At 40.6% G+C, this 57,671-nt stretch carries 56 protein-coding genes, 1 riboswitch and 1 other annotated feature (1 of these 58 running past the window's edge); of the genes, 15 read left to right on the top strand and 41 right to left on the bottom strand.

The genetic code is table 11. The features are described 5' to 3' along the window. The 4 genes from ACWF5P_RS15045 to ACWF5P_RS15030 all read right to left on the bottom strand — a co-directional run. Positions 1–582, bottom strand: the 5' portion of a protein-coding gene (locus tag ACWF5P_RS15045) for an aminoacyl-histidine dipeptidase (RefSeq protein WP_101224787.1). Its footprint begins 885 nt before the window's first position; the window shows 582 of its 1,467 coding nt (coding positions 1–582); the start codon lies at positions 580–582; the stop codon falls past the left edge of the window. Positions 583–621: 39 nt separating this feature from the next. Then, complete coding sequence (locus ACWF5P_RS15040) at positions 622–1,230, bottom strand: VanZ family protein (RefSeq protein WP_452445024.1); 609 nt, start codon at positions 1,228–1,230, stop codon at positions 622–624. 774 nt (positions 1,231–2,004) lie between these two features. Then, positions 2,005–3,021 (bottom strand): ABC transporter permease, encoded by a 1,017-nt coding sequence (locus ACWF5P_RS15035; protein WP_452445023.1) that lies wholly within the window; start codon positions 3,019–3,021, stop codon positions 2,005–2,007. Beyond that, positions 3,018–3,743 (bottom strand): ABC transporter ATP-binding protein, encoded by a 726-nt coding sequence (locus ACWF5P_RS15030; RefSeq protein WP_452445022.1) that lies wholly within the window; start codon positions 3,741–3,743, stop codon positions 3,018–3,020. The genes ACWF5P_RS15035 and ACWF5P_RS15030 overlap by 4 nt, the downstream gene beginning before the upstream one ends. 118 nt (positions 3,744–3,861) lie before the next feature. Here ACWF5P_RS15030 and ACWF5P_RS15025 point away from each other — a divergent pair, with 118 nt between their 5' ends. Then, a complete protein-coding gene (locus ACWF5P_RS15025) occupies positions 3,862–4,461 on the top strand; it encodes a TetR/AcrR family transcriptional regulator C-terminal domain-containing protein (RefSeq protein ID WP_434168502.1) in 600 nt (199 codons plus the stop codon). Between the two features lie 45 nt (positions 4,462–4,506). Here the strand turns inward: ACWF5P_RS15025 and ACWF5P_RS15020 are convergent, their stop codons facing one another. Further along, entirely contained in the window at positions 4,507–5,760 is a 1,254-nt protein-coding gene (locus tag ACWF5P_RS15020; RefSeq protein ID WP_434168501.1) for an MFS transporter, read from the bottom strand. A gap of 308 nt (positions 5,761–6,068) precedes the next feature. After that, the gene (locus ACWF5P_RS15015; RefSeq protein WP_076370632.1) at positions 6,069–6,260 is read right to left on the bottom strand and encodes a hypothetical protein; all 192 of its coding nucleotides are present in this window, start codon (positions 6,258–6,260) and stop codon (positions 6,069–6,071) included. Positions 6,261–6,591: 331 nt separating this feature from the next. Then, a riboswitch (cyclic di-AMP (ydaO/yuaA leader) is annotated at positions 6,592–6,734 on the top strand. A gap of 152 nt (positions 6,735–6,886) precedes the next feature. Between ACWF5P_RS15015 and ACWF5P_RS15010 the strand changes: the two genes are divergently transcribed. Together ACWF5P_RS15010 and ACWF5P_RS15005 are read left to right on the top strand one after the other, a co-directional pair. Further along, the gene (locus ACWF5P_RS15010; protein ID WP_434168500.1) at positions 6,887–8,212 is read left to right on the top strand and encodes a TrkH family potassium uptake protein; all 1,326 of its coding nucleotides are present in this window, start codon (positions 6,887–6,889) and stop codon (positions 8,210–8,212) included. A 23-nt stretch (positions 8,213–8,235) separates the two neighbouring features. Beyond that, positions 8,236–8,892: an NAD-binding protein gene (locus tag ACWF5P_RS15005; RefSeq protein WP_434168499.1), complete on the top strand. Its 657-nt coding sequence runs from the start codon at positions 8,236–8,238 to the stop codon at positions 8,890–8,892. A 140-nt stretch (positions 8,893–9,032) separates the two neighbouring features. On the opposite strand, the gene ACWF5P_RS15000 is transcribed toward ACWF5P_RS15005, so the two are convergent. The 3 genes from ACWF5P_RS15000 to ACWF5P_RS14990 form a co-directional block, all read right to left on the bottom strand. After that, positions 9,033–9,866, bottom strand: coding sequence for an STAS domain-containing protein (locus ACWF5P_RS15000; RefSeq protein WP_434168498.1), 834 nt, complete (start codon positions 9,864–9,866; stop codon positions 9,033–9,035). Between the two features lie 358 nt (positions 9,867–10,224). After that, complete coding sequence (locus ACWF5P_RS14995) at positions 10,225–10,929, bottom strand: methyltransferase domain-containing protein (protein WP_434168496.1); 705 nt, start codon at positions 10,927–10,929, stop codon at positions 10,225–10,227. Positions 10,930–11,306: 377 nt separating this feature from the next. After that, positions 11,307–11,927 carry a class I SAM-dependent methyltransferase gene (locus tag ACWF5P_RS14990; RefSeq protein ID WP_452445021.1) on the bottom strand — a complete coding sequence of 207 codons (621 nt, stop codon included), beginning with the start codon at positions 11,925–11,927 and terminating at the stop codon, positions 11,307–11,309. A 279-nt stretch (positions 11,928–12,206) separates the two neighbouring features. On the opposite strand from ACWF5P_RS14990, the gene ACWF5P_RS14985 reads away from it, so the two are divergent. Next, positions 12,207–12,485, top strand: coding sequence for a helix-turn-helix transcriptional regulator (locus tag ACWF5P_RS14985; RefSeq protein WP_434169602.1), 279 nt, complete (start codon positions 12,207–12,209; stop codon positions 12,483–12,485). A 16-nt stretch (positions 12,486–12,501) separates the two neighbouring features. Further along, positions 12,502–13,221, top strand: coding sequence for a pentapeptide repeat-containing protein (locus ACWF5P_RS14980; protein ID WP_434168495.1), 720 nt, complete (start codon positions 12,502–12,504; stop codon positions 13,219–13,221). Between the two features lie 228 nt (positions 13,222–13,449). On the opposite strand, the gene ACWF5P_RS14975 is transcribed toward ACWF5P_RS14980, so the two are convergent. After that, positions 13,450–14,340 carry a PhzF family phenazine biosynthesis isomerase gene (locus ACWF5P_RS14975; protein WP_434168494.1) on the bottom strand — a complete coding sequence of 297 codons (891 nt, stop codon included), beginning with the start codon at positions 14,338–14,340 and terminating at the stop codon, positions 13,450–13,452. Positions 14,341–14,487: 147 nt separating this feature from the next. After that, positions 14,488–14,709: a binding site (T-box leader), on the top strand. Positions 14,710–14,773: 64 nt separating this feature from the next. Between ACWF5P_RS14975 and ACWF5P_RS14970 the strand changes: the two genes are divergently transcribed. After that, positions 14,774–15,598 (top strand): hypothetical protein, encoded by an 825-nt coding sequence (locus tag ACWF5P_RS14970; protein ID WP_434168493.1) that lies wholly within the window; start codon positions 14,774–14,776, stop codon positions 15,596–15,598. 782 nt (positions 15,599–16,380) lie between these two features. On the opposite strand, the gene ACWF5P_RS14965 is transcribed toward ACWF5P_RS14970, so the two are convergent. The 8 genes from ACWF5P_RS14965 to ACWF5P_RS14930 all read right to left on the bottom strand — a co-directional run bounded on the left by ACWF5P_RS14965 (position 16,381) and on the right by ACWF5P_RS14930 (position 28,313). Then, a complete protein-coding gene (locus ACWF5P_RS14965) occupies positions 16,381–17,661 on the bottom strand; it encodes a M20 family metallopeptidase (RefSeq protein ID WP_452445019.1) in 1,281 nt (426 codons plus the stop codon). Positions 17,662–18,373: 712 nt separating this feature from the next. After that, positions 18,374–19,345 carry a UDP-glucose 4-epimerase GalE gene (gene galE, locus ACWF5P_RS14960; protein WP_434168491.1) on the bottom strand — a complete coding sequence of 324 codons (972 nt, stop codon included), beginning with the start codon at positions 19,343–19,345 and terminating at the stop codon, positions 18,374–18,376. A gap of 97 nt (positions 19,346–19,442) precedes the next feature. Beyond that, a complete protein-coding gene (locus ACWF5P_RS14955; RefSeq protein ID WP_452445018.1) occupies positions 19,443–23,045 on the bottom strand; it encodes a CDP-glycerol glycerophosphotransferase family protein in 3,603 nt (1,200 codons plus the stop codon). 156 nt (positions 23,046–23,201) lie between these two features. Then, positions 23,202–24,089 carry a UTP--glucose-1-phosphate uridylyltransferase GalU gene (gene galU / locus ACWF5P_RS14950; RefSeq protein WP_101224801.1) on the bottom strand — a complete coding sequence of 296 codons (888 nt, stop codon included), beginning with the start codon at positions 24,087–24,089 and terminating at the stop codon, positions 23,202–23,204. 267 nt (positions 24,090–24,356) lie between these two features. Then, complete coding sequence (locus ACWF5P_RS14945) at positions 24,357–26,099, bottom strand: phospho-sugar mutase (protein ID WP_452445017.1); 1,743 nt, start codon at positions 26,097–26,099, stop codon at positions 24,357–24,359. Between the two features lie 205 nt (positions 26,100–26,304). Further along, positions 26,305–26,946 (bottom strand): NAD(P)-dependent oxidoreductase, encoded by a 642-nt coding sequence (locus ACWF5P_RS14940; RefSeq protein WP_260356576.1) that lies wholly within the window; start codon positions 26,944–26,946, stop codon positions 26,305–26,307. A 264-nt stretch (positions 26,947–27,210) separates the two neighbouring features. Further along, positions 27,211–27,621, bottom strand: coding sequence for a disulfide oxidoreductase (locus tag ACWF5P_RS14935; RefSeq protein ID WP_434168488.1), 411 nt, complete (start codon positions 27,619–27,621; stop codon positions 27,211–27,213). 2 nt (positions 27,622–27,623) lie between these two features. Further along, entirely contained in the window at positions 27,624–28,313 is a 690-nt protein-coding gene (locus tag ACWF5P_RS14930; RefSeq protein ID WP_230177788.1) for a DsbA family protein, read from the bottom strand. Between the two features lie 313 nt (positions 28,314–28,626). Between ACWF5P_RS14930 and ACWF5P_RS14925 the strand changes: the two genes are divergently transcribed. Then, the gene (locus ACWF5P_RS14925) at positions 28,627–29,061 is read left to right on the top strand and encodes an Rrf2 family transcriptional regulator (protein ID WP_434168486.1); all 435 of its coding nucleotides are present in this window, start codon (positions 28,627–28,629) and stop codon (positions 29,059–29,061) included. A 43-nt stretch (positions 29,062–29,104) separates the two neighbouring features. Here ACWF5P_RS14925 and ACWF5P_RS14920 read toward each other — a convergent pair whose 3' ends face one another. Beyond that, a complete protein-coding gene (locus tag ACWF5P_RS14920) occupies positions 29,105–32,197 on the bottom strand; it encodes an SH3 domain-containing protein (protein WP_452445015.1) in 3,093 nt (1,030 codons plus the stop codon). A 586-nt stretch (positions 32,198–32,783) separates the two neighbouring features. On the opposite strand from ACWF5P_RS14920, the gene ACWF5P_RS14915 reads away from it, so the two are divergent. From ACWF5P_RS14915 to ACWF5P_RS14900, 4 genes are all read left to right on the top strand, one after another. Then, positions 32,784–33,389, top strand: a complete 606-nt coding sequence (locus ACWF5P_RS14915) for a protein kinase family protein (protein ID WP_101224808.1) — start codon at positions 32,784–32,786, stop codon at positions 33,387–33,389. A 34-nt stretch (positions 33,390–33,423) separates the two neighbouring features. Beyond that, positions 33,424–33,867, top strand: coding sequence for a DUF6376 family protein (locus ACWF5P_RS14910; protein ID WP_101224809.1), 444 nt, complete (start codon positions 33,424–33,426; stop codon positions 33,865–33,867). A 119-nt stretch (positions 33,868–33,986) separates the two neighbouring features. Next, positions 33,987–34,415: an SRPBCC family protein gene (locus ACWF5P_RS14905; protein WP_101225029.1), complete on the top strand. Its 429-nt coding sequence runs from the start codon at positions 33,987–33,989 to the stop codon at positions 34,413–34,415. After that, on the top strand, positions 34,416–34,787 hold the full coding sequence (locus tag ACWF5P_RS14900) for a metalloregulator ArsR/SmtB family transcription factor (protein WP_434168484.1): 372 nt from the start codon (positions 34,416–34,418) through the stop codon (positions 34,785–34,787). 46 nt (positions 34,788–34,833) lie between these two features. On the opposite strand, the gene ACWF5P_RS14895 is transcribed toward ACWF5P_RS14900, so the two are convergent. The 9 genes from ACWF5P_RS14895 to ACWF5P_RS14855 all read right to left on the bottom strand — a co-directional run bounded on the left by ACWF5P_RS14895 (position 34,834) and on the right by ACWF5P_RS14855 (position 43,670). After that, positions 34,834–37,683, bottom strand: a complete 2,850-nt coding sequence (locus tag ACWF5P_RS14895; protein ID WP_434169601.1) for a YhgE/Pip family protein — start codon at positions 37,681–37,683, stop codon at positions 34,834–34,836. A 2-nt stretch (positions 37,684–37,685) separates the two neighbouring features. Continuing rightward, on the bottom strand, positions 37,686–38,192 hold the full coding sequence (locus ACWF5P_RS14890) for an Rrf2 family transcriptional regulator (protein ID WP_101224812.1): 507 nt from the start codon (positions 38,190–38,192) through the stop codon (positions 37,686–37,688). A 174-nt stretch (positions 38,193–38,366) separates the two neighbouring features. Further along, positions 38,367–38,681: a thioredoxin domain-containing protein gene (locus ACWF5P_RS14885; RefSeq protein ID WP_434168483.1), complete on the bottom strand. Its 315-nt coding sequence runs from the start codon at positions 38,679–38,681 to the stop codon at positions 38,367–38,369. A 151-nt stretch (positions 38,682–38,832) separates the two neighbouring features. Then, a complete protein-coding gene (locus ACWF5P_RS14880) occupies positions 38,833–39,717 on the bottom strand; it encodes an alpha/beta fold hydrolase (protein ID WP_434168482.1) in 885 nt (294 codons plus the stop codon). Positions 39,718–39,751: 34 nt separating this feature from the next. After that, positions 39,752–41,227, bottom strand: coding sequence for a sodium:solute symporter family transporter (locus ACWF5P_RS14875; protein ID WP_434168481.1), 1,476 nt, complete (start codon positions 41,225–41,227; stop codon positions 39,752–39,754). Continuing rightward, positions 41,224–41,424, bottom strand: a complete 201-nt coding sequence (locus ACWF5P_RS14870) for a DUF3311 domain-containing protein (RefSeq protein ID WP_063595989.1) — start codon at positions 41,422–41,424, stop codon at positions 41,224–41,226. Before ACWF5P_RS14870 ends, ACWF5P_RS14875 begins: the two co-directional genes overlap by 4 nt. A 534-nt stretch (positions 41,425–41,958) precedes the next feature. Continuing rightward, positions 41,959–42,354, bottom strand: a complete 396-nt coding sequence (locus ACWF5P_RS14865; protein WP_434168480.1) for a VOC family protein — start codon at positions 42,352–42,354, stop codon at positions 41,959–41,961. 45 nt (positions 42,355–42,399) lie between these two features. Then, a complete protein-coding gene (locus ACWF5P_RS14860; RefSeq protein ID WP_434168479.1) occupies positions 42,400–42,540 on the bottom strand; it encodes a hypothetical protein in 141 nt (46 codons plus the stop codon). A 5-nt stretch (positions 42,541–42,545) separates the two neighbouring features. Next, positions 42,546–43,670, bottom strand: coding sequence for a glycosyl hydrolase family 8 (locus ACWF5P_RS14855; protein ID WP_452445014.1), 1,125 nt, complete (start codon positions 43,668–43,670; stop codon positions 42,546–42,548). A gap of 227 nt (positions 43,671–43,897) precedes the next feature. Here ACWF5P_RS14855 and ACWF5P_RS14850 point away from each other — a divergent pair, with 227 nt between their 5' ends. Further along, complete coding sequence (locus ACWF5P_RS14850; protein ID WP_434168477.1) at positions 43,898–44,098, top strand: hypothetical protein; 201 nt, start codon at positions 43,898–43,900, stop codon at positions 44,096–44,098. Between the two features lie 236 nt (positions 44,099–44,334). Here ACWF5P_RS14850 and ACWF5P_RS14845 read toward each other — a convergent pair whose 3' ends face one another. The 3 genes from ACWF5P_RS14845 to ACWF5P_RS14835 form a co-directional block, all read right to left on the bottom strand. Continuing rightward, positions 44,335–45,021, bottom strand: a complete 687-nt coding sequence (locus ACWF5P_RS14845) for a VOC family protein (RefSeq protein WP_434168476.1) — start codon at positions 45,019–45,021, stop codon at positions 44,335–44,337. Positions 45,022–45,258: 237 nt separating this feature from the next. Next, the gene (locus tag ACWF5P_RS14840) at positions 45,259–45,906 is read right to left on the bottom strand and encodes a pentapeptide repeat-containing protein (protein ID WP_434168475.1); all 648 of its coding nucleotides are present in this window, start codon (positions 45,904–45,906) and stop codon (positions 45,259–45,261) included. 221 nt (positions 45,907–46,127) lie between these two features. Next, positions 46,128–46,610 (bottom strand): DUF4306 domain-containing protein, encoded by a 483-nt coding sequence (locus ACWF5P_RS14835; protein WP_434168474.1) that lies wholly within the window; start codon positions 46,608–46,610, stop codon positions 46,128–46,130. A 135-nt stretch (positions 46,611–46,745) separates the two neighbouring features. Between ACWF5P_RS14835 and ACWF5P_RS14830 the strand changes: the two genes are divergently transcribed. Further along, positions 46,746–47,393, top strand: coding sequence for a DUF6944 family repetitive protein (locus tag ACWF5P_RS14830; RefSeq protein WP_434168473.1), 648 nt, complete (start codon positions 46,746–46,748; stop codon positions 47,391–47,393). Between the two features lie 266 nt (positions 47,394–47,659). Here ACWF5P_RS14830 and ACWF5P_RS14825 read toward each other — a convergent pair whose 3' ends face one another. Beyond that, positions 47,660–48,061, bottom strand: coding sequence for a hypothetical protein (locus ACWF5P_RS14825; RefSeq protein ID WP_434168472.1), 402 nt, complete (start codon positions 48,059–48,061; stop codon positions 47,660–47,662). Between the two features lie 165 nt (positions 48,062–48,226). On the opposite strand from ACWF5P_RS14825, the gene ACWF5P_RS14820 reads away from it, so the two are divergent. Together ACWF5P_RS14820 and ACWF5P_RS14815 are read left to right on the top strand one after the other, a co-directional pair. Next, positions 48,227–48,646: a MarR family winged helix-turn-helix transcriptional regulator gene (locus ACWF5P_RS14820; RefSeq protein WP_452445065.1), complete on the top strand. Its 420-nt coding sequence runs from the start codon at positions 48,227–48,229 to the stop codon at positions 48,644–48,646. A gap of 12 nt (positions 48,647–48,658) precedes the next feature. After that, positions 48,659–49,858, top strand: a complete 1,200-nt coding sequence (locus ACWF5P_RS14815; protein WP_434168471.1) for an MFS transporter — start codon at positions 48,659–48,661, stop codon at positions 49,856–49,858. A 67-nt stretch (positions 49,859–49,925) separates the two neighbouring features. Here ACWF5P_RS14815 and ACWF5P_RS14810 read toward each other — a convergent pair whose 3' ends face one another. The 9 genes from ACWF5P_RS14810 to ACWF5P_RS14770 all read right to left on the bottom strand — a co-directional run bounded on the left by ACWF5P_RS14810 (position 49,926) and on the right by ACWF5P_RS14770 (position 57,448). After that, positions 49,926–51,140 carry a hypothetical protein gene (locus ACWF5P_RS14810; RefSeq protein ID WP_434168470.1) on the bottom strand — a complete coding sequence of 405 codons (1,215 nt, stop codon included), beginning with the start codon at positions 51,138–51,140 and terminating at the stop codon, positions 49,926–49,928. Positions 51,141–51,167: 27 nt separating this feature from the next. Then, entirely contained in the window at positions 51,168–51,995 is an 828-nt protein-coding gene (locus tag ACWF5P_RS14805; protein ID WP_434168469.1) for a hypothetical protein, read from the bottom strand. After that, a complete protein-coding gene (locus tag ACWF5P_RS14800; protein WP_034310708.1) occupies positions 51,992–52,678 on the bottom strand; it encodes an ABC transporter ATP-binding protein in 687 nt (228 codons plus the stop codon). Before ACWF5P_RS14800 ends, ACWF5P_RS14805 begins: the two co-directional genes overlap by 4 nt. Continuing rightward, entirely contained in the window at positions 52,675–53,055 is a 381-nt protein-coding gene (locus ACWF5P_RS14795; RefSeq protein WP_048686641.1) for a GntR family transcriptional regulator, read from the bottom strand. Before ACWF5P_RS14795 ends, ACWF5P_RS14800 begins: the two co-directional genes overlap by 4 nt. Positions 53,056–53,247: 192 nt before the next feature. Continuing rightward, positions 53,248–54,003, bottom strand: coding sequence for an AAA family ATPase (locus tag ACWF5P_RS14790; RefSeq protein WP_434168468.1), 756 nt, complete (start codon positions 54,001–54,003; stop codon positions 53,248–53,250). 102 nt (positions 54,004–54,105) lie between these two features. Further along, positions 54,106–54,708 carry a YdbC family protein gene (locus ACWF5P_RS14785; RefSeq protein ID WP_434168467.1) on the bottom strand — a complete coding sequence of 201 codons (603 nt, stop codon included), beginning with the start codon at positions 54,706–54,708 and terminating at the stop codon, positions 54,106–54,108. Beyond that, positions 54,695–55,234 carry a GrpB family protein gene (locus tag ACWF5P_RS14780; protein ID WP_434168466.1) on the bottom strand — a complete coding sequence of 180 codons (540 nt, stop codon included), beginning with the start codon at positions 55,232–55,234 and terminating at the stop codon, positions 54,695–54,697. The genes ACWF5P_RS14785 and ACWF5P_RS14780 overlap by 14 nt, the downstream gene beginning before the upstream one ends. A 138-nt stretch (positions 55,235–55,372) precedes the next feature. After that, positions 55,373–56,398 (bottom strand): 2-keto-3-deoxygluconate permease, encoded by a 1,026-nt coding sequence (locus ACWF5P_RS14775; protein WP_101224826.1) that lies wholly within the window; start codon positions 56,396–56,398, stop codon positions 55,373–55,375. Between the two features lie 84 nt (positions 56,399–56,482). Further along, positions 56,483–57,448, bottom strand: coding sequence for a PfkB family carbohydrate kinase (locus ACWF5P_RS14770; RefSeq protein ID WP_434168465.1), 966 nt, complete (start codon positions 57,446–57,448; stop codon positions 56,483–56,485). Between the last annotated feature and the right edge of the window lie 223 nt (positions 57,449–57,671).

The raw sequence follows: 57,671 nt of genomic DNA, 5'->3' as shown, positions 1-57,671 counted from the left end.
TCCGATTTGCAGGATTTGCCGAACTCGTATTCCTCCAGCAGAGCTAACCAGCAGCTTTCCATCTTCCTCCGAATCAATATTGATCATCAATTTTCCCTTGAAGTGAGCCGGATCCACGGCAAGTGCACCGTTCATTGTCGTTTCTTCTTCAGTCGTTATGACTATTTCAAGAGAGGGATGCGGAATATCATTCGCATCCAATAATGCCAAAGCATAAGCAACGGCAATTCCATTATCCGCCCCCAATGTTGTATCCGTTGCATACAACATGTCTCCCACAATCCTTAATTGAAGCGGATCCTTCTCAAAATCATGAAGCGTTCCCTTGTTCTTTTCGCAAACCATATCCATATGCCCCTGGATAATGACGGTAGGTGCATTTTCATATCCAGTTGTGGCAGGCTTTTTGATAATCACATTCAGCGCCTCATCCTGGATCACCTCCAGGTTCCTATCCTTAGCGAAGCGAACCAAATAGTCACTGATCGCTTTTTCGTTAGCCGATCCTCTCGGAATTTTGGAAATCGCTGCAAAATAATGAAACACAGGATGGCTCGATAATTCTTCTAACGTGCTATACATGAAAATACACCCTTTCATTTAACATAATTGTATTGCCTCTCATGCTTTTACTTTTCCAGAACGGAGCACTACGACTTTCTTGAACAAAGGATGCAGAAGGTACCCCAGGTAAACACCAATCATATTCAGGATCAGGTCATCGACATCCAAACTTCCGCGCCGAAAAACAAACTGACAGATTTCGATGACTGAAATCGAAAGTAATGGATATAGAAATTTCCTTTTAGCTGAGGGCTCTTTCCCTTCCCTTGACAACAAATACAGGCCGAATGGAATGAACAGCCCTACATTGGCGCTAAGGTTATAAAATGACACAAGCCAGTTCATTTCGTTCGATAAATATGAAAGAATCGTAGAAAAAGGAATCAAATTATGCGAATATACCTGCCCTTCCGGCCGAAAGAACAGCAAAACCAATAATGATAAACTGTAACTAAACAATGCTGACTGCCATAAAGAGCGCGGAATTCTGACCGTTTCACCTCGAAAATAAAGAACCGCAAACGAAACGAAAAGAAGTATACAACACCAGACAACCATGATTACCAAAGGATTCAAATATAATAGAAGCCGAAGAAAAAAAGGTAAACCGCACAAAAACATTGCTTGCGACAGCAAAAGGGAAAGCATGACCGATTTTAGAGACATATAACTCCCGCTTTCTATTTCTTTCCAAATCAATTCATATCCTTATATCCTAGGACAACTTTAACAGCCCGTCAACAAACTACTTCAAAGGGAAGCTTTTTAGAATGAATCAACCGATGGGAAGGATATTTCGTCCTTCATCCCCGATAATTCATTCGATGTGTGGGTTTATTCGACCTACATCCGGATAATTCGACCGATGTGCGGGTTTATTCGACCTACATCCGGATAACTCGACCGATGTGTGGGTTTATTCGACCTACACCCGGATAACTCGACCGATGTGCGGATTTATTCGACCTACACCCGGATAACTCGACCGATGTGTGGGTTTATTCGACCTATACCCGGATAATTCGACCGATGTGCGGGTTTATTCGACCTACATCCGGATAATTCGACCGATGTGTGGGTTTATTCGACCTACACCCGGATAATTCGACCGATGTGTGGGTTTATTCGACCTACACCCGGATAACTCGACCGATGCGTGGGTTTATTCGACCTACACCCGGATAACTCGACCGATGTGCGGATTTATTCGACCTACACCCGGATAATTCGACCGATGTGTGGGTTTATTCGACCTACATCCGGATAATTCGACCGATGTGTGGGTTTATTCGACCTTACTCGGATAATTCGACTGTTGTGTGGAATAATTCGATCTTCTTCCAAAAAACAAAAAGCCGGCCCCTCACGATCCAGGAATCCGGCTTTGTTTTACGTTATTCAGATGTAATCATATTAGCAAGGATTGGTATTTAATCCTCATTATAGTGCACGGTATTTTTTTAAGCTAATGATATTGATGGTGATAAAAACGACGGCAAAGGCCAGGAGAATGAGCAGATCCATTGAAATCTCATTGAACGTGAAGCCTTTGTACATAATGCCGTTCATGGCATCAGAAGCGTAATAGAGAGGCATGATCTTGCCGATTTTTTGGAGCCAGTCTGACATGCCATCCAATGGGAAAATCCCTGTAAAGAAGACTTGAGGCACGATGACCAGCGGAATGAATTGTACCATTTGGAATTCAGATGTCGCGAAACTCGATAGCAATGTACCAAGCGATAATGCAACGAGCGCGACCAGTATATTCGTCAGTAAAACGAGCCAAATGGAACCAACAAGGACGATATCCAATACATTGACAGCATATAGTACGACAATTATGGTTTGAACGAGAGCAAATAAGCCATATCCGATCACATAGCCCGCTACGATTTCGTATCTTTTAATCGGGGTGGCAAGCAGCCGTTCCAAAGTACCACTTGTACGCTCCTTCAAAAGCGCAATCCCCGCTATTAAAAATACAAAGAAGAAAACGAAAAAGCTGACGAGCATCGGACTGAAGGTATCAAAACCCTTTGTGTTGGCATCTCCGTAAACATATTTCTCCTCAATTGAAGGAGTGTTTTTTTCATTCCCTTGCAAGCCTTGCATCATTTGCATTTGAACGGCTTTTGCCCGGGTCGGTTCGTCGTTCAAAAGTGTGAGTTTCATTTTCCCATTTTCAACATCCAGCCAGCCATCCGTATTCTTTTCAATCATCTTTTCCTGTGAGAATTCCTCAGCAGCCGACACTTGAAAATCCGCTTTTTTCAATGCTTTAACGATCGTTTCATCACTGCCTGTAACAACGATTTTCAAATCACTTGCCTCTGTATCGAAAATAAAATACATGAGCGTTAAAATGAGCAATGGAGCCAGGAAAAATAAAGCGAGCGTCCTTCGATCCCGGCGCATCTGCTGGGTAATGCGAGTAACAAGAGAGGCAATTCTCATTTTAAGCCGCCTCCAATCCTTAAAAAAACATCATCAAGCGTTTCCGCGGCAAATTGAGTTTTTAAAGCTGCAGGGGTTCCTGCCGCGATGATTTCACCTTCACGCAGCATCGCCAGTTTATCGCATCGTTCCGCTTCATCCATCACATGCGTCGTGATGATGATCGTCTTATCATCTTCATTTCTTAAACGCTCAAGTTCCTCCCAAATCGATTGTTTCAGCAAAGGGTCTATTCCTACTGTCGGTTCATCCAAAATGAGAATCTCCGGATTTTGGATGAGTGCAACCGCCAGTGACAGACGGCGTTTCATTCCCCCGGAATAATGCGCAACCCGAACGTTCAAATCATTCGTCAGCTGTACGATTTCAGCTGCATATTGAATCCGTTTCCTTCGTTCCTTTTTCGAAAAACGGTATAGTTTCGCAAAAAATTCGAGGTTTTCAGCTGCCGTCAGTTCTGTATATAAAGCATCGGACTGTGCCATATAGCCGACATCCATTAACAGTGCTTCATTTGGCACTTCATGATCCAGAACCGTGACTTTACCCGCATCGGGCTTAATCAATCCGACAATCATTTTAATCAAGGTCGTCTTTCCGCATCCGGATGGACCTAACAAGCCAAAAATTCCGCCTTTTTCAATATTCAGGCTCAATGGCTGAATGACCTTCTTCTGCTGAAAACCCTTAGCAATTCCATCAATGGAAATCGCCTTTTTCATTGCACACACATCCTCCCTCTTTAATTAACACGGTGTTGAGTGTATCATCATTTTAAGGTAGCATTCGGTCTAATACAATCAACACATTTGGAAAAATGTTTAGTGAAGGAGACATTCCATGGCATCGATTCATGAGGATATGGTACAAAAGACGAAAAAGCAGATACAACATCATTTTATTGCACTTGTTGAAGCAGAGGGGTTCTCACATGTATCCGTGAAGAAAATCGCAGAGCGCGCCAACATTAATCGGGGCACATTCTATTTGCATTACACAGATAAATATGAATTGATGGATCACTTACAACAGGAATTGTTACATGAACTTCAAACACGCATTACTGCCATTTTGCCGAAAGAGGCTTTTTTGGCTCTTCATCAACAGCAACTTTACCCGCCTTTCATAGAGATTTTTCAATTCATCAGTGAACATGCTCACGCATTAAGGGCCATTCTAGGTGATCAGGGCGACCCTTCTTTTGCGAAAAAAATAAAACGGGTTTTCGGTGAAGTACTGTTGGAGCGTTTGATCAGCCTGCATCCAGCAGCTAAAGATGAAGCATTCCGCATGTATATGCACGCCTTCCTGACATCGGCGATTTTAGGAGTGATACAGGAGTGGCTAGAGAACTGTGAAAAACAAACGGCGGAAGAAATGGCGAAAATCCATTTTCATATCTTGAACTTCATCAGCCAATTGCGCACATTCATCCAATGAACGATTCATCAAAGGCATGTTCCATCAACATGCCTTTAAATCGGATTACATCTTTTCCTTCGCTTCTACATCACTAACGGAATAATACCTGCTCTTGGAGGTCTTCATACTAAGCATCGACAACCATATGGATAAAGCTAACATGGTCAGGGAACCTGAAATCACCACAAACCGAATCGAAATGAAATGGGCAGAAACACCAACGATTGCGGTAGTAATGATGATCAATAAAGCTTCTAACAAGCCAAAAACACTTCCGACCCTGCCCATGATTTCCACCGGAATATTATTTTGATAAAAGGTTTGAAAGCCAGTGTTGGCAAAAGCCAATGAAAAGGCAATGATGAAAAATCCGATGGCGGCCAGTGAAAAGGAATTCGAAAAGGCAAAGATCATATAACCTATCGAGACAAATAAAGATCCAAGACCGATCATGTGCGAGATTTTCACTTTACTGATGAATACGGCATTGACTATGGCACCAGCAATGATGCCTGCCCCGGCGACGCTTACAAGGAATCCGTAATCGCTGTCCGTTAAAAGGAGCACGGCCTTAGCAAACGCAGCTTCTTGGGAATCGATGGCCGTTTCCATCACCACCATGCAGCTGAATAAGAAATAAATGAGCATGATATAGGAAGATTTCCGGCTGAAGTCCAGGACGATGCCCCAATCTTTTTTCATGATGGTCCAAGACAGGTAATGACTGGATTGTTCAAGGGGGTGATCCTTTTCAAGATTAGGCATCAATAGAGTGATGATTCCGGATAACAATAAGGCAGCCGCGTTAATATAAATCGCTAAAACGGGCGTACCGATCAAGAAAAGGATACCCGCTAGCGCCGGTCCAATCAAAAAAGCTCCAGAATCCATTAAGCTTCGTAATGAATTAAATCGTTTCCTCTGTTCAATGGGTATTAATTTTGTTATATATGACCTAGATGTTGTTCCGAACATGGCCCCTGCCATATTGATCACGAAGACAAGGGAATAAATGACCCAAATAGAAGAAGTCAATGGCAGCAAGGCTATGAATACCGTGCGAAATAGGTCAAGTGCCGCCATTAGATTCCGCTTATTTATCCGGTCGATCACGCTCCCTGCCCACACATTCGTAAAAATGGCAGCCATCGGTTTAACGATATAAAGTCCAGCTACCGCCAAGGCTGAACCAGTCATATCCAGAACGATTAAATTAAGGGCAATGAAATAAACCCAAGAACCAAAGTTGGAGATACCTATTCCGCACAAAAGAATGGAAGGGTATTTCCAGGATACTAATGCATTTCTTAATGTCATCGCTTCTCCCCCTTTGATCGTACAATATAAAACCCCGTCCCCAAGCAATCCGTCTCGGGACGGATACATCCCCAACAATCCTCGGCTGTTCTCGGAAAGTGGTATTTCATTTTACTTTTCTTTACGTCCACATTAAGCATTACTAAATTTTAACATTATCGGTTCAAAACTGTATATAACGCAAAAAAACTCATTATAATAAATGAGTTTCAAAGCAAAACAAGATATGGATTTTTCGCTCAGCGTTCCGGATAGAACACAGGGAATAAATAATTGAATACCGCTAATGAATGTTGGATGCAGTTGATTTACCTTAGGGAAAACAATTTTAAGAACGGATTCTTTTTCTTATCCGTTATCCTTAACTCATCCATGATGATTTGATCCTCATGATCGGCTATCCATTTCCTTAGTGCATCTTTATCCTGGCATTGTGTTAAATATGTCTGGCCACCCTTGCCTGTAGCATTAATAACATATCTATTGAACGTCTTCTCCATAATTGCCCGCCTTTTTAATAAAATGTCTTGAATCTTTAAATACAAATGCAATGCTTTTTTCTTTATCATTTACAAAAGAAACATAAAATATATGTTAGAGAATTTTGATTGGCATTGCATGTTCTGCTTGAAATTATTGAATAAAGTACATCGATGCCGGTTATCATAATTGGATTAATCGAACCTATCATAATGTGCTAACTAATATTTGTCAATACGTTTTCTAAATGTAAATAAAACGTAAATTTTCAGTTTTGTTAAAGAAATATTTTTTTACGATTTAGGGGTTTACAACTGCTAAATGATGGGAGTAGAATACGTTTATCAATTTAAAGCATTTCGGCCAAAACTCATGGAAATTGAGTACGGAGGACCCAATCATTTGGGGTTAATTCTGCCTTGCAGAAGGGATGAGATCAGCTCTTTCGCCATCCTACCCGTCAGCTAACTTCGTCGGCTAAAGCGAAGGAGGTCATAAGACCGCCTATTTCGGGAGCTTTTTTTGCACGCTTTTTGTGGCAATACAGCTATTCGATGTTTTCGCAGGTCTTTTTATTATGCCTTTAAAAAGATTCGAAAAGCAGATTGATGATTAAAAGTCATACAGTAGGGATGATCATTTGAGAATGACAAAATTGGATCCGCCAAAAATACTTGTACTTGGCTTTGCCATCCTGATACTTATCGGGGCCTATTTATTGACCCTGCCGATTTCCACAGAAAATGGCCATGGTCTTTCTTTTCTGGATGCTTTATTCACCTCGACTTCCGCTACATGTGTAACAGGACTGGTCGTTGTGGATACGGGATCGACCTTCACCACTTTTGGTGAGTTGGTCATCTTAACACTGATTCAGGTAGGCGGCTTAGGGTTCATGACATTTGCGACATTTTTCTTTTTATTATTAGGCAAAAAGATTTCTTTAAAAGGCAGGTTAGTTCTGCAGGAGTCGTTAAATAATCTATCCATGGCGGGTGTAGTCAGATTAGTGAAACGGCTTTTAATTTTCACGGCCATCATTGAAGGCATGGGTGCACTTATTTTATCGATTCGCTTTTCTTTTGACATGCCAATCGTTAAAGCGGTCTATTACGGGGTTTTTCATTCCATATCGAATTTCAATAATGCCGGCTTCGATTTAATGGGGGAATTCAGGAGTTTGACCCCATATGTATCGGATCCATTCGTAACCCTTACCGTCGCCTTCCTCATCACGTTTGGAGGTATAGGTTTTATCGTAATGAATGAACTATATGAATATCGGAATACGCATCGTTTATCAGTACATACGAAGATCGTTCTGGCGACTAGCTTAACCCTTACGATTGCCGGAGCAATTTTAATCTTTCTATTCGAGTTCGGCAATGCCAAGACATTGCAGCCTTTATCTCTCATGGGTAAAACGCTGTCATCATTATTTCAATCGGTATCACCACGGACTGCAGGCTCCAACACGCTGAATATCCCTGATTTAACTCAGCCTACATTACTGCTCATCATTTTTCTGATGTTCGTTGGGGCATCACCCGGATCGACTGGCGGCGGGATTAAAACGACGACATTGGCGACGATTGCCGGAACGGTTTGGTCACAGATCAAAGGTAAGGGTGATGTGGTCTTGTTCCGCCACCGCATCGTGAGTGAAACTATTTTTAAAGCATTATCCGTCACATTCATTGGTGTATTCGTGGTTTCCATCATCTCCATTCTGCTGACCATCACTGAAAGCGGACCTGACTTTTTGATGATTTTGTTCGAAGCCACTTCAGCTTTCGCCACCGTGGGACTTTCAATGGGTTTGACCCCGGAATTATCACCGGTCGGCCGGATTCTCATCATTTTCACGATGTTTGCAGGACGTGTTGGTCCTTTGACTTTGGCCTTTGCTATCGCCATGAGGCGCAAGCCAGATCCATTCCGACGTCCAAAAGGGAAAATCATGATTGGTTAATAATGAATGAAGGAGCGTAAAAGATGGGAAAACGACAATACGCCGTGATAGGTTTAGGCAGATTTGGAACCAGTGTGGCCCATAGATTATATACGGCAGGCCAAGAGGTTTTGGGTATTGATGTGAACGAGGAAAGAGTCGAGAATGCGGAACTGAACGTTACCCATGCAGTCATGGCGGATACGACCGAAGAAGAGACATTGAAAGCAATCGGAATCCGTAATTTCGATTGTGTCATCGTAGCCATCGGAAATGACATGCAATCGAGCATTTTAACTACCTTGCTTTTAAAAGAGCTTGGGATCAAAAAGGTCATTGCCAAAGCACTTAATAAAAATCACGGTCAGGTGCTCACAAAAGTAGGTGCCGACTGGGTCATCTATCCTGAGAGGGATATGGGGGAACGGGTCGCGAATCAGCTTCTTTCCCCTAACATGCTGAACTATATAGAGCTCTCCAAAGAATACAATATCGAGGAAATCATCCTCCCCATGAGCATGAAGGGAAAAAGCCTCAGGGAGCTTGATTTACGGGCAAAATATAATATCAGCGTCATTGCCATCGTGAGTAATGGGGAAATTATCATAGCACCCTCACCGGATCAGGATATCCTTGAAAAAGATATGCTTTTAGTGGTTGGCAATAAAGAAGATCTAGCCTTCTTCGCCAATATTGAATAACTGGCAGGTGCCAGCTCTTTCTTTATTGAGCCCGATTCTTATTTTTGAATGCAAGCATTATACATACGAGAAGATCGCCATATGGAGGTCTTCTCGATGAAATTAATAACGAGTATTCCCATGCCCTGGATATGTATGTATTATTTTATCGTACTGATCGCTTGGGCAAGAGTGGACTTTATCGTCACTTTATCAAAAGGCAGTTGAAGCTTAACGGCAGTCATGGCTATTTCCGGCCGAAGTCCAGAAAGGGTTGTTTGAATTCCAATCAAATGTAAGGATTCAATCAATTGTGACAGCTGGTGGGCGGAAGCACTATCAATTGCATGAACGCCCGAGAGGTCAATGAATAGCCTGGTGACATTTTTTTCAGCGCACTTTTGTAAGGTGTTTTCAAGCAAGGACATGCCCCTCGCCGTATCAATATCGCCTATCAGGGGAAGTAACGCCGTATTATCTTTAAGCGAAATGATGGGAGTGCTCAATTCATCGATCGTTGCCTGTTGGGCTTTCATGATTTTATTGGCATACCTATGATTCGCTTCCGTAAACTTCTCCATCACTTCGCTGAACACCTTCACCACTATCCGATACCAGGAATTTATTTCCGCCTGCGTATAGTTTTCTCCTTGCAATCCCACAAACCGGTCAATATAATCCAGGTATTGCTCTTGCGTTCGAGAAAACTCCCTCAATATAAAATAGATGGGTGTGTTTAAATGCTGCTCATCCTGACCGATATCTTCAATCCACTCACCAAGCTGCTCAAAGAATTCCCTCTCCTCTGTATCAAAGACCTGAAAGAAACGTAAATGGAATTCATTATTTTGCTGCTTAAGTTTTTTAATCACATTGGGATCGGGTGAGCTGTAAACCCCCGCCTTATCGTTTTTATTCAATGTTGCGTACCATTCCTCAGTCAATTGTGCTGCCACACCCAATAAAAAGGAATATAATTCTTTATTTCTGTGCATAAACTCCTCCTAGTTTTTTATAAAAAGCAGTTGAATCTTACCCTGAAATCAGCATTGTCAGGGTATTGAAAAATTATCAGCAAAGTAAGCATCGAAGAAAACCTCTTCCATACTTAAAAATTCTTATGATCTAAAAACCCAATGGCCCCTCTTTCCATATACCTTCCCAGCTGTTTTTGAAACCATACAACCACTGTTTTCCAAAAAAAAATTCAGTAAAACCTTCATCTACTATTCTGGTTTATCTATTGTTATAGTTTACCATTTTAAAATATTGTTAACAAATTATCCCTTTTCTTATAACAAAAAAAGGACCTGATTCCAGATCCTCCTTTTAACCCCCATTTTGACTTTATAATTACTTTTTCATAAATAAGGCCGTCCATAAACCTTGAACCCCAAAGGTTTGATCCGATTTTTCCATTTTCCTCATCTTCCGTATTTCCACCACTTCAAAATCCTTGAAGATCTTTCTGAGTTTTTCTTCCGTAAAACCTAATCCGCCTTTAAGGCTTCTTTGCCTATATACTTCCCAATCTGAAATATCGGCACCACCCAATATGCCGCCCTCGACAAAACAGGTAATCGAATACAATCCCTTAGGCCTTAACGCCTTTTTCACCGTGTCCAAATAATTGATCCTTCTATGTGGAGCAATATGGTGAAAACAACCTGAATCAAAGACGAAGTCATATTGCCCTTCCTCAATGTCCAAATCAAATATATTCCTTTGAATGAAGTTCACATGGACATTTTTATCTGACGCTCGTTCTTTTCCCCATTCAAGGGCTTCCTTCGAAAGGTCCACCGCATCAACGGTAAAGCCCTTTTGAGCAAGGTAAATGGCATTCCTTCCAGGTCCGCATCCAAGCTCAAGAACCTTTCCCGGCCGGATTAACCCACAATCAAAATACGTAACCAAATTTTCATCAGGGAGATTTCCGAAAAAGGGTACCCCCTTTGAGCGGTCTTCATAAAAACCATTCCAGAATCCAGTTGGCTCACGCAATAACGAGTCGAGCATATTCAATAGATCTTCATGGGTTGTTATCGTCTCGGACAAAACCATCACCTCTTCCCATTGTATTCCACCATTTAATTATACTGATTTCGGCCAGTGCCTATGTAACAGCTTCATCAAAAATGCGTGACAAAGGACGTTCAAACACTATTGGACACTGTTGTTTATATGATGGTCACTGAATTTAAAGGTATCAAAGATGTGTTCAAAATATGTTCTTATAGTATGATACATTCTCACTTAATAACCCGATTATCGGCTCATTATCCATGTTAGAAAGGACATGGGTTTTATATAAGCATGTCAAATATTATTCAGTAAATCAGGTTTAGCTTCCAAACAACAAAACTCAGCTCTATGATGTATCCAGATGTCTTAGAATCCGACTCCCAATCCATTCTGAAACATCTCTCCGCTTGTCACATCCGTTTACTGATGATTATCTTTCTATACATTCCATTCAGCATGATCGGTCGATCTTCTTCAATTTTCATATTCTTAACATGCCTACTGAACAAGTCTTCAAACCTCAAGCCAATATCCGTTCCTAAAAATCGAATGATGGGCCTCAGAAGCTTTTTGGGTAGTGAAAGCACTTCATCTTTAGAAATAAACTTATCGAATAGTATTATTTTCCCCTCGCCTTTTACAACCCTGATCATTTCCCGAAGGCATTCATTGGCATCAGGTACGACCGAAAGAACCAAACTTCCAACTATATAGTCAAACGATTCATTATCGAATTCCATATGCTGTGCATCCATCTCGAGGAAATTGATCGATGCATCATCAAATTTCCCCTTCGCTTTTTTTAGCATATCGGCTGATAGGTCTATCGCCGTTATCTCAAGGTCAAGGTTCTTGATCAGCTCCAAATCGGCCCCCGTACCTACGCCCACAAACAGAACCTTTGCATTTTCATGAAAATGCATCTCTTCAAACATTCTTTTCCTGGCATCTAAAAAGAGATGAGAGTTGAAGATTTTGTCATAAATTGGCGACCAAAATTTATAAATCACTTTATTCCACGAATTATTCAACATCCCCACCCCCTTACATACTACTTCCATGAAGCATGATAAATCCCTTCCAAGCGGATATTATATGTGGCAAATTAGTACAATTAATTAAAAAGTATGAGATGCGGTGATTCACGAAAACGGGCAGGTTTCCTCTATAAACCCTCCAAACCCGCATAATCCATAGTAACCAAACTACCTTGACTGTCATAGTAATATATTATAAGATATACCAAAGGAGGTGAGGATTTGGTTCAACGACAATTATCCTCTGACTTGCTTCGCGGACATGTAGATACGATGATTCTGAAACTCCTGCAAAGTGGCGATAAATATGGTTATGAAATAAGCAAATTGATATATACGAATTCCAATGAACAATATGAAATTAAGGAAGCGACGATGTATTCCAGCCTAAAACGTCTGGAAAAGGATGGATGCATCATCGCTTATTGGGGAGATGCCACTCAAGGCGGAAGAAGGAAATATTACAAAATCACCCCGATCGGGGAAGACACATATACCCAAAATAAAAATGACTGGGAGCAGGCCAAGCGATTACTTGAGTGCCTTCTCTAAGAAAGGAAGATGAAAGGTGATTGAAAAACTGAATGCACATGTTCATAGCATTTTTGCCCCGTACAAAAGTGCAAAAACAGCAAAGGAATTGGAAGAAGAACTGCTGCAAAACTTACTGGAAAAATACAATGACCACAGAAGGAATGGTGCCAGCGAGCAGGAAGCGTATAAACTGACTGTGGATTCGATTGGGGAGGTATCAGAGCTCATGGAATCACTCAATCTACAATACAATGTGCTTGAGCAGGCGATAAACATGGACTATTCCAGGCAACGCTTATTGGATTCCGACTTCCGCTCGGTTTCGGTGCATGATGGGAAGTTTAATTTCTGCGATTTAAGCCGTTCTGACTTCAGCCATTCCGACCTGACGAACAGCACATTTAAAAGCAGTAACTTAGATCATTGCATCTTTGAAAACGCCAATTTAACTGGCACCTTATTTAAAAGTGCAAATTTAAAAGGCGTAACTTTCAAGAACAGCATTTATAATAAAACCCATTTTAAAAGCTGTAATTTATCTGGTCTTATATTTGATGGGGAAACTTTCAAACAAACCATTTTCGAAGGCTCTTCATTGAGAAAGGCATCATTCCGCGATACCACCCTCATCAATGTTCAATTTCGGATGTCCGATTTAAAGAAAATCGACTTTACTGGAGCTTCGATGGATAAACTCACTTACAACTTTTTACATGGAGCAAAGGTTGATCTTAGCGGCGTGACCATCATCTAAGGAAGAATTTCCAATGACTTTACCGATAGCGATTGTCGTATCCACCTCAATCATTTGCGTGACCGTGTTTCTGACTGCAGTAGTTTTAAAAGGAATGAGCATGGGAGAATGATTCATCAAGAACCCTGTGCTAAGACATGAAACGTCTTAGCACAGGTTTTTTACGTGTTCACTATACCTTTTCGGATATGCTAATCATTCAACCGCCCATCGCCTTCTGCATGAACCTTAGACTTCCACTTCAAGTTCTTTAACATAGACAGCATTCCCGGTGATTTCAACATCGTATGTGCCACCGTTTTTGGTAGCTGTAACGCGAACCCTGCCATCCTTTCCGATTTCATGCCCCTGTTCGATTAACAGATGCACCTCATCTTCAAGATCATCCTTTATGTATTTTGCATAATAAGCGCCCATTACACCTGAAGCCGTTCCTGTAACCGGGTCTTCAACCGTACCTGAAAATGGCGAGGAAAAATGCCGGGCATGCATATGGGCATCACTATCGTACGTTTCCATGCAAAAGGGATGAACGGAAGCTCTTGGCATTTCCTTTAATATTTGCGGAAACAGGCTATTGTTCGCCTTCATCCTTATAAATGAATTTCTTTCTTTTAGTGGTACCAGTAAAGTCCATAAACCTGTACTTCCATAAACAATAGGCAATTCACTTTCCAGATCTTCTATATCAAGGCCGAGGGAACTGGCTAATCCACCCTTATCTCCGTTAAACGCTTCAAACTGCGGCGCGGTCTGCTTCATCGTAATATATATATCTTGATCCTCCGTCGTATGGATCTTGATTGGCAATATACCCGCTCCTGTTTCAATCATCAGCTCATCTTTATTCAATAATCCCCTGGTCTTCAGTGCATGGATGGTAGCCATTGTCGCGTGTCCGCATAGATTCATTTCGTGTCCCGGTGTAAAATAACGGATTCTAAGATCGGCAATATCGGACTCCATCGGAAAAGAGGTTTCATTGAACCCCACCTTCATGGCTATATCCTGCATTTCCTTTTCGGTCAGTCCATCCGCATCTAAAACCACACCTGCCGGATTTCCTTTATTCGGTTTACTGCTGAACGCATCGTAATGAAAAACCCTTACCGTTTTCAAATCTAACATCTCCTATTAAATGAATGGTGCTTCTCTTGAATAGTGATTCTATATCTCTATACATATCCCTTTTTCGTCCTATAGTAAGTGAAACAACCATTGATTTTATTTTCTGAATATTATACAATTACTCAAATTCATCAAATGTAAAATTCCATGAAGGGAAGGAGTACGTTATCGTTCTGTTCCAAAGAGAGCTGGTGCTTTGCTGAAAGCCAGTGTCCAGAATCTGACCGAAGATCATCCCCGAGAAGTAAAGCCGAAGCTTCAGTAAGCTTTACCGGTTTCCCCCGTTAAATGGGACAACGCATTAATGTGCGTTTGTTATTAAACAAGAGTGGTGCCGCGAGTTCAAATCTCGTCTCTTAAAGAGACGGGATTTTTTGTTTTCAACCTAATCAATGAAAATAACGGGAAAGCAGGTGCAGGATTCATGCAGAAACTATTATTCGTAACGGATTTATACTATGAAGCAAAAGGAAGAAATTATTATGAGGAGGATTTGTACCTTACCTCGAAGCTTAGAGAAGATTTTCAGTTAGTACTTTGCCATCCTGAAGACATTGAAACGTTTGAAAAGGATTTTGACTTGATCGTCTTTCGAAATGCCGGTCCAGTAGCCAATTTTAAAGATAAGTATCTAGCATTCCGTAATAGAGTGGCTGCTGGTTATTTGAAAACGTACAATTCATTTGTTGGAAAGGCTGATATGAACGGGAAGGAATACTTAATTGAACTGACGAATGCCCAATTCCCTGTCATTCCGACCATCGATTCACTTGAATCTTTAAATAAACTTCCCAATGTGGAAACGTATATAGTGAAGCCGAAAGATGGCGCGGATTCCATTGGTTTGGAATTTGCAACGAAAGAAGAATTGGGAGATAAAATGGATGCAGAATCAAAGAACACATTGGTACAGCCATTTATCAACTTTGAGTATGAAGTCTCTTTTTATTTTATCGATAAGGAATTTCAGTATGCCCTTTATGCCCCTGATAAAGAGAAAAGGTGGGAATTAAAAGAATATGCACCTACTGAAGCAGACCTGGCCTTCGCTAAACGATTTATAGAATGGAACAATCTTGATTGGGGAATCCAACGCGTTGATGCCTGCCGGAATGAGAAAGGTAAACTTTTATTAGTAGAACTGGAGGATTTAAACCCCTATCTGTCCCTGCTGGAATTAACGAATGAAACACGTCAGAATTTTGTAGAAGCCATGAAAAAATCCTTACAGAAAGCACTTCAGGCTTAGTATAAAGTTCGAGGTAGGTCGAATAACTGCGTCAACGGCGGAAAAAAGTTAGAAGAAAAAATATTGGAAATAGACAGAAGACAAAGAAGAAAATAAAAAGTGGTGGAAGTTTTAGGATTAAACTTTCACCACTTTATTTATGGACAAATAAGAATCTCACTTGCAAGCTCCGATTTTATGAATCGCAGGCGAGGTTTGCGATATCTCTTCTTTTTAGCCGTCATTTGGAAAAACGACTCCTTTTTCATTTATATTTTTGGCCGTTTACTGGTTGCGAATATTTTATTAAATATTGTGTGACTTATTATATAAACCGGTATGATTAACAAATATATATAAACATTATGTGGCATATATTCAGTAAAATAGCGAATGAATATGATTAACCATATAATTAATACTAAATACTTTAATACAACTTTCATTTAACTATCTCCTTTTAGGAATTCGGTTAGTATATCAAACTTTGTATTATCGTCTAGAGGAAAATCGAGAAAAAAGGAATTCCCACTTTTCCCAAAAAGAAAAAAGCCTGAAGCGGTTTTTCTGCTCCAGGCTCTTTTTTTTATCTTTTGGTCTTCATGTAAATTTGAAACAAAGTTTGATCAAAACACGCTATTAATATATTTAGTTTAGCATTGAACTAAAGAATTAATACCAACGAGTATATAAATATTCCCACCAATAACCGCCACCATATACACCTTGAAAGAGAACCTTAACAGTAGCACGTGCAGTATACCCTCCATCATTAACCTGCAAAAAGTTTAGTGAAAATAGATTTAAAATGACCTAAGATATTTGACTGCCGTCTCAGCATATATCTCGGCAGATTCTACTAAGTTCTCCACTGAAACCCGCTCATCGTACCCATGGATAGTGTGTTCCAGCCCAGGACCGTAAAGGACGGTATCAATGCCATGGCGCCGGAAGTGACTGGCATCACTTGAACCAAGCAAAAGTACGCTGAAGGCGGGTTCCTCCATTCCAAGGACACTCTGGATTCCTAGTTCTATGGCCCTGACAATTGGACGATTCTCTAAGGTCCAGTTCGGGTTAGTACAGGGTACCATTGGCTCTACAACCGCACCTGGCGCTACAGCACTAACAAGATTCCTAGCGACATCAAGTACAAACTCGGGCTTCATACCGAATGGAACCCGGGTATCCACTTTAATGATACACTTGTCTGCGACGACGTTCACATTTGTTCCTCCCTGAATTACACCTGGATTGTAAGAGGGACGATAAAGTAACTGTGACAGTAAGGGATTTCCTAGACGCTGAGATAGGAGCCACTCAGTATTGTACAAAAGTTGACAAGGCTCTACCGGAGGCGTTGCCTTGAGCTCCCATAGCTTGGTTAGTGCATCGACCGCGGCTGCCCCTCTTCGTACGGCGGAGATTCCATAAAGCGGTTGTAGGCTGCCATGATCTGTCTGACCTGGTATGATCACCTGCATCCATGCCTTGCCCTTTTCACCGGCATTCGGATGGTGGGGGTCCGTTGGTTCACCAATCAGACAAGCATCACCCTTAATCAATCCTTGATCCAGGAGCGAGGCCACCTCAATGCCGCCAGTCTCTTCATCCGGAGAGGCAATAACTCCTAAGCTACCTTTCAAATTAAGAGTGGAGGCGAACTCCTGAAGTAGTCCAGCCACAAAAATCAGTGATGCCAAGCCTCCTTTCATATCGGAGGCTCCCCTACCCAAAAGCATACCTGCTCTGACTTCTCCTGAGAATGGATCGAAGGTCCAATCTGAACAATCGCCTGCAGGTACGACATCTGTATGTCCACAAAATAGGAGCCGTGGACCAGGTACCCTGGTTAAGGGAGCATCACAGACCACGGTAACCAGTGCATTTTCGCTACGGCGGTGCTCGGTAATCAAGAACCCTTTTGCTGCTAGGTATCGGCTAATATGGCGTCCCATTTCTGCTGACTGCTTCATAAACTCGGGCGATGGATTTTCAGTTGGAATTCGAATAAATGAAGCAGCAAGTTCGACTAATTCCTGTTGCCTTGACCTTATCAGCTGCCGGATTATTCTGGTACTCATATAAATACATCCCCTCCATGTCCAGTATTAGCTGCAGTATTTCTATACTATTCTATGTGCTGTTCCTAGATCATATTTCTGGGGTTCAAAGTGGGGAAACATTTGATACATGTTTTTTAAAGTCGCGTTCAATGCTATAGTTAAACTTAATGTGCCAAAGATATATAGGGGTAGCGTCCGGAAAATGTGCTTAACCTTGTAAATCCGCATTTTCCTGACGCTACCCTTATATAGTAAATATAAGATTATGTAGTGGTAATGCCTAACCCCCGTTATCTTAACAACAATTCTTTCAACTATTTAGCTAATTATGCTTGACTGGTTTTAGGGTTTTTGACTTGCTGAGGTGAAGCATTGAAACGGCTGGAAGGCAGTCTTATCCCCTATGCTCAGGAACCTTCTACCCGAAGGCGCTACTGTAAGTTTTAGAGGTTGCATCAAGCAACCGTCAAGCAGGCTCGATGGACAAGCTATCCCCCCTTAAAAACATTTGTGAGCTTACAAAGTTATATAGATATAGATATTAATACCAATGCTAATGCTAAACTTGTCTGTTTAATAACGATAATTAATTAAACAAACATAGAATCAAAAAGGGAGCGGATTTCTGAAATCAACTGCAACCTTTTTACAAATAAAAAAACTGCAGGCAAACTCGATTTTCTTCGAGTTTGCCTGCAGTCTGAAACGATTTTCGCGTCCCAAGGGACCATTAATTCATTTGAGATTTATGCCATTTCCACGCACTTTCAATGATTTCTTCCAAATCTATCGATGCTTTCCATCCAAGCTCTTCATATATCTTATTTGCCGAAGCAACCAGACGGGCTGGATCTCCAGGGCGACGTTCTGCATACTCTATGGTCGGTTTTACTCCTGTGACCTTTTCACAAGTGTCGATTACATCCTTAACCGAAAATCCTTTTCCATTCCCAAGATTGTAGGTGGCCGTATCCTTCTTCCCGGATAATAGGGCTTGAAGGGCGATTATATGAGCTTGTGCTAAATCCGTTACATGGATATAGTCACGAATGCAAGTGCCATCTTCTGTGTCATAGTCCGTTCCAAACACGGAAATCTTCTCACGTTGACCTAATAAATGCTGTAAAATAATAGGAATCAGGTGTGTTTCCGGATCATGACTTTCACCGATTTCTGCCGACGCATGTGCTCCAGCCGCATTAAAGTAACGCAAGACGACATAATGAATTCCATATGCATTTGCAAAGTCCCCTAAGATCTGCTCTACCATCAATTTCGAGCGGCCATATGGATTAATAGGATTGGTTGGCTGATCTTCATCTATCATATCAACATTTGGTATCCCGTACGTAGCTGCCGTTGATGAGAAAATGAAATTCTTAACATCATGCTTGAGCATGGTATTCAATAATGTAAGAGTTGCACCTACATTATTATCATAGTATTTATAGGGATCTTGAACAGACTCCCCAACCAAGCTATTAGCGGCAAAGTGCATAACAGCTTTAATGGGATACTTAAGGAATATTTCATTCAAAACTTCCTCGTCCCCTAAATTCCCTTCCACCAAGATGGCCTTCGAATCAACCAGCGAACGAAAACCGGTTGAGAGATTATCTAGAATGACTACCTCTTCAGTATTCACTAACTCTTTTACAAGATGACTTCCAATATATCCTGCACCGCCAACGACCAAAATCATATAGAATTTCTCCTTTTACTGTAAGCTTAAATGAATCATTGCCAAATCTCGCAACCTATATATGTAAGGCTCTACTAATTATAAAGAACCCATCATTTTATAAGCATTTATTGAAGGTTTCCATGGCCAATCCATTATATTGGGTGTAATCAAACTTCGCTAGTTCAGGATTATCATTATTTACCATAGTAGATAAGCCCTTTTCCAGTCCATCTATGCTATTTTCGACAAGTAAACCATATTTACCGTTTTCCAAAACGGTTCGGTTAGCCACTATATCAGTAGCCATGATTTTCATTCCTAAAGTCATTGCTTCCAATAATACCATAGGCTGCCCTTCATAATGTGAGGAAAGAACGAAGCAGTCACATTTTTCCATGAACGAAAATGGATTTTCAAGCTGGCCTAAAAGATGAATGGAATGATTTAAGCCCAGCTCATCAATGATTGCCTGCAAATCTTCCTTTAAAGGTCCTTGTCCTAAAATATACAGTTTACTATTTTTGTTTTTTTCATGAAAGCCTGCGAATGCACGAATCAAATTATCTTGCCCTTTTTCTGGGGATAATCTTCCCATATTGACAAAGTTAAAATCATTTTTATCAGGATATGGAACGAATTGATCATTCACTTCCAATCCATGCACCTCTTGTACGATTAACGCCTGATTATCAATCCAACCAATAGATATCCCGTCCAATAATATATAGGAATAAGTACCAAGTTGAGTAACCGCTTCTTTATCGAATTCCACGATCCGGCCATTAAAGGTTGGTCCATTTTCCAAGACCATGGCATCTTGCAGCCCATAAGGCTTATCCCAAATATGGTAATCGCCTAAGTTAATTTCGGCAGTGCCGCGCACTTCCCGTTCTTTTAACAGGATTGGCTCTTCTATGATTTCGAATGCCCCCGTATTTAACCAGCCTATTCTCTTATTATCGATTTCGAAAAGGTAATAGCCGCCTTTGTTGGTTCTGTTATACTTTACGATTCTGACGATTTGCCCTTCAAAATCGATTGCCTTGCTCACTCTTTTAGCCTTGTAGTTCGGATATGCCTTCGTCCAGATTGTATGGTCTTCCGGGTTAGTTATTTTACCATACTTCTGATTACCGGTGTTTATTTCCTTCAGCGTTCTATTCTCAATCTTATCAATGAACTTTTTATTGTTTTTATAGTTTCTGGATATTATATACTTTCTTTTCATCATGATTTGCAGCTTGTCATTAAAGCTCATATCTTCATTGATTGTACAATGTTCAAGCATGGATAAAGCAGAATTATCTATCCAGCCTATTATCTTGTTTTTTACAGATATTCTGCTATAAATCGAATGCTGGGTTTTTGCTTCCCTATCGACTTTTACAATGATTCCTTTAAAATCATGACTGCCGGAAACTTTGTACGTTCCTTCGACTTTATACGGCAAGGACCAAATATAGTTCGATCGAGGTCTTACTAACCTTGCAATTTTATCCACTTCTTTTTCATAAATGATGCTGTCTGGCAACAGCTCCACAGCTTCTTCACTAATCCAGCCTATTATTTGATTGTCATGACTGAATTTGTAAAATGTCTTTTGATCAGCATGGGCTTTTCTCGAAATGACGATTTCAGCACCTTCAAATCGTTCTTCCAGTGGAAATTGGATTGAATTCGGGATTCCAGGAAGGGTATTCCAAACTTGATTATCCTTGACATCGGTTAATATCGCCCTTGCTTTGAAGTTTTCTGTGATCATTGCCTTTTCATCATGCTCGATAGCTTCAGATTCATTTGACTCGATTTGAAGGATTTTATCCGGGTTGATAGAATTCATTACATAATCAAATTTATCGAAGTCTGCATACTCCAATAGATTCTTTCGGTTTAATTCCATCGTTCCCTTAGAAACACTTACTAGCTTATCAAATCGATTGTATACCGAAAAAATCCCTCTTAGATTGATACGGTGAGGTCTTTTTCCATTAATGATGCGCTCACTATCAGAAAGCAAATCATTGTGCATATAACAAACTTTCTTTTTTGCATCTGCCGCCAGCAGATATTTAGCCCAATAATGACTATAACCGCTAAAATCGATAACAAAATCAAACTTTGTTTTACCGAATAAACGTGCATGCTCCCTAATATAAGCATTTTCCGGGTAAAGCTTCTTCCCTAAGAAACCTCTTTCCCCTCTGTTATGGATGAATTTGTCTTTGTAGACTTCCAAAAATTTATACACAGGCAAGCCAGGTTTGAATAGAAAACGCACATTCTTATTGACCTTGCCCATATTTTTCAAAACCTCGTACGAGTGAGGGGTGGCAGTAAAACAGCTGACATCATATTTATCATAATCAATATTATTCATTAAGTTAAGGAATGAGGATGTAATTCCGTTATCCCTCAATCCGCCCGGATAAATCAATATTTTTTCCTTTGCGGAATCCAGCCCGGTAATTGTATTTAGTTGTTTCGTAGACTTATTGAAAATATTATTGACTATTCTTTCTGTTACTTTTCCATCCTCATGGTTCGTGAATTTCCCCTGCATTTTTTTATATTTATCGGAATATCTCAATTCCACATTTTTAATATCTTTAATGGCTAGTGCCAGTTCTTTTGAGTTAAAAAGCAGCGGTCCCGGAAGTTCGTCATTTTGGAGATATTGTCCCCTTTGCTCTGCATAAACGTCCGTGTCCCATGTGTAAAATAGAATTGGCTTATCGGTAACAAGGTAATCAAAGAATATGCTGGAATAATCCGTGATAAGCAAATCAACTGCAGCAAGCAATTCATTTGTATCCACATAGTCAGGTATTAGCACATCCTTGATTTCCGAATGCTTGGCCGCTTCTTTATATAGAAATGGATGCACCTTAATAAATAGGTTATATTGTTCACCGATTTGACTTTGTAAATAGTTAATATCCGCAATGATTTGAAGAAGATCGTTATCCACTTTGGCAAGGTTCGTCCCCTTCCAAGTCGGGGCATATAAAATATTTTCTTTAGCATCACTGATTTTCAAACCTAGAGTCCTTAGATAATCCTTATACTCACCTGGATTCGTATTCAGCGTCAAATCGATCCTCGGATATCCTTCTTCTATAATTTCACCTTTATACAATCCATTTAACTTATAGCTATGTGTAAATATGTTGGTAGTATGGGCATTAGGGCTCAAAATGAAATCTGCACTCAAAAAGTTCCTGACAACGTTTTGAGAGACCGAAGGATTACCCGGTATATCAAAGCCCATATTCTTAAGGGGCGTTCCATGCCAGGTATTGATGTAAATTTGATCGCTTTTAGGGATGAAGAAAGACTGGAATGTGGAGTTATTGATTAAATACTCACTTGTTGCCAACCATTTTAAATATTCCTTTGAATTACGCTGAACGAATTGAACATTCGGCATATCCTTATACTTTGCCATTACACCTGAGAGGACGCTGAAATCCTGGATGGACCATATGTGCATAAAATCTTGATAGCCTTGATTTTCCAGCATATATTTAAACATCGCGTACGGACTGTCAGTCATACTGTTTCCATCACGACTCTCATATAGAATCGTGTTTTTTTGCACGCTTAATGTCTCATAATACTTTGCATATCTATTTACGCGCTTATGATTTTCCTTTAATAGAAAATTAGCGATAGGTTGTTTAAGGAAATCGACTTTTCTTTTTATTACCTTCTTATTCACTAAATAGGCATCCCCTTTTATGGATTTATATTCACCATTCAAAATTATGTTTGCCTTTCATTAACCAAAAATAACAACTATGAATGATCAATAGTTGGAGATTTTCTAAAGATGATTACTACATTAAATTAAAAGATTATGAATGGCAGTAAGAGTCTATTTGTCCACTGCCTTATGCATTTCGAGGATATTTTCCATTACTTTTATGATGTCGTCTCTTAAATCGGGACGTTGCAGGGCAAATTCAATTGTCGTTTTCACAAAGCCATCGACAACACCGACATCATAGCGTTTTCCTTCAAAATCGTAAGCGAAGACCTTTTGGATTTCATTCAGTTTTTGGATGGCATCCGTTAACTGGATTTCACCGCCGGCCCCTGTTTCCTGCTTGGCCAGGAAATCGAATATTTCCGGAGTCAGTATGTATCTTCCCATGATGGCTAGATTGGATGGTGCCGTTCCTTGTTTTGGTTTTTCGACGAAACGGTTCACTTCGTATCTTCTGCCTTCTTGCGTAAGCGGGTCAATGATGCCATATCTATGCGTTTCGCTCTCATTTACCGGCTGCACCCCAATGATGGACGAACCTGTCGCATCATATTCGTTGATTAATTGGCGTAGAGAAGGAACATCGCTTTCAACGATATCATCGCCTAAAAGGACGGCAAATGGCTCATCACCAATAAAGTTACGTGCACACCATACAGCATGTCCGAGGCCTCTCGGTTCTTTTTGCCTAATGTAATGGATATTAGCTAAATTGGATGGGTATCGCACCTTCTCCAATAAATCGAATTTCCCTTTTTCACTCAAGTTATTCTCTAGTTCGTAAGCATTATCAAAATGATCTTCTATTGCTCGTTTATTCTTTCCAGTGACAATGATTATATCTTCGATTCCCGCTTTCACGGCTTCTTCTATAATATATTGTATAGTTGGTTTATCGACTATTGGCAGCATTTCTTTAGGCATAGCCTTCGTTGCGGGCAAGAATCTAGTGCCTAGTCCCGCTGCAGGTATAATGGCCTTTTTAACTTTTTTCATTCTTTGTAACTCCTTCATATTAAGATAAATCTACAAAAAACCCCATTTTTTTCTGAATCATCCTTTTCATAGTAACATAGACTCGTTTTTTGTAAATATCTTAACAGAAAAATTCCTTCTTTTGTAAACGCATCCATAAATTAAACTTCCAAGTAATGCAATAGCCCGCTTTTTTCTTGAAAAAAATAAGGCCTTTACCTGATATTTCAGGAAAAGGCCTCATTTTTCTTATTTATATGACTGATAGGTCCAAGGGCTTAGGATTATTTATTTAGCACCATTGATCATACCATGAATATTTTCCATGAAAGCATTCATGACCTGCTTCAATTTCAACTTGGCTTCTTCCATCGTTTCACTTTGGATCCCAAAATAGAATTTGATTTTAGGTTCTGTACCAGATGGCCGCAAGCATACCCATGTGCCATCCTCAAGGAAGTACTTAATTACATTTGATTTAGGTAAATCAATTACTTCTTCCTTATTTGTGCCCACCGTCAGCTTCACACCGCTTTGATAATCCTCCTGGATCGTTACAGCTTTTCCGGCAATTTGCTTTGGAGGAGCCTCACGGAACTGATTCAGTATCCCTTGAATCTGCCCGGCGCCTTCAATCCCCTTTAAGGTCAATGACTGAAGTCCCTCCAGATAATACCCGTACTTTTCAAAGATGGTAAGCAATCCTTCATATAGATCCATGCCCTGTTTTTTATAGTGGGCACAAACCTCCACCGCAAGAATGGCCGCTTGGATCGCATCTTTATCACGGGCAAAATCCTTGATTAAATAGCCATAACTTTCTTCATATCCGAATAAGAACGTGTGCTTGCCGCTATCCTCATATTCATTGATCTTTTCAGCGATGAATTTAAAACCCGTTAATACATCAACGGTCCCTAAACCATATTCCTTAGCGATTCTGCGCCCAATTTCAGAAGTTACTATCGTTTTTAAGACAACTCCATTGGAAGGTAAAGTGCCTTTCGCTTTCTTTTCTTTTAAAAGATAATCCAATATTAGTGCACCTGTTTGATTACCTGTAAGCACCACATATTCGCCATCTTTATTTTTAACTGCGATACCGAGTCTATCTGCATCCGGATCTGTTGCGATCAAAAGGTCTGCAGATACTTCATTTCCTAATTCAATGGCCATTTCAAAAGCTGCATGCTCTTCCGGGTTCGGGGATTGAACTGTCGAAAAATTGGGATCAGGCAATTCCTGCTCTTTTACAACGTGTACCTTGTCGTATCCCAAATCTTGTAAAGCACGTCTGACAGACTTATTTGCCGTGCCATGAAGCGGTGTGAATACAACTGTCACATCCACTTCTTCACTTAAATCTTTGTTTTCGGGCACAGTAAGCAATTTATCATTATAAGCGGTATCGATTTCCTCTCCGACAATCTCAATGAGGCCTTGCGCTTTCAATGTCTCTTCATCTTTTACCGAAATGGCAAGTTCGTTTTCAATCGCATTCACGAATTCTATCACTACATCAGCCGTTGCCGGAGGAAGCTGTGCACCATCTGGCCCGTACACTTTATAGCCATTATATTCAGGGGGATTATGACTTGCTGTAATAACGATCCCAGCATAGGCATTCAGTTCACGAACGGCAAAGGATAACTCCGGCGTTGGCCTCAACTCATCGAATAGATAAGCCTTGATTCCTTCTGTAGCCAGGGTTTTGGCTGCTTCCAAGGCAAATTCAGGCGATTTAAAACGTGAATCGTAGGCAATCGCGACACCTCTGCGTTTTGCTTCATCACCCATCGATTGCAGATAATGGGCTAATCCCAATGTTGCTTTACGGACTGTATATAGATTCATCCGATTCGTACCTGCCCCAATTTCCCCGCGCATACCGCCTGTGCCGAATTCCAAGTTCTTATAAAACGCATCTTCTATATTCTTTTCATCATCTTGCATCTCGTTAAGTAATGATTTCATTTCATTATCAAGGGCTTCGAAGTTCACCCATGAGTCGTAAGAACATTTCCAATTCATCTTCTAATAGTCCTTCTTTCTTTGTTGGGAATTCTAAATGTTTCTACTAAAATCTAACAATAAAAATTAATAAAAAAAAGCCTCTATAGGACTTTATCGCTATATTATCTGCAAAAAATGGACATCAGTCAATATTTTTGGCAAAAATTTGTTATACATAATAGAAAAAAAATGGACGTCACCATAAGGGGCGACGTCCACTTAATTATTCAGCTTCGGCAACAACGGTAAAGCGTTGGTTGATGTGCTTTGGAATTTCAATTTCATCAAGTACTGCAAGGGCAAAATCAGCATAACTTACATAGCTTTCACCCTTTGAATTTACAAGAAGGTTATCTTTCCCCAGTTTATAACCACCTGTTCTATTTCCTTGTGGATCAAAGAAGGCGGAAGGACTGATAAACGTCCATTGGATGCCAGTCGCATTTTGCAGATCTCCAAGGTTCTTGGATTGATTAAAGGCTGTTGCAAAGTATTCTTTAGGGAACTCAGGCGTATCCAGTACACGGATCGTTTTTGCCTCGTCAACGAAAAGGCTTCCAGCTCCGCCAACAACGATCAGTCTAGTTTGAGGCGCCCCTTTCATTGCGTCAATCAGGATTTTTCCTGCATCGACATGCAGATGTTCCTTCCCCGGAGCAGCGCCAAAGGCATTCACAACCACATCGAATTCTTTAAGATCCTCTGCTTTCAGATCGAATACGTCTTTTTCCAGTACGGATGATCCTTGGATTTGGACTTTGGCTTCATCCCTTACAATAGCCGTAACTTCATGTCCCCTAGTCAATGCTTCGTTTAAAATCAGACTTCCAGCTTTTCCGCTCGCACCAATAATAGCGATTTTCATATTAAATTCCTCCTATATATTGTTATAGAAACTTTAATTGTAACTAAATTGATTACATGTAATAATATAAGTTACAGGTTGCATCTTGTCAACATTTTTATTTTGGGGAGTTTCGGAGATATATTGGAGTTTTCGTCGATATATTGCAAGTTTCGGAGATATATCCAGTTTTTAGCTGATATAATTCAATTTTCGATGATATAACCGGATTTTCGTCGATATATATAAAAAAAGCACCATTCCTTTTAGAATGGTGCGCTTAAATTACATGCTTTTTTTCTTTTTCATTAGCAGTGCCATGCAGATTGTGATGAGCGTAAAAGCGATAAAGGCCAAAAACGGGATCGTGATGAATCCTAGCCAATTTATATACTCACCTGAGCAGGGAACACCGCTTTGGCACATTTCGAAATGCTGTAGTGCTGGAATTTTTTGCAGACTATAGTGATACCCTGACACCACCATGCCCAAAATCGATAATGGGAGGATGTATCGATAGATTTTCAGGTCCTGTTCATAAAAGGCCCGGCCCAATAAGATAACGAGCGGGTACATCAGAATCCTTTGATACCAACAAAAGGTGCAGGGTACATAATGGAGAATCTCACTAAAGTAGAGACTTCCGGCAGTGGCGATGATGGATAGGATCCAAGAAAATAATAGTGGCTTGTTCATCACTATTTCTCCTTCGCTGCATCATCAACCATTTTCACTAAATCATCGATTGTATTTCCTTCAAATTTCTTGCCATTGACAAATAAGGAAGGAGTTCCAGTAACGCCCAATTCGTCGGCCATCTCCATATCCTTGTTCCATCGGTCCTCGGACTTTTCGGCTTTAAAAGAGGTAACGACCTTTTTCACATCTTTGTCATTTGCAATTTCTTTCAATGTTTCTTCTAAGAACTTGTCCGTAAACACATCTTCCTTTTCATATTTCAGGTCAGCTGGCTGTTTATCGAACAAAAGTTCATGAAATTTCCAAAAGGTCTCATTTCCTAATTCCTGATAAACACTTTCCGCGAATTTAGCGGATCTGGTTGAATCGACGTTAATGAACGAATAATTCATGAAATAAAATTGCGCTTTTCCTGTATCAATCAATTCACTTTGTATAGAAGGAAAGAATTGCTCCTCGAATGTCTTACAGACTGGACATTTATAATCCCCAAATTCCACAATTTGCACAGGAGCCGATTTCTCTCCCAAATAAGGCTGTGCTTTATAATCGATTTCATTAACGGCAGTATCTTCGTCCTTCCCATTTGCCAAAAATATAAAGCCAATAATGATTACAGCGATTAACCCGATGATCCAAAACGTGAATGCAGAAGATTGTTTTTGATTACCCTTTTTTTTATTAGCCATCATATACCTCCATCACTTGTAGTTGTGTCATATTCATTATCCAGCCATAGCGGCAGATTTCAAGTTCCCCCTTCCTGCACCTTTCACCTGTAACTGATTCATTTACACGTTATAATATAAGTTTCACCATGCTGGTTTGTCAATTACACATACCTTTTATTTTTGCCTTTGCAGAAACGGCGTGACTTGACAAGGAAACGGTTAATGGATAAATATTATTCTTGCAGGCCATTATAACTTGTAACCACTTGAATTACATGTTAAATAATTTATACTATATAAGAATAGAGATTTTAAAGGAGAGAAAAAAGAGATGTCCATCAGTACCCGCTTTTCCGTAGGAATCCATATATTATCTCTTTTAGAAATAAACAAAGAAGGCGTTAACACTTCTGATTTTATAGCAAAAAGTGTAAACACCAACCCAGCCTTAATCAGAAAAATCACCGGCATGCTGAAGAATGCTGGTTTAGTGAATGTTCGGCCGGGTATCGCCGGAGCGACGTTGGCCAAGGAATTATCGGATATCACTTTGCTCGATGTTTATCAAGCTGTCAACGTTGTCTCCGATAAAGAATTATTTGGAATCCATGAAAATCCTAATCCAGCATGCACTGTTGGAAGAAATATACAAGATGCAATAGAGCCTATCTTTTCAGTTGCTGAACTTGCCTTGGAAAAGGCATTGGGAGTGGTGACGATCGAGGATGTCGTCAAGGGTATTCTGGAAAAGGATAAAACTAATTAGCAAAAAAACACATGAGTCGGACTCATGTGTTTTTTCCTGCTTTCTATTTATACTTAGGAACTTCAATCGTCAATTTATAGGAATCTAGTAAACTATACAAATTATAAATCTGTTTCACTTGTTTTGTTGCCCAGCCAATATCAGTGGCATACTGGTGTGAAGCATATCCATATTTCTCTGCAGCTGTAGGATTCCATCTCATTTTGTAAAGCGTGTCCTGTCCAGCGGAGATATATCCTTTGGCGATGAATTCGGCACCGCCGATGATGGCCGCTTCTGGAGTGAACCAGCCTGCATTATAGGCGTATTGAGCGCCGCTGCTTAGTGCCGTTCCGTCAAATGCTCCCACTCCATACATATTATAGACCGTTTTCCCGTTCACCTTTACGCCAGTCGCTAACGGTGATGTGCCATTCCCGGTCTCCAGCAAAGCATGTGATATCAGGTAGATTTCATTGACCCCATATTTTTCACCTGCCGCAGTGAAGGTTGCAGCTTGGCCTTGTAAAATCCCTTTGCCTGAAAGGATTCGATTATTCACTTCTGAAACGTTCATGTTGGTGACTTGGGAAAGCTTGACGAATTGGAATGAATTGACTGGATCATTCACAAAGTTATTTGGGTTAAGATTATATTCTATATCTTCCGGACTGGCATTTACCCATGTCTTGTTATAGTCCACCTCATACCAATAGTACCCATCAGAGCCCTTTACTTTCGATTTAATATTCAATGATTGATTATTGCTGACAGGACCGACTACCCAATAATTAGAACCAGCTCCGCCCCTGACACGCCATCCGGTTCCTTTTACCGTACCTTTGGATGAACTGATCAAAGTTAATCCATCTTCACGTATGTAGGTTTTATACTTTTTATCCGTTTGACCATTTACGGCCATTTGAATTTCAACCATCTTTTCCATCGTAAGGTTATACTCTTTATCAATCCTGATTATCGATCCATTCGAACTACCCGGACCTTCCGGTGCTTTGGCCGTTAAATATTGCGTACTGACATACCCGGTTTTTCCATTGGCCGTGACTCTTGACCAGCCATTAGACTCTGAATAAACCGTTACGGCCGTATTGTTTACAAGCTTGGCTATAATTGAAGCCGTAGCTGATGCAGCAGACCGCATATTCAGACTGGAGCCATCATTCACATTTACATATTTAACTGACGTGTTTCCTTCTTCGTCTGGATTCAACCCCGGTAAATGACCAGGCTTAGTTGCTGATAGATATTGCGTATTGACATAGCCCTCTCCGCCATACGCTTTAATTTTTGACCAGCCATTTGATTCCGAGATGACATCTACCTCTACTCCTCTTGCCAATTTCACAATGACGGAAGCACTTTCTGATGGCTTATTCCGCATATTCAGTGAACCCGTGCTGACATTTACATATTTCGTTGTCGTTTTTTCAGGTATGGATGGTTTGGATTCCGTTCCAGGCTTTGTCGTCGAAAGATAGTTAGTACTGACATACCCATCCTTCCCATTTGCCTTGATTTTCGCCCAACCTTTTGATTCCGAATACACCGTCACTTCAGTTCCTCTTGAGAGCTTTGCGACTATGCTCGCACTTTCCGAACCGCTTTTTCTCATATTGAGTGTTCCAGAGCTTACGTTTACATATTTCGTCGTCGTTTTTTCAGGTGTTACGGTCGTACCTGGTTTTGTTGTCGATAGATATTTGGCACTGACATGGCCGTCTTTTCCATTGGCTTTGACTTTGGCCCAACCTTTGGATTCCGAATATACCGTCACTTTCGTTCCTTTTGAAAGCCTCGCGACTAAGCTGGCGCTTTCCGAACCGCTTTTTCTCATATTGAGCGTTCCAGAGGTTACGTTTACATATTTTGTCGTCGTTTTTTCAGGTGCGACGGCCGTTGATCCCGATCCTGGCTTTGCAGCAGATAGATATTTGGTATTGACATATCCGTCCTTTCCATTGGCTTTGACTTTCGCCCAGCCATTGGATTCCGAATATACCGTCACTTTCGTTCCTTTTGAAAGTATTGCGACTATGCTTGCGGTAGCTTTCCCACTTTTTCGCATATTGAGTGAACCCGTGCTCACATTCACATATTTCGTCGTCGTTTTAGCAGGTGTGGCTGCCGTTGATCCCGATCCTGGCTTTGTAGCAGACAGATACTTGGTGCTGACATATCCGTCCTTTCCATTGGCTTTGATTTTCGCCCAGCCATTGGATTCCGAATATACCGTCACTTTCGTTCCTTTTGAAAGTATTGCGACTATGCTTGCGGTAGCTTTTCCACTTTTCCGCATATTAAGTGAGCCCGTGCTCACATTCACATATTTCGTTGTCGTTTTAACCGTTGCCGCAGCTTTGGTTACCGTTCCGGGCTTCGTTGCCGATAGATACTTGGTACTGACATATCCTTCTTTTCCATTGGCTTTGATTTTCGCCCAGTCTTTCGATTCCGAATACACCGTTACCTGTGTTCCTCTTGTCAGCTTCGCGACTAGGCCGGCACTATCCCTACCGCTTTTTCGCATATTTAGTGAACCTGTGCTCACATTCACATATTTCGTTGTCGTTTTAACGGTTGCCGCAGCTTTGGTTACCGTTCCAGGCTTCGTTGTCGATAGATACTTGGCACTGACATAACCTTCTTTTCCATTGGATTTGATCTTTGCCCAGCCTTTGGATTCCGAATACACCGTCACCTGTGTGCCCCTTGTCAGCTTCGTGATTATGCTGGCACTATCACTGCCGCTTTTTCGCATATTTAGTGAACCTGTGCTCACATTCACATACTTCGATGTCGTTTTAATGGTTATTGCAGTTTTCGATAAAGTCTCCGGCTTTTTTGCCGATAAATACTTGGTACTGACATATCCTTCTTTCCCATTGGCTTTGATCTTCGCCCAGCCTTTCGATTCCGCATACACCGTTACCTGTGTGCCATTTGCCAGCTTTGCAACTATGCTTGCACCTTCCGCCCCGGTTTTTCTCATATTGAGCGATCCGGAATTTACCTGTACAAACATGACGTCTTCAATATTGGCCTGTTCCGCATGTAGTGGAGCTGCAGATATTTTTTCTTCGAAAGCAACTGTCGACAACACTGCAAAACAGAAAGTTGGTATAATTAATTTCTTCATCTCATTCTCCCTACTAAAGAATTATTTTTTTAACATTTATTTAAATATCGGTTAAAATTAGTATAATAATATAGGTAAATATGCTTATTCATTTAAAATATATCATATTCCTTTAGATCTACAGGGAGATAAACTGGATTGTAACATAATAGTAAACTATTAGACATTTAAGTAATTTAATAGAAATATTCGCAACGAAACTTACGCGACAGGCAAATGATGGATATAAAGTATATTGATATAATTACTAATCACTCAAATAAATAAGGATGAGACGAGCATCTTTCTGCCTAAATCGAATATATATATAGGGTAAGCATCGATCTTATATTTGACGGATCGATGCAATAACCTATATAATTACTGTATATAACTTATAAGAATCCTTCTGTTAAGGGGAGTAGCTATTCAATAAAGTCGTCAGTACAGGATTGAATCCTCGGCTTTATTGGCAACTGATTTTAGTTGTTTGCAAGACCTTGCCGATTATTTGGTGAGGTCTTTTAATTTTTAAAAGACGGTATAACCACTAATCGGTTATACCGTCTTTTTTGATTCGAAAAATCGCACAATAGAGGTGAAAAGTATGCAGAACTATAATGAATTAGCTCAAAGCGTTAAGATTTCCGATGATAAAAAGCATATATTGCTTGATGCCGACCCATCTTTATCACTGATCGGAAAAGGCCGAAGCGCATATGTATTCCGAATACATTCCACCAATAAGGCACTAAAAGTGTTTTTCCCGGATCATACACACACAGCTAAAGTTGAAGCTGAAATATACAAAACCGTCCAATCCATCGAATACTATCCAACCCTATATGATGCGGGGGTAAATTACCTGGTTATAGATCACATTGAAGGCAATACTCTTTTTGAATGTTTAACATTGGGAATCCCGATAACGGAAGAAAACATTGCGGAGATAGACCATGCCCTGCAATTGGCAAGGAAAGAAGGATTGAATCCTTCGGATATCCATTTACGAAACATCTTCATCACTTCTGAAAAAAAGGTGAAGATCATTGACGTTGCAAGGTTTAAGCAAGTGAAATCCTGCAATCAGTGGCACGACTTGAAAAGTGCATTTCACCTTTTCTATTCGAAGTCATTTTTTCCAAAGAAGATCCCCAGCTTCATACTGAATTCCATTGCAGCGATTTATAAAAAGAGATTTCTGCCCATCTGATCCTTACTATAAAAAAATCACATTGGAGGCACATATGAAAAAAATAATGACCATTGCCCTACTGTCCATCCTTACATTAAGCGGATGCTCAGCTTTAGAAGAAGTCAATTCATCATTGGAGTATGCAGATAATGCGACGGAATATGTAAATACCGTTAAGGATTTTTCCAATGAGGTGCCCGCATTGTCACAGGACGCCGTCACGAATGACGAAGCAAGAGCAAATCTTGAAAAAGAATTGGAATTGATGAAAACGGAGATTGAAGAATTCAATGCAACCGAACCACCAAAAATAGCTGAAGGCATCCATGAAAAGATCGTCAGCTCAAATCAACAGCTTTCAGATGGCATTGAATTATATCTGAATAATATTGAGAATGGCCAAATTGATCCTAAAGCATTGGAAGATTCAGAGATAATGAAATCAATCGATAATATAACAGGATTGGCAAAACAAATTGAAGAGTTGGGAAATTAAACATTCTTCAATGAATAAAAAGAGATCGCTTGAAACAAATTATTGACATGAAACCAAAAGGTTTTATATAATCGACAAAGCAAAACCAATTGGTTTCATATTTTCACTTAAAAAGGAGAATCAGTATGGAAAATACATTACAGGATATCAAGAAGACGATTATTCTTGAAGCACCTATCCAAAAAGTTTGGGATACAGTTTCAACTGCAGAGGGCATAGCTTCATGGTTCATGCCAAATGATTTTCAACCAAAAGTGGGACATGAATTCCATATGCAATCACCCTTCGGTCCATCTCCTTGTAAGGTAATGGAGTTAGATGCCCCTTATCGCCTTTCATTCAGTTGGGATACGGACGGTTGGTTCATTTCATTCATTTTAAAAGAACTGGACGGCAAAACGGAGTTCACCCTTATTCATGGCGGTTGGAAAGAGCCTGAAACGATTCTTCCGAAACCGAACGAAAAAAGCTCAGTAATTCGCGATAGAATGAATCATGGCTGGGAACAGATCGTTAATCAAAAACTTAAAAAGGTTGTTGAGGGCTAAGTGTCTGCAACAGAAAAACATGATGTATTTCAGGCTATCGCCGACCCGACCCGCCGAAAGGTCCTGCAGTTGCTTGCTGAAGGGGATTTACCCATTTCAGAAATCACTTCTCACTTTTCCATGAGCCGTACGGCGATTGCCAAGCATCTTCATATCCTTTCTGAAGCTGAATTGGTCAGTGGCCGGAAGGTAGGAAGAGAGAAACGCTTTCGACTTCAGCCAGAACCTTTAGCAGAATTGAAACAGTGGCTTTCATTTTACGATCAATTCTGGGATAACAAATTATCCATCCTTAAACATGTGATTGAAAATTCAGGGGAAAATGGATTGAAAGTCATCGAAAAAGAAAAGGAAAAGGATAAACCATCATAATGAAGAAAACCCCCGGCGCATTGCACTGGGGGTTTTCTTCATTTGTTTATGCATCCATCTCAATATTGTGTACTTTGCGCTTCTTGATGACCATCGTCAGCAATAGCAGCAGATTAAAGACAATGATGCATCCAGTAAGGAACACTATACTAGTTGTCAATGCATCCGCTCCAAGGCTCGTACTCATCGCCTGACGGAAGCCCATGACAGAGTATGTCATCGGTATGAACGGGTGAACATGACTGAAGAAGTTATTGGTCAGTTCCACAGGGAACATCCCTCCGCTTGCACCTAGCTGTAGTACAAGGAATATCATCGCCAATAAACGACCTGGATTTCCAAACCCTACGGTCAAGAAGGTAACGATGAACATGAAGGTAAGGGAAGTCAGTATGGAAACCCCAATGAATTGCCCCATATTCTCGACCTGTAAATCCATTCCCCAAATCATGATCGCATCCAACACTAATGCAGAAAGCGTCGCTTGGATGAATAGGACCGTAAATTTACTGAACCACCATGCAAATCCTGATGTAGGCCTAGTAGAAGGCAAGCCTGTCGGGAATCCCATATTGAAGGCAATAGCTCCAACAAATAACCCAAGAGACAATACATAAGGAGCCAGTGCATGACCATAATTCGGCACGTCACTGCTTTTTTGTTCTTTAACCTGTGTCGGTTCAGCAATCATGCTGTAATTATCATCGGTTGTTTTATTTTCACTTATTTCTTCTGCACCATCACTGAGTTTTTCCGAAAGCTCGACCGTTCCATCTTTAAGTGAGGAGATTCCATCACCCAATTTACCGGAACCTTCAGCAAGTGCTGATGAACCTTCATTGATCTTACCTGCGCCATCAGCAAGCTGGATGACTCCATTGCTCAAAGTAGGCAGATTGCTTGCCAATTGTTCAGTGCCTTTAACAAGTGCTGATGAGCCCTCGTTCAATGCCGCTGAGTTGGCATCCAGTTGATTGGCCCCATTAGCAAGTTTGCTTGCCCCTTCGCCAACTTGGCTAACACCAAATGCGTACTTCTCAAGACCACTTCCAAAGGAGGATGACCCTACTTGCAGTTGTGAAACTCCATCAACCAATTGACCAGATCCCTCAGTTAGTTTTGAAAGGCCATTATTTAACGAGGAACCGCCTTGAGCTAACTGGTTGATCCCCTTCACTAATTCTGGTGTCTGTTCATTTAAACTTTGTGTTGCCGCCGTTAATTGATTGCTTCCTTCAACAGCTTCATTCATGCCGCCATTTAATTGGGTCGCACCAGGAATCAATTGTTCTTCCAGCGCATTCCTTATTGCCGTATATCCGCTTAACGCAGAAACGGCGTTTGGATTGACTTTATTCACCGCATTATTTAAATTGGCCACTTGTTCCGGAAGCTGGCCCAATCCATTCAATACAGGCATTACTTTATCCTTTAATTGCATTGATAAGTCGGATACACTTGCAGCAAGAGTCGCTGCGATTTGTTTTTGTGCTTCCGCCTGGCTTTGAAGTTCATTTTGAACCGCTCCGATTAATTCGGATTGTTGCTCACTGGTCATGCTTTTGAAGGCTTCCGTGTTTTGAACGGCATTGATCGTGCTCTGGCCATTATTTGCAATCGTTGATTGAAGTTCCGTCAACGCCGCTTGACTGTTATTGAGGTCTTCGGTAATGCGGGATACGGTACCGGACGCGCTGCTTCCTGCGGGAACCGCTTCTTGCAATTGATTAACACCGCTTTGAATGCTTGTCAGTCCTTGCTTAAGCTGATTCAGCTTTTCTTCTGCGGGTAATTGGCCATCCATTTTTTTCAGGCCGTCATTTAACGCCTGGCCTCCTTCTGCCAGTTTATTGATTCCCTCATTTAAACTCTGCTGACCTGCTGCCAATTTTGGAATTCCAGTCGATTGGTCTGTCAGCTGGCTTGCATTTTGTGATAATTGATTCAACCCATCATTCAAATTCGCACTGCCTGTTTGCGCTTGTGCCAATCCAGTATTTAAAGTTTGCGCTCCTGGAACCACTTTGGCCAGCCCAGTGGACAGTTGGGAAGAACCTTGTATAAGTGCTTCACTATTATTAGTTAATTCCCCTGTGCCTGATGCGAGTTCGTCCGCACCCTTTTGCAACTCACCGACACCGGAAGTGTATTGTGAAATTCCCTTATTTAATTCCGACGCGCCACTTTCAAGCTTATTGGCTCCTTCCAAAAACTCGCCAACGCCAACTTGAAGTTTATTCGCTCCATCTTTAAAGGTTAATGTGCTGGAAGCTAATTTATTCAGATTTTCTGTCACTTCTTTGTTTCCATCATGCAGTTTTTCAGCACCATCATCCAGTTTTGATGCCCCATCTGCTGCATCGCCGAATCCTTCTCCGATTTCATCCAGTTGTGAGAAGATCGCTTCCGCATATTCTTTTGTGACACTTTCGGCAATTTCCGTTTTCAAATTATTCGTTGCCTGTTTTCCGACCGTTTCAGAAACGAAACTGCGTCCAGGATTCACGTCATACGTTAAATTCATTTTTTTGGGCTTATCATCCATGACGGTTGAAGCATTTTTTGAAAAGTCTTCCGGAATGGTAACGACCATATAATATGTACCATCATCGAATCCTTTTTTCGCCGCTTTTTCCGTTACGAAATGCCATTCCAAATCATCATTGTCCTTTAATTGCTCGATTAGCTCATTACCGACTGTTAAGGTTTTCCCCTCATATTCCGCCTTCACATCCTTATTCACGACCGCAACAGGTAATTTGCCTGTATTCCCGTATGGATTCCAGGCAGAACTAAGGAATAACCCCCCATAAATAATCGGAACGAACAGTAAAACGATTGCCACACCGACCAGTTTTCGATTTGTAAGGAAAAGCTTCCATTCTTGTTTAAGCATGTTCACTTCTTTTCACCTTTCTTTTCACGCAGTACATCACTCAATGACGCGGTATTCCAATTAAGAGTCGGTATGTCCGTGGTGCCAAAGCTTTCTTTAAGCAAATCCGCCACTGTCTGACTGGAAAAGAACTCTATTAAAAGTTGATCCGCCCGAGAAAACATCCGACGAAGGACATCCATTCCCTTCTCTGCATACTCTCCATCTTTAAACGCTTTTTCTATAAGTCCTGTATCCGGAAACATCGAAATGGGACCTTCCATCGCCTCAATTATTTCAAGGTTTTTAATCTTATCTACGCTTTTGGCAAGAGTAAGGCCGCCGTTATTACCAGGAACGGAAGTGATTATCTGCTTTACGACCAATTTCCTTATGATTTTTTTCAAATAAGAAGGAGACACCTCTAATCGCCTGCTGATCTCATTAGACGAAAGCGGAATATTTTTATCCTGGGTAGAGAGTATTACGATGATGCATATAGCTTGCTCTACCCCTTTTGTTAATTGCAAATCAGTTCACCTCTTTCATTATGTATGTGGATATTTGATATCCATAATGGATATTCGGTATCTATAATTAAAACCCGTTTCACCTTAGAAATCAAGTCATTTATAGAAAAAATTTCTAAAAAAAGATGAACCCCTCATTACAGCTCCATGCGGGGTTCACCTTTTCAAGATCTTTTATAGGTCATTTAGAAATTCATTGACCGCTTCTGGAGTTTTAGCATTTGCACTGTGCAGGTGCGCAACCTTTTCCCCATTTTTAAATACTAATAGTGATGGAATTCCCATTACCGTTTGCTCTTCAGAAATCTCAGGGAACTCGTCACGATCGATCGTAAACCACTGTTTGTCTTGATGTTCTTGAGTGATTTCACCAATGAACATGTCTAAACGTTTGCAGTCCGGGCACCATGTAGTCGTAAAAATCCCGACCGTCAGTCCCTCTTGGTTGATTTGTTCACGATATTCTTGTTCTGTATTGATATTTTTCATGATCGTCTCCTCCGGGGCTTTTCTTATCATCATACTTTAATCCATGAATTAATGTACTCAAGGATTAATATATAATTAATTCCTTCACAGCACAAACGGTTTATCCTAAAAGTATCTAACTCTTGCCGGGTTATGCTTTGCGCGATGCCCCTTATTCTTGGAGTCCAAACCTCTCGTTTATGAAAGAAGAAATCCTCGAAATGAATTCCCAATTTTCATCAATGAAAAGATAGTGACAGCTTTTTTCAAAAATGATCAATTCACTGCCAGGAATCTTTTCAGCGATGAGAATCGATGCCTCTACAGGAGTGATCCAATCGTGACGGCCTCCTGCCACTAATGTTGGACACTCTATTTGATTCAACTGGTCCACTAAGTCAAATGTTTTTAAAAATTTGACCCCTTCATTAGCCGCTTCCAAATTAAAATTCGATTTCTTCTTTCTCATTATCTCTTTTTCCGCTTCAGATCTTACTTTTCCCCTTGATGAATAAAAATAGAGCGGTTCCATGACTATACTGAATTCAGCCATTTGCTGTTTTTCCATAGTCCCCTCAAATAGAAGTCTTGCCATCCTTCTTTGATCATCCGTCCCGGTTTCCTCTATTTTCACCAACGCCTCTTCTCCGAAAATATGGCTTGGCGATGTTGCGATCAGAAGAAGGGCAACCACACTGTCCGGGTAGCGAATGGCGTACTTTTGTGCAACCATCCCCCCGTAAGAATGTCCCGATACAATAACCTTTCCCAACCCTAAATAGTTTCGGAGCGCTTCTAAATCCTCCACGTTATTCTCCAGAGTATATGTGGATTGCGGACCGCCCTCAGACCGTCCACAACCGCGCTGATCTATGTAAATCAACTGCATCGATTCCGAAAGCGGCGTCAGGAACGGTTTAAACCCAATGTGCTCGCCCCCAGGTCCGCCATGAATGACGAAACAGACTGGCTTCTTTCTCCATGAATCCCCTTCAGGCACTAATTCTGCCCCTTCCACATCGAAATATATTTTTATTCCGTTAATCTTTGCAAACATCAAGTCCCTCCTCTTTCTATTAAAATCCAAATAATCAAGCAGCCTCCAATTCACCTTTTTTGTCCTTGGAAAATTTCCTTGCAATAAGACTGACTCCAATCATTACAAACACATTTATGAGGAGAGCTACAAGACCAATGTTCAAATCTTTAATGGCATGCGGCAATGCCGGAAAAAGCGTCCCAATTGCAGCGCTTGTTATGGTTGTATATCCAACAGTAGCTAAACCGGCAATGATGCCTGCTGACGCACCCTCTTTCGTCACGAAGTTCTTTTTAAGGAGACTGGCAATGAAAGATGGGATTAATTGAGTCACCATGCTGTATCCCATCAATAAAAGGGCAACGATCGTATTTCCTCCAGTCAAAGTGAAATATACGGCAATAAGAGCAAGAACAGGGACGAGCAACTTGGCAATCGTCGTGATTTGTTTATCCGAGGCGGACGGAGAAAAATGCTGATACACGTTTTTGGCCAGCAGCGTCGCTGAACTCATTAAAATCATCGAGCCAGGAACAAGGGCGGTCAATAGACCCGCTGCCCCGATGACGCCCACAAACCAAGGATCGAATGTACTGATCGAAAGCTTCAATAACGCAAGATCCATATCCGACCCTTGCAGCCCAGGAACCTTTATGATGGCCGCATAACCGACAAAGATTGCACCGACCGATAATGCTCCGTAAAGCGGAAGGATGAACGCATTTTTACGGAATGTCTTTTCACTTTTTGCTGTATAAGCAGAACCGAATGTTTGCGGCCACATATAGAAACCCAATGTCGTCAAAATGATCGTGGATATAAACCATGAAGCGCTCATACCCGTATCCGGGAGTGTCAGGAAATCAGGCTTGACGGCATTGACTGCTTCGAACATCGGCTGAATTCCGCCAAAATAATGAAGCGGAATGTAAATCCCTAAAAATAGCGCAACCAAAGCGATCATGATGTCCTTGAGTACCGCTGTCCAAACCGATCCATGGATACCTGAAATCATCACATATACGGTAACTGAAACAGCCCCGATCCAAACGGCAACCGTCGGGGATATCGAACCATAGGAAGTTGTCGAAACGATGATTCCCAGACCCTTTAATTGCAGCACCAAAAATGGTACCAGGGCCAAAACACCAACGATTGAAACGAGTACCCCCAATAATGGACTTTTGTACTTTTTAACATAAAAATCTGCTTGTGAAATGAGCTTATGTTTATTTCCATAGCTCCAAATAGCAGGATAAATCCAGTAAGAAAACAGGTACCCCAATGCTGCGAACGCCGTTCCGTACAATGCCGGACCGCCTATCCCATATGCCCACCCGCTGGAGCCCAGGAAAGTGGAGGTGGAATAAATCTCTCCCGCCAGTAAAATCATGATGATGAAAGGACCGAACCCGCGTCCGCCTACCGTCCACTGTTCAAGGTCCATATCCCTGCCTTTTCTAGCCCTAATCCCTAAATAAAGTGACAGCAACAGGAAACTGAAAATAATGATGATCGCAATATTCATTTCTCTTCCCTCTCTTTATTCTTGGGATCTAGCATGTAAATGATAAAAACGACTAAAGCGGTAAAAATCAGCCACGAAAAGTTCCAGAAAAAGAATAGCGGCATGCCAAGAATATACGGTTCGATACTATTAGCCCAAAAGGGCCCGCCAAGTATGGCGATTACAGGAATTAAAGAAAGAAAATAAATTGGTTTCATGAAATTCTCCTCTTATCTAATGATATTGACTAAATCTAAAAAGGCAGTAACACGAACATTGATTTCTTTATATCGTTGATTCATCATCTGCGAAGCATTCGTGATAAAGTGCAGATCCGCCGCAGTTTCATGGTCCCCCTTTCTGCCGTCCCCAGCTATGTGATATTACTTTTAATCTAGCAATCCGCATGCCAATGTTTGAATTTTCAAAAATAATAAGAGTGAATGGGGTATATATCAAAGAAATTTGTTAGGCAAAACTTATCAGCGAGGATAAATCGCGTGCTGTTGATGGGGGGGAATCCTTATTAATCAGTAAAATTTTTTTTGAAAGTAAAAATTTTTTTATCCCTCAAAAGGAACAAGGGACTCTGCAGTCTGAAAAAATATTCAGTTGATTTCAGAAATCCGCTCCCTTTCCGCCGACTGCCTGCCAATCCTCATCCAAGCAAGTGCCTGTGGGGTCTCGGCTAGCCAGTTATTCGGCGCCACCAAACTGAAAAAAGCCACTATCCAGTGGCTTTTTCACTTCATTCATATTGGTAGAGTTAGCTGCCAGGAAACACCAAACTTATCAGATACCCAGCCGAACTTCTTACTGAAGAAATAATCACCCAATGGCATCATCACTTGTCCGCCATCAGTTAAGCACGAATAAAGCCTGTCAATTTCCTCTTCACTATCACATGTAAGGAATATTGAAAACGATGGGGTAAACGTAAATTGATGCTTTACATTGCTATCGATGCACATAAATTCCTGATCTTTCAAGGTAAAGGTAGCCTGCATGACGCTTCCCTCTGTGCCTGATTCATTTGCACCATACCGAACAATGCTGGTTATTTTCGATCCTTCGATTAAAGATATGTAATAATTCATTGCTTCTTCCGCATTTCCTTCGAACATCAAGAAAGGTGTGACCTTCATCATTCTCATCAAACTCCTTATAAACTTTAATTAGTTACTTCCATTGTATTATGGAGCCCACCAGTTACCTGAAGCCACGATCATTGTCTGTAATTTTATCGTATTGGCAAAATAGTCATCATCGTCTCGTTCCCGTATCGTCCTACTCCATAACAGGTTAATCCATTGCTGATTAGAGGAATCAACCATGGCACTCACCATGAATGGAGTAACGAAGCTTGTACTATTCCCACGGCTTTTCCGCTAAGTGTATAACCGGATTGGATATTTTCAGGGGTGCCATCCGTTTCCGCTTTAATCCAATCATTTATCTTCTTTAATTGTGGCAGCGCTCTTTCATCACCAGTCAATAAGTAATCAAGCGTATAGCGCCAAGGGGTCCTGCTGCTGTTCCAGCTATAATTGCCGTCATTCTCCCCTTCTAAAAAGTCAGCTTGTGCTGGCTGATACTCTCCGTTGGATCGTACAATGAAGTCCGGCATGAGGCCAGTATTGCCGCTTTCCTCCTCATAAATCGAATGAATGATCGCATAGGCCTTATCCGTAACACCTTTCCATTCATCATTCCCAGTTGCCGCCTCAAATGTCTTAAAATGATTGAGAAGAAGGTCGGATGAACGAGTCGATTGTCCGTATGCGTCATCTTTATCTTCCGCCCAGTCCCCAAGTTTAACTAGGGACTGCGACCGATTTATCTCATTCGACATGATCGCGTCCAAGATGTCCTCTGCACTGGCAAGATAGTCGATTTCCCCTTCACTTCCCCACTGGCGATGTGCCAATAGTAACGAATAGGCGATATCCATATCGCCATCAGTTGCTGAATCGGCATCCCCTGTCGTATTGATTATTTTACCCGATTTATCCTTTACTTGCTGCCATGCCATTAATGAAGGGGCATTATCACTTCCATGCGCTTTATAAAAACGATAAAGTCCATCGAAGTACTGCTTGTCCTGACTGCCTGCCATGATTGCCGTTATCATCATCCCATAACCGTGCGCTTCAGAAACGGTCACTGCGTTCTTCGGCTCTGCATATCCTTTATCATTGTAAAAAATATAATATTCATCACTTTTATTGGCAGGCTGCTTAAGATATTCATTTTTCCAGGTTCCATAAAATTTCGCTACTGCAGCATCCATTTCCTCCTGTGAAAGATTGTCAGGTTTTATCGTACCCTCTTGATAGACTGTATGCTGAGGAAATGCCATTTTACCGGCGACCTCTTTCTTTTTGGTTTGGGAAACCAGCGCTATCGAGGCAATGATCCCGAAAACGATCACGCCCATCGCAATCAATAAACTTCTTTTTTTCATGGCTTTGCTCCTTGGGTTATGGTGCAGTTTTATATTCAGCTAGGAACATTTCAATGGTGTTGTTAAATTCTTTTAGACTGCTAAACCTGCTGTAAGTTATCTATTCTTCCTTCTATTAACATGTTATTCAAAATGTAATAAGGTCTTTTGGATATTTATGTTAAAATAAACATTGATTTCAGATTGTTTCTACTTAAGTAGTTTTTAAATGAAAAGGGAGTGTTTTAATGAAAAGAATTTGTAATCAGTGCCAAACTGAAATGATAGATGATTGCAAAGTAAATGTTCAAGGCGGAATGTATGGACTAAAGATTAGTCGAAAGAAAGGACTTTTCACTAGTGTTTCTGCAAACCCTAAAGCATTTGTATGCCCAAATTGTGGTTATGTAGCTTTATATATTGATGAGTTTAGAGAATTCATTAAGTAAAAATAAAATATATACAGCTAACCTACGTTTGTGAGCAGAAGGAATAAATGGTGAGCTAACAAGATCAGCTAATATCGTTGCCATAGTATGCGAATTTTTGTCTTCTAAAAATAAATCAGATTACCATAAATGATTACGATTTATTCAAAATTTTAACATAGCCTTATTTAAACAAAAGTGATACTCCTATTATTGAATCGGTCGAACGAAGCTTATCGCCAAATTATAAATCTACATCATTCCACTTTTTTCAGTTCCATAAATCCTTTGCCATCCAATGAAATATCCAGTTGCTGATTTATGACTAGCGAAAGCGGAAAGATTTCCGACTCTTTATCCGAGAAAATCCAACGCCGTTTCCTTGGACCTAAAAGTAAAAACGAACCTGCTTCATGTTCCCCCATGAAATTCAATCCATCTTCACTTATTGCCTCACCCTTCCTTACAGGTACACCATTACTGATCAACTGATTTCCCAAAGCCCTGACTTCATCTGTCGTAATGTTTATTTCACTGATGCACAGGACGTTTTGTGCTGAAAAAGACTCAGCCTCGGATTCGGGTGATACGGAATATCTCGATATGAACTCGACAATGTTGCCTGAAGGGTCTAAAAAATAAAAAGAATGTGCGTCTGAAAAGCTGAAATAAACTTCGTCATCATCATCTTCTCTAGTCAATTTCACTTTTGATTTCGCCCATGCTTTTGCCGAAGTAAATAAATTGGTCGGTATGTTCATGGCAAAATGGTAAAAAGGCTTTCCTTTGTGATGATATTTTTTAATTTCAAGCACACTTTCCCCTGCCTTTATTACAAAACCATCATCAGTTTGCGATAATAACTCAAATCCTAACACATCAACATAAAAACTCCGCATTTCATCCCAGACATGACTGTACAAAGTGACCTTATTGATAATCAACGTTCAATTCCCCTCCACTTAACAAATATTGTTAAGATATCCTGCATTTATGCAAACATTCCGTACTATTCAAAATCTATATAATTCTATTCACCCTCTTTATTTTTACCACAAATATCCAATGAATTAGCGACAAGCCCACTCAAAAAGGACCACCAAATCGGTGGTCCTCGCTTCAGCTTCATTGAAGATCTCGCAGTTTACTCTCCATTAGCTCAATTTACATCTTAAAAAGGTTCACTCTTTAATTTTCAGTCCAAGCATGGCTGCAAAGACTATAGCTTGGTCCGGGGAAACTTCGCATCCCTTTAAATCCTCTGGTGATACGGTAAGCCTTTGAAATGTAGAACTGCTAATATCAATTCCTTTGAGCGGTGTCCGGGAAAAGTTCACTTCATTTAATCTGCATGTTTCGAACTTCACTTTAATGAATTTACATTCATAATAATCAGCACTTTCCAATGAGCAATGATCGAACTTCACTTGCTTTAAACTGGAATAACCAAAAGCACTTAAATTAAGGTTGCAATTCTCAAAGTAGACATTCCCTAAACTTGCGTCAGACAGGTTAATGCCTAAAAGTTTGGACTCTTTGAATTCCACCCGATGAATCGAGCCGCCCATGAAATCGGCATTCGTCAAATCGCAATGATCAAAAATGACATCCGTCAGCTCAATATTCCTGAATGATACATCGCTGAATGTCACATTTTTAAAAACAATCTGTGATAATACGATTTTTTCCATATTTTCTCTATCGATCGTGCAATTAGTTATGATACAGGACTCAAGATAAGGCTCATCTTGATAATATATTTCCTGAAAGTTCGCTTGGGGTAAGTCATGGGGAATCTTTGGCTGTTCAATTTTTATTTTGCCTGACATATTATCACCTTTTCGCTTTATTCTTCAATCACTGGATAACCCTATATCCAACCGATAAGGGTTCATCGCCGGTAATATAGCAACTGGTCTACTAAATTTCGACTTAACTATAAACTACATTTCAGTGAAGTTCAATCTAAGAATTTCGCGGAAATGACTATTATTTTTCGTTATTTTGTGTCATCTTTCCACAAAAAAAGCTGCCTCATTGGCAGCCTTGCTTACTTCATGAACGTATTGAATCCTCTTGGCATCCGGAAATAATATAGAACTCCACTAAATATGGCTATCATTCCGCCTATCAGAAAAAGTGCTTGAAAGATATTTCCTCCAACAGTCGGGGAATTGGATACAAAACCACTTGAAAGCAGAAAAAGGATACCCAATCCAAATAAGAATAGAGCCATTTTTTTAATCCTTCTTTTGAATAGGATATATCCCGTAAGTATGATAAAGTACGATGCGGCTAAGACCATAAGAAGTGGAAATAGCGGCTTGAATTTTGCGGCATACACGAAATAATCAAAACTCGAAATATCATCTGCTTCCATCCTCTGATCATCATTAACTTGTGTGAAATGGGTGGAATACTTCCATTCCCAAGGTCTATCCAGGATTTCACTGCCTTCGTACCAGGTACAAAACATAAAAACGATAAAGAAAAGTGCAGTGATAATCATTTGTAGAAAATTGCTAAATGTCAATATCATCTCCTCCAGCTGTCATTATACCAATAAATGGTTAATTTTCAACCCGAGCTTACAGTGTTAAAGCAATATGTAAACAAACACTGTTTCCTGAATAATATAATCTAACCACTTTTAAGGAGCGTTTGAGATATGATCACTCATGGAGATGACCTCCTTATTTCAGGAGCATGGTTACTTGGCATCGGCACACTTGTAGGTGCAATCGGGCAAACCCGGCAAACTTTAACGGGGACTAACCTCGGAAAAGATCTTGTCCTCAAAGGGAATGGCATTGAGGCCTTTGGAAATTCGCTGCAAGCAATCGGCCGTTCGAAAATGCTGAACTCGGATAATGAACGATCGGAAACCTATTTCATATTCGGTGCTTGGCTTGAGGCTATTGGCAATATCGCAAATGCAGTTGGAATAGATATGCAGTTGAGTGGTTCAGAGGAAGAGGGCACCAGAACCGATGCACTTGGCAGTGGAATCCAAGGACTTGGTGCCGCATTTGAAGCATTCGGGGCATCATTGACGGAGGAGTCCATTTCACGCTCTTTTGAAATCAAGGGAAATGGACTCATTGCAGCCGGTTCTTTTTTGGAATCGGTCGGAAATATCTTCATTTTAAACGAAAAACGACGGATGGGAGAACAAATTCTTTTACTCGGCAGCTGGACCCAAGTTTTCGGTGCATTTATATTGATCGAGGCCTTTTCACTTGGCCCAGAACCCGAACCAGAGAAAGGGAAAGATGGACATAACGGCCATTATAGCTATGCCAACTATTGCGTATGATTAAGGGGCCGCGAGTTCGTTCTTCCTCCGATCGGGATCTTCGAAATATACAGCATAATGATCCTTCCCACCGGCAATTAATGTTTGTCGGCATAAAGGATGGCAAATCCTCTGCCCATTAACTTTCTAGTGATCTCATCAACATGATGCCGGGAAGCAGCAGACCCACTCGCTCGCCCTCTATGATAGGGAGTGTGATAACCTTAAAGGTTTACAGCCCTTTCCCCCCGACCCCTTTATCAAAACCAACACTTACGCAGGTCCACTTATTTTAAGATTCCGTCATAAACCTCTCCGCCGCCATTTATTTTGATAATTTTCAGGCGATTGGTATTTTTGACGAAAACGGTTTTATATTGTTTTTCACCGTTCAATTCAATAAGGAATACTCGTTTACCATCGTTATCCGTTTCCTTATTGAAAGTATAGTCTTCGTTGCCGATTTGCTCGATGATTTTGTCATATTCGGGCAAAGAAGACCACTTCTCATGATTATGACTTGTTTGAGTTTCTGTTTGCGAAGGTTGTTTTTGTTGTTCATTTTCAGTTTGGGTTTGATTTTCATCTGTTGTTTGGACAGATTTTTCCCCGTTTTCATCCGCTTTGTCATTATTGCAAGCAGTTAGCATTGTTACTGTGGCAATTAACGCGATCATAGATTTATTCATGCTTCACATCATCTCCTATTCCTATATTCCCATTCATTTTAACTAAAAACCTGATTTAACTAAACAATACATATCCGATTGGACAGAATGGATTTGTTTTGGTATTATAGTTACTCAGGGTAACAATTACTCACGATAACTATATATTGATAAGAGGTGTTTCTGATAAAGACTTTCCAAAAATTCTTTCAGCAATTATTACTGCTGTACCGGCCGTTTGAAAATAATCTTAATATCCAGCTGAATAAGCATGATTTACACAGGGCGCAATGGTCCATTTTACATTTCTTAATCAATAATGGTTCGGCGACGCTTGTAGAGCTTGCCAATTATCAAAGTGTGGAAAAACCAACGATTACTAGGACCATTAGCCGATTGGAAGAGCTGGGGTATGTCGAGCATGTGCCAAGCAAAGATAGACGCGAGAAAAGAATGCGGCTTACGGAGCTTGGCAAAAAAATTTACAGTGAAGTCCGCGTGACAATCGATCAATACGAACAGGATATCTTGCAAGGAATCACTGATGAGGAACAACTTGCAGCCATACGCATCATGGGCGAAATAAGAAATAACATTATAAAGTAAGGAGATAATAAAATGGATCAATCCAGAGCCAGACTGTGGACGAAGGACTTTGTCATCGTTTCGTCCATCAATTTTTTCATCACATTAATCTTTTATTTACTGATGGTGACACTTGCTATCTATGCTGTTAATGAATTGGATGCTTCTACAAGTGAAGCCGGACTCATATCGGGTATTTTTATTATCGGGACGTTAATCGGACGTCTATTCATCGGCCGTTTCATTGATTCAATCGGCCGGAAGAAAACATTATTCATAGGCTTGATCTTTTTCACTTTGACAACACTTCTATATTTTGTGGACCTTGGAATTGGCTTCCTGCTTGTTAACCGCCTGATTCATGGGATGGCGATGGGGATGGCTAGTACTGCGACAGGCACGATCGTCGCCCAGATCATCCCGGCAACTCGAAAGGGAGAAGGCATCGGCTATTACAGCATGAGCGCAACACTTGCGACGGCTATCGGTCCTTTCATCGGTCTGTTTATGGCTCAAAATACAAGCTTCCAAGTCATTTTCAGTTTCTGCCTGGCTTTAGGGGTGATTTCCCTGATTACAGCATTCTTCCTGTATGTCCCGGCATTGAAAGTGACGGCCAAAGTTACGGAAAGCAAAGGATTCAAGCTTTCCAATTTCATTGAACCTAAGGCACTGCCCATCTCAATCATCACTCTATTATTGGCATTCTGTTATTCCAGTGTCCTTTCTTTCATCAGTTTTTATGCCATTGAAATTGATCTGGTCAATACGGCAAGCTTCTTCTTTGTAGTATACGCAGTAGCCGTATTGTTATCACGTCCTTTCTCAGGACCATTGATGGACAGGAAAGGATCGAACTTCATTATGTATCCGGCTTTCATTATTTTCGGAGTCGGCTTGCTGCTTCTAAGTATGACAACAAATAGTTTCACTTTACTGGCAGCTGGTTTCCTCATTGGCCTCGGATTCGGTAATATGCAATCAAGCTCGCAGGCGATTGCCGTTAAACTGACACCGCCTCACCGAATGGGGATGGCAACATCCACCTTCTTTATCATGCTTGATGCAGGACTTGGATTCGGCCCTTATATTCTGGGATTCATCATTCCGGTAACAGGTTACAGCACACTTTATGTCATCTTGGGCGTTTTGGTCATCTTAACCTCCTTCCTTTACTACTTCTTGCACGGTAAGAAGGAACGTACAGCCAGAACGAACTTGGCTTCCATTTAAATGAAAAAGGGATATCCTATTGGAGGATATCCCTTTTCATTTAACAGCTTCTAGCTATAGTAGGTCCTTATTTTATTTCCAATTCACCGATAATAAGTTCAAAACTTTTGCTGTTCTTTTTATTCATGACTGTTTCACCTTTATATAAAGTCTTTCCAGTCTTTATATCTGCAATCAGAAGTTTGGCAGGCTTGTTTGTTAAAACGTCTTGATCCACTTCGTTCCCTAATAGGAAGTACACACGCCCGTTCTTAATGGCAGCGAAGTCTTGTTCCTTTTTATTAGCAGCTATATCCAGTTCCGTGTCATTCGTTAATGTTTGACTGCTGAGGTCAAACGTTTTAATGCGATATTTACCTGATTTCATTTCAACTGCATAAAGGTTTTTCCCGTCTGCATATCCTGATCTTGCCATGTCCAGGCTAAGTGATCCTTTTTTAACCGTTTCTAATTTTTCCGTTTCATAATTATAAGATAAAAGCTTGCTTTCCTTTAGTTTTTCCTCAAAGGGACCCTCCTCATGATTTACTCCTTTAATTAATGAAATTAAAACCATGTTGTTTGGCTGTGAGGGAGCACCATCAATTGGCATCTCAAAATCAACTTGATTAGGGTAAGTAAAGGATTCAGATACAAGGGTTTTATCGCTCAAGACTTTTTTATTGGCTACATCGATCGTATACAGATGAACCTCTTTTGTTTGCTTCTCATTGTTGGAATTCACTTCATTCATCGTTAAAACCTGCAGTTTTGAATGGACCAACTGCACATCCCTGACTTCAGTATTCATGATTCTGTCTTGATTCGGAAGTTCAATTTGGAACGAAGTTTCCTCTTCGTCCTTCTTCTCCAGTAAACCGATATCAAACTTTGCTTCCATTTTCCCGTTATTCGTAATATCGCTATTCACCCAAGCGTAAGCAAGAAAATCATCGTCTTCATATAAAGAACTAATGGAATCTTTGCCACGCATAAATGAACGATGTTCTTTTACCAATCTTTCAATTTCATGACCTTGTCTTCCAGTTAAGTTCTCCAAGTAAGACTTTTCGCTTTCATATGTCGTTGTATTGGATTCAATTGTTAATGGTTCATAAAAATTACTGCCATTTTGAAGCGTAGCATTTATGATCACCGGATCAAGCTCTTTATCGCTGCCTTCCAGTGTCTTGAACGTATACTTTGGAAGGCTGGAAGCGGAGGAAGCTACTTTGACATAATAGGTCCCAATGCTTAAGATGACAACCATTCCAATAATGATGCTGCATAAATAACGTTTCACTTTGTTCACTCTCCTTTAAAGTTGTTGTTATACGGTAACGCGATTTTTCAATAACCATGCACCAAGCCAAACCGATAATCCTGTCAAAATGATCCCTATTGCGAGCAGCAGGCCAAATAATTCATTAGGATAGAAATAGAAATTCCCGATTTCCATTAAAACTGGAGCTAAAAACAACACAGCAGCGAGTCCGCAATATACCAAACCAAAAATGATTCCTTTTATGCGGAAACTTCTTTCAAACATGATCGCCGTGAATAATATCGACATAATCATAAGACCAATGCCATAGGAAAGCAGGAATTGCGTGAACGTGCTTGGGATGATCAATGACAAAACTGGATTGGCTTTCGAGATAGTAGAAATTGACATTTCATTCAAGAGCGCTTCCGGCACATTCGAATTAAATAGGGCATTTTCCATTGGTAAAATGATGATTTGGAAAGCAATCAACCCTAATACCATCAGGAAAATGGCCGTGGCTTTGGAAAGGTAGATCGATAATCTGGATGTCGGTAACATCAATAGACGATAAATGAACGTATTCTTTCCAAACCAATCACGATACCAAATTAGGAAAATGTAAAAAATAAGGGCAACCGCACTAAGCGCTATCGGTCCTACAAACAAGAGGGTATTGGCAATATGGTTAAAATCAATGCCTCCATAATTGGTAATATAAGCAGCTTCAGATAGTCTTTCTTCTTTCATGATTTCCCTGGCATCTTTAAGAAGGCTCTTCGTTACGAAGATCACTCCGGCAAATTGCGAAACCAAGGTTATCAACAATAAGCTAAGATAGATTTTACTGAAACGGTTGATTTCAAAGTTCACTAGTTTTATATATCGCATCATGATTGATACACCTCTCTCATTACATCGACTACCGATTTCCCTTCCTCTTCACGCATTTCTTCTGTATTGAACTCTTTAAGCACTGTACCGTTATCCAATAAAATGACCTTATCGATCAAATGTTCAATATCACCGATTTCATGGGTCGTGATGATGACTCCTCTATCTTCAATCAGGTGGCTCGCAAAGACATCGGCAATTTGCTCGCGGCTAAACATATCAATTCCCGAAAATGGTTCGTCCATCAGTACATAATCGACGTCAAGGGACAAACCAAGCATCAGGTTAAGCTTAGCTGTATTCCCTTTTGACAATTCCGAAATGCGATTCTCCTCTTTAAGCTTGAAAAACCCCATTAGCTGGTTAGCTCTTTCCGGATTCCAGGACGTATAGAAATCCGACATGAAAACCATTGCCTGTTTAATGGTCATTTGCGGGAGCATGGTCGGTGCGTCCGGAATGAAGGTGATTTTTTCATAACTGTCCTTTGTCATCTTTTGATCATCGATCAGGATTTCACCTTTATATGGCGTCAATCCCATGATCGCTTTGAGTGTAGTCGTTTTACCTACACCATTTATCCCGATCAGACAAGTGACTTCGCCTTTATTGGCTGTAAATGAAACATCATCCAAGATCTTTTTCCGTCCATAATTCTTGGAGATCTTTTTTACTTCTATCATTGTTCTTCCTCCTCCCTTATTTCTTCCGAGTATTTTTCTTTAACCACACGAAGCAGTTCATCAACCGGTACATTAATCGGACGAATCGCATCGACAAACGTATCGACGGCTGCCAAAATCAATTCCTGCCTTACAGCCTGTAGTATCGTTTCATTCGTCGTGATTTGACTGGGGAAATTTCGTTCTGTATGAATCAAGCCCTGTTCCTCCATTTCTTTATACGCTTTTTGAGCGGTATTGGGATTTATATTAAGTGAAGCCGCCAGTTCTCTTCGCGAGGGAATTTCCTGTCCAGCCACGAAATTACCAATGGCTATTTGTTCTTTAAAATGCCTAACGACTTGCAGATATACCGGTTCCCGGGTATTTACGTTCATTAAAACCACCCCCTATTTATTAAAAAAAGCCTGATATACGTGTATGTACTAAGTGGTTCATACACCTTATAGATGTACTATACCCGTAATACACCTAAGCTGTCAACAAGGAATTCCAAAAAAATGAAAACCCCGTATGTGCAGTGCAGACGGGGTTTTTCCTTAGTTGCTTTTCATGGAGATGCTAAAATCTCATTGAAATAGATGATGAAGAAGCCGATCTTTATCTTCAAAAAACTGTTTCATTAACAAATAGTGATTGGACTCCTCTAATGTCACCTCACTCATTCCCTCATCTGAAATTTGGAGGATTTTAGCATCCGGGTAGGCCATGATGATCGGGGAATGGGTGGAAATGATGAATTGGGAACCTTGTTGAACAAGCTCATTTATCCTTGCCAGCATCGATATTTGTCTCAATGGCGACAAAGCAGCTTCAGGCTCATCGAGGATATACAATCCATCGCCTTGAAATCGTTCTACAAAAGCAGAAAAAAACGATTCCCCATGAGATTGCTGGTGTAGCGATTTTCCACCGAAGGAATCGATGATTTTCGACCCAAACGATGACTCCCTGTCCAATTCCTCTATATTCGTAGCTAAATTATAAAAGGTTTCCGCCCTAAAGAAAAAATGATCCTTCGGTTTGTATACGCCTTTTTTCAAACGGAGGTATTCGTCCAAATTGGAATGTGAATCATAATTGGAGAAATTGAAATTTAACGTTCCGCCTTCCGGATTGAAGCCATACGCAATCGCAATACCTTCAAGCAAGGTGGACTTCCCCATTCCATTTTCCCCGATGACATAGGTAACACTGGGATGAAAAGCAACTTCTTGAAGGTGCTTGATAACCGGCAGATCAAGAGGGAAATGGTCATACGAAGATATTCGATCTCTATTCAGGTAGATGCCCCTGATGTACTGTGAATCATTATCTAGTTTCATTTGTAATCACCTTCTGTAGAATATATTTAGAGCTCTGATATGTCCTTAACGTTCAAATTCAAGACGCCATAGCCTCAATTGATAGATTGATAATGTTTGATTCTAAATGACCACCCACTTTGGATGCAATTCAATTAAACTCCCTGTAATGCGATGGGTTGAAACGTTCACTCCCGATTCGTTTATCAGGGCAGGCAATTCCTTATCCGCATACCTTTGATGTGAAAATTCACTGTCCCATATTGAGGCGACAAGGTATCTGCCGTTTTGCCTTTTACTACCGAATGCGCCAGACAGCATGCCCTTGCTCCCTACTTCTTTTAGCACCTGCTCAAAACGGGCTCGTTTATCCTTTTCAACAGAACAGTCAGCCACTCGCAGTAATTTCCCCTTGCCAAAAAAAGCTGTAATGTCTGTTGTTCCTATATTGAAAATACTCTCGAATATATCGACAGAAATATTTGTATAAGTACTTCCCTGGTCACTCTTCCCGAATATTGCATCATGCTGATGCTGCATGAAACTTTGATAGGCATGGAGATTTTTCCAAACGGAGAGAATGCCTGCTTCAAAGGGTTCATAACTATTCCACCCTCCGATTTGACCCATGAAACCAGCACAATGACGCAATTCTCCCCATCCCTCTTGTGCTTTTGAAAATGAACGCTTGTTTTCCTCATTCACTTGGCATTTAATCCACTTCATTAACATGATGATCACCACGCTTCGCCCAATGTTTCGCTTTTTCATCAACCTTTTTGATAAAATCATTTTTCCCGTTAACATATCCTTTAATATCATCTGGGAATTCCGCTGCCAAGCGCTGCTTCAGCCTACTATATTTTTGTGCTTCATCAGGGTGTGATAGCAAATAATCCCGAAAAGCGAGGTGTCTGGCTATTTCCTCATGTCCTTTTTCAAACATGTGAATATGGTGCGTCCTATCATCCCCGCCTTTACGAAAAAACCGTCGTCCGGCAATTCCGTTCTCGCCCCTGGCATCATACCCTATCTCTTCCATCTCTTTATTAAAATCAGCCACACATTCCACATCTTTAACCACTGCCAAAATATCTATTACTGGCTTGGCATGGATGGCCGGTATGGCCGTACTGCCAATATGGTATAACTCTATCATTTCAGGCCCGAAAATATCCTCTAATTTTTGGCATTCATCATGAAATAGCTTTGACCATTCTTTCTTATATAGAACAACCTCGACCTTTCTCATGTAAGCCTCCTTGATAGGAATTGGCATTTACATTCCTTTTAATTATTTCCTTATTTTAACACCAGTGTGCATATATCACAAAAAAGCAGCCGGGATAATAACCCCGGTTGCTTTTTGGATAACGCTTACATTTTACTTTTACTTCGCTTTTTGTATGGAAGTCACATTCGGATCTTTCAAAATAGTTGGTTTCATGCTTCTTCGCTGCGGAATCCCTCTTTCTTCTTGTTTCTTGGCAACCCACATCGTCAGCATTGGTGTTAGGATTGCTGTCACCAATACACTTGTCGCAATGATTGCTGTTGCCGATTCTGCTACAGGAGCAAATTGCGGGTTTAACTCGGCAATGATGAAAGGTACAGCAACTGCGGCACCCGCTGTTGAAGAAGCCGCGACCCCAGCAACACCATCGGAGCCAGTAACGTAACGGTCCAGCAGATATAAGACACCTCCGGAAAGGAAGACGACGGCAACACCCATTAAAATACCCATGAATCCGGATTTTAAGATCATGCCAAAATCCAGCCCGAATCCTAGAGCCAATGCGAAGAACGGAATAAGGACCGGTACGGCCTGTCCAAAGAATTCCCGGCACTCTTTATCGATATTCCCTACAATCATCCCGACTGCAAATGGAATCAATGTAGAGACAATTGTTTGCCATGGGAAGGTTGCAAGGCCTCCAACACCGAGGATGATCATCGTGAAGAACGGTCCGCTTTCAATACTGATGAACGGGAATGCCGCAGCATCTTCCGTTCTGCCCAATTTTGTCATGAGTGCGGTATAAAGACCACCGTTCGTTTCATTAAAAGCCGCTATCAGCACTAAAACCGAAAGACCGGAAAAGAGACCAGTTTGAATCCCATTCTCTGGAAGAAGCAAAGCTGCACCATATCCTAATAATGCCGCAAAAACGACTTTACCGATAAGCAACGTAAATCCTTTTCTTGCAATATACCCGGATTGCTTAACATCTATCGTAGCTCCGACACAAAAGAAAAAGACGGCTAGTATCGATGCGGTACCCGTTAGCATCGCACCTGTAAATCCACCAAAGAAGGTTGCTGTGTCAGGAAAAATAGTATGTATCAAAGCACCTATGAACAACGGGACAACCATCATGCCACCAGGGATTTTTTCTATTGCGGCTTTTATTCTCATCACAATCTCTCCACTTCATTATCAAATTTATGATTATTTGTAATTGGAAGTCTAGTTGTGGAGTTAACTGGTTGCAGTTATCGATCAATCAACGTTTAATAGTTTGTTCTGGCTTTCAATAAAGTCCTGTAATTTTTTCCGGCTGGGCATACCATCCATATCACCAGGAGACATGACTTGCAGTGCGCCAATCGCATTACCCCGAATAACGGCTTCCATCGTGGATATACCTTCAAGCAAGCCGCTGATCACCCCGACGGCAAAACCATCGCCGGCCCCTACTGTATCAACGACTTTTTCGGGTACAAATCCTTTAATATACCCTTCTTCATTCGCATTTTTATAATAGGCTCCCTCTGCTCCAAGCTTGATGACGATCATTTTAACTCCTTTGTTAAAATAAAATTCGGCCACCTCCTCAGGTGTTTGGAGTCCTGTTAAAACTTCCGCTTCAGACATGCCTGGAAGAAAGAAATCACAAATGTAAGCTAGCTGATTAATGCAATCCACCATTTTTTGTTTATCCGGCCATAGGTTAGGCCGTAAATTTGGATCAAATGAAACGGTTTTTCCTTGATTCCTCATAAATTTCATGGCAGCAACGGTAAATTCATGGCAGCTCTCAGATAATGCGGATGGGATACCTGTTGCATGCAGATGTTTAGCCTGCAGAAAATATTCTTCCGAGAAGTCGTCAATTTCCAGAGTAGAAGCTGCTGAATTTTTTCTGAAATATTCCACTTCTGGGTCTCCATCCAGCACTTTAGATTTGATTAGCATTCCTGTCGGGTGATCACTTGTAAAACGGATACCTGTCGTGTCGACTTTTTCTTTATTCAATTCTCCGATGATGAACTTACCGAAACTGTCGTTGCCAAGTTTCGTCATATAAGCAACATCTAAATCAAGACGCGCCAATCCGCAAGCTACGTTTGATTCGGCTCCCGCAATCGCTCGGGAAAAGGATTTAACTTCGTGTAAAGGTTCTGCTTCATTTGCATAGAACATGGTCATCGGTTCCCCAAAAGTGATCACATCTAATTCTTTCATTCCTAATTCCCCCTGAAAAAGGTGTATTACGGTTTAGTAAACCTAAACTGCAAGAAAGCGCTTTCTTTTTATTAAAGTCAGATTATCATATAAACCAGTTTTTAACAATACTAATCTTCATATTTTTATTTTGCATAAAAACATAGTTTTAATCATTTATTTCTTCTTTTATACTTATTAATCTACTAAAATTTTCTATTATCATTGACTATTTGGAAAATAT

It is taken from the genome of Peribacillus sp. NPDC055009, from assembly GCF_053608705.1.
Note: the sequence above shows the minus strand (reverse complement) of the source record. Positions and strands in the feature narration are given on the sequence as shown.

Excerpts from the sequence above, each read along its gene's own strand:
- ACWF5P_RS14945 (WP_452445017.1), bottom strand. The coding sequence starts at position 26,099 with ATGAATTGGAAATGTTCTTACGACTCATGGGTGAACTTCGAAGCCCTT.
- ACWF5P_RS14885 (WP_434168483.1), bottom strand. The coding sequence starts at position 38,681 with ATGAAAAATATCAATACAGAACAAGAATATCGTGAACAAATCAACCAA.
- ACWF5P_RS14935 (WP_434168488.1), bottom strand. The coding sequence starts at position 27,621 with ATGAACAAGCCACTATTATTTTCTTGGATCCTATCCATCATCGCCACT.
- ACWF5P_RS14850 (WP_434168477.1), top strand. The coding sequence starts at position 43,898 with ATGAAAAGAATTTGTAATCAGTGCCAAACTGAAATGATAGATGATTGC.
- ACWF5P_RS15010 (WP_434168500.1), top strand. The coding sequence starts at position 6,887 with ATGACAAAATTGGATCCGCCAAAAATACTTGTACTTGGCTTTGCCATC.
- ACWF5P_RS14910 (WP_101224809.1), top strand. The coding sequence starts at position 33,424 with ATGAAAAAAATAATGACCATTGCCCTACTGTCCATCCTTACATTAAGC.
- ACWF5P_RS14985 (WP_434169602.1), top strand. The coding sequence starts at position 12,207 with ATGATTCTGAAACTCCTGCAAAGTGGCGATAAATATGGTTATGAAATA.
- ACWF5P_RS14895 (WP_434169601.1), bottom strand. The coding sequence starts at position 37,683 with ATGCTTAAACAAGAATGGAAGCTTTTCCTTACAAATCGAAAACTGGTC.
- ACWF5P_RS15035 (WP_452445023.1), bottom strand. The coding sequence starts at position 3,021 with ATGAGAATTGCCTCTCTTGTTACTCGCATTACCCAGCAGATGCGCCGG.
- ACWF5P_RS15020 (WP_434168501.1), bottom strand. The coding sequence starts at position 5,760 with ATGACATTAAGAAATGCATTAGTATCCTGGAAATACCCTTCCATTCTT.
- galE (WP_434168491.1), bottom strand. The coding sequence starts at position 19,345 with ATGATTTTGGTCGTTGGCGGTGCAGGATATATTGGAAGTCATCTTGTA.
- ACWF5P_RS15025 (WP_434168502.1), top strand. The coding sequence starts at position 3,862 with ATGGCATCGATTCATGAGGATATGGTACAAAAGACGAAAAAGCAGATA.
- ACWF5P_RS14780 (WP_434168466.1), bottom strand. The coding sequence starts at position 55,234 with ATGAGAAAGGTCGAGGTTGTTCTATATAAGAAAGAATGGTCAAAGCTA.
- ACWF5P_RS15005 (WP_434168499.1), top strand. The coding sequence starts at position 8,236 with ATGGGAAAACGACAATACGCCGTGATAGGTTTAGGCAGATTTGGAACC.
- ACWF5P_RS14795 (WP_048686641.1), bottom strand. The coding sequence starts at position 53,055 with ATGAACGTAAATACCCGGGAACCGGTATATCTGCAAGTCGTTAGGCAT.
- ACWF5P_RS14875 (WP_434168481.1), bottom strand. The coding sequence starts at position 41,227 with ATGAATATTGCGATCATCATTATTTTCAGTTTCCTGTTGCTGTCACTT.
- ACWF5P_RS14855 (WP_452445014.1), bottom strand. The coding sequence starts at position 43,670 with ATGAAAAAAAGAAGTTTATTGATTGCGATGGGCGTGATCGTTTTCGGG.
- galU (WP_101224801.1), bottom strand. The coding sequence starts at position 24,089 with ATGAAAAAAGTTAAAAAGGCCATTATACCTGCAGCGGGACTAGGCACT.
- ACWF5P_RS14860 (WP_434168479.1), bottom strand. The coding sequence starts at position 42,540 with ATGGTTGATTCCTCTAATCAGCAATGGATTAACCTGTTATGGAGTAGG.
- ACWF5P_RS14970 (WP_434168493.1), top strand. The coding sequence starts at position 14,774 with ATGCAGAAACTATTATTCGTAACGGATTTATACTATGAAGCAAAAGGA.
- ACWF5P_RS14930 (WP_230177788.1), bottom strand. The coding sequence starts at position 28,313 with ATGGCTAATAAAAAAAAGGGTAATCAAAAACAATCTTCTGCATTCACG.
- ACWF5P_RS14915 (WP_101224808.1), top strand. The coding sequence starts at position 32,784 with ATGCAGAACTATAATGAATTAGCTCAAAGCGTTAAGATTTCCGATGAT.
- ACWF5P_RS14865 (WP_434168480.1), bottom strand. The coding sequence starts at position 42,354 with ATGATGAAGGTCACACCTTTCTTGATGTTCGAAGGAAATGCGGAAGAA.
- ACWF5P_RS14840 (WP_434168475.1), bottom strand. The coding sequence starts at position 45,906 with ATGTCAGGCAAAATAAAAATTGAACAGCCAAAGATTCCCCATGACTTA.
- ACWF5P_RS14775 (WP_101224826.1), bottom strand. The coding sequence starts at position 56,398 with ATGAGAATAAAAGCCGCAATAGAAAAAATCCCTGGTGGCATGATGGTT.
- ACWF5P_RS14800 (WP_034310708.1), bottom strand. The coding sequence starts at position 52,678 with ATGATAGAAGTAAAAAAGATCTCCAAGAATTATGGACGGAAAAAGATC.
- ACWF5P_RS14785 (WP_434168467.1), bottom strand. The coding sequence starts at position 54,708 with ATGAAGTGGATTAAATGCCAAGTGAATGAGGAAAACAAGCGTTCATTT.
- ACWF5P_RS15040 (WP_452445024.1), bottom strand. The coding sequence starts at position 1,230 with ATGTCTCTAAAATCGGTCATGCTTTCCCTTTTGCTGTCGCAAGCAATG.
- ACWF5P_RS14805 (WP_434168469.1), bottom strand. The coding sequence starts at position 51,995 with ATGATGCGATATATAAAACTAGTGAACTTTGAAATCAACCGTTTCAGT.
- ACWF5P_RS14825 (WP_434168472.1), bottom strand. The coding sequence starts at position 48,061 with ATGAATAAATCTATGATCGCGTTAATTGCCACAGTAACAATGCTAACT.
- ACWF5P_RS14925 (WP_434168486.1), top strand. The coding sequence starts at position 28,627 with ATGTCCATCAGTACCCGCTTTTCCGTAGGAATCCATATATTATCTCTT.
- ACWF5P_RS14965 (WP_452445019.1), bottom strand. The coding sequence starts at position 17,661 with ATGAGTACCAGAATAATCCGGCAGCTGATAAGGTCAAGGCAACAGGAA.
- ACWF5P_RS14815 (WP_434168471.1), top strand. The coding sequence starts at position 48,659 with ATGGATCAATCCAGAGCCAGACTGTGGACGAAGGACTTTGTCATCGTT.
- ACWF5P_RS15030 (WP_452445022.1), bottom strand. The coding sequence starts at position 3,743 with ATGAAAAAGGCGATTTCCATTGATGGAATTGCTAAGGGTTTTCAGCAG.
- ACWF5P_RS15000 (WP_434168498.1), bottom strand. The coding sequence starts at position 9,866 with ATGCACAGAAATAAAGAATTATATTCCTTTTTATTGGGTGTGGCAGCA.
- ACWF5P_RS14940 (WP_260356576.1), bottom strand. The coding sequence starts at position 26,946 with ATGAAAATCGCTATTATTGGTGCGAGCGGAAAAGCTGGAAGTCTGATT.
- ACWF5P_RS14880 (WP_434168482.1), bottom strand. The coding sequence starts at position 39,717 with ATGTTTGCAAAGATTAACGGAATAAAAATATATTTCGATGTGGAAGGG.
- ACWF5P_RS14870 (WP_063595989.1), bottom strand. The coding sequence starts at position 41,424 with ATGAAACCAATTTATTTTCTTTCTTTAATTCCTGTAATCGCCATACTT.
- ACWF5P_RS14770 (WP_434168465.1), bottom strand. The coding sequence starts at position 57,448 with ATGAAAGAATTAGATGTGATCACTTTTGGGGAACCGATGACCATGTTC.
- ACWF5P_RS15015 (WP_076370632.1), bottom strand. The coding sequence starts at position 6,260 with ATGGAGAAGACGTTCAATAGATATGTTATTAATGCTACAGGCAAGGGT.
- ACWF5P_RS14920 (WP_452445015.1), bottom strand. The coding sequence starts at position 32,197 with ATGAAGAAATTAATTATACCAACTTTCTGTTTTGCAGTGTTGTCGACA.
- ACWF5P_RS14790 (WP_434168468.1), bottom strand. The coding sequence starts at position 54,003 with ATGAAACTAGATAATGATTCACAGTACATCAGGGGCATCTACCTGAAT.
- ACWF5P_RS14830 (WP_434168473.1), top strand. The coding sequence starts at position 46,746 with ATGATCACTCATGGAGATGACCTCCTTATTTCAGGAGCATGGTTACTT.